42 protein-coding genes (1 of these 42 cut by a window edge) are annotated in these 45733 nt (G+C 58.5%); 26 read left to right on the top strand and 16 right to left on the bottom strand.

Annotated features, from left to right (window positions below; translation table 11 throughout):
* Positions 1-308 precede the first annotated feature (308 nt).
* Positions 309-2468, top strand: a complete 2160-nt coding sequence (gene katG / locus SWE17_RS12945; protein ID WP_322993501.1) for a catalase/peroxidase HPI — start codon at positions 309-311, stop codon at positions 2466-2468.
* A 93-nt stretch (positions 2469-2561) separates the two neighbouring features.
* Here the strand turns inward: katG and SWE17_RS12940 are convergent, their stop codons facing one another.
* The gene (locus SWE17_RS12940) at positions 2562-3005 is read right to left on the bottom strand and encodes a lytic transglycosylase domain-containing protein (RefSeq protein ID WP_322993500.1); all 444 of its coding nucleotides are present in this window, start codon (positions 3003-3005) and stop codon (positions 2562-2564) included.
* A gap of 83 nt (positions 3006-3088) precedes the next feature.
* Complete coding sequence (locus SWE17_RS12935) at positions 3089-3736, bottom strand: ABC transporter ATP-binding protein (protein ID WP_322993499.1); 648 nt, start codon at positions 3734-3736, stop codon at positions 3089-3091.
* A gap of 102 nt (positions 3737-3838) precedes the next feature.
* Between SWE17_RS12935 and nudB the strand changes: the two genes are divergently transcribed.
* From nudB to SWE17_RS12880, 11 genes are all read left to right on the top strand, one after another.
* Positions 3839-4306 carry a dihydroneopterin triphosphate diphosphatase gene (gene nudB, locus SWE17_RS12930; protein ID WP_322993498.1) on the top strand — a complete coding sequence of 156 codons (468 nt, stop codon included), beginning with the start codon at positions 3839-3841 and terminating at the stop codon, positions 4304-4306.
* A gap of 2 nt (positions 4307-4308) precedes the next feature.
* On the top strand, positions 4309-5061 hold the full coding sequence (locus SWE17_RS12925) for an endonuclease/exonuclease/phosphatase family protein (RefSeq protein WP_322993497.1): 753 nt from the start codon (positions 4309-4311) through the stop codon (positions 5059-5061).
* A 14-nt stretch (positions 5062-5075) separates the two neighbouring features.
* Complete coding sequence (gene clsB, locus SWE17_RS12920) at positions 5076-6293, top strand: cardiolipin synthase ClsB (RefSeq protein WP_322993496.1); 1218 nt, start codon at positions 5076-5078, stop codon at positions 6291-6293.
* A gap of 102 nt (positions 6294-6395) precedes the next feature.
* Positions 6396-7106: a GTP cyclohydrolase I gene (folE, locus tag SWE17_RS12915; RefSeq protein WP_322993495.1), complete on the top strand. Its 711-nt coding sequence runs from the start codon at positions 6396-6398 to the stop codon at positions 7104-7106.
* 3 nt (positions 7107-7109) lie between these two features.
* Positions 7110-7532, top strand: coding sequence for a BLUF domain-containing protein (locus SWE17_RS12910; RefSeq protein WP_322993494.1), 423 nt, complete (start codon positions 7110-7112; stop codon positions 7530-7532).
* A gap of 37 nt (positions 7533-7569) precedes the next feature.
* Complete coding sequence (locus SWE17_RS12905) at positions 7570-8385, top strand: DUF429 domain-containing protein (RefSeq protein WP_322993493.1); 816 nt, start codon at positions 7570-7572, stop codon at positions 8383-8385.
* Positions 8386-8473: 88 nt separating this feature from the next.
* Positions 8474-9454, top strand: coding sequence for a hypothetical protein (locus tag SWE17_RS12900; protein WP_322993492.1), 981 nt, complete (start codon positions 8474-8476; stop codon positions 9452-9454).
* A complete protein-coding gene (locus SWE17_RS12895; protein WP_322993491.1) occupies positions 9451-9663 on the top strand; it encodes a DUF4287 domain-containing protein in 213 nt (70 codons plus the stop codon). The genes SWE17_RS12900 and SWE17_RS12895 overlap by 4 nt, the downstream gene beginning before the upstream one ends.
* Positions 9664-9716: 53 nt before the next feature.
* Positions 9717-10187, top strand: coding sequence for a pyridoxamine 5'-phosphate oxidase family protein (locus tag SWE17_RS12890; protein WP_322993490.1), 471 nt, complete (start codon positions 9717-9719; stop codon positions 10185-10187).
* 89 nt (positions 10188-10276) lie between these two features.
* Positions 10277-10675: a cupin domain-containing protein gene (locus tag SWE17_RS12885; RefSeq protein WP_322993489.1), complete on the top strand. Its 399-nt coding sequence runs from the start codon at positions 10277-10279 to the stop codon at positions 10673-10675.
* A 4-nt stretch (positions 10676-10679) separates the two neighbouring features.
* Positions 10680-11636, top strand: a complete 957-nt coding sequence (locus SWE17_RS12880; RefSeq protein ID WP_322993488.1) for a putative transporter — start codon at positions 10680-10682, stop codon at positions 11634-11636.
* 29 nt (positions 11637-11665) lie between these two features.
* Here SWE17_RS12880 and SWE17_RS12875 read toward each other — a convergent pair whose 3' ends face one another.
* From SWE17_RS12875 to SWE17_RS12865, 3 genes are read right to left on the bottom strand one after another with little or no spacing between them, the layout of a single operon-like run.
* Positions 11666-13351, bottom strand: a complete 1686-nt coding sequence (locus SWE17_RS12875) for a SulP family inorganic anion transporter (RefSeq protein ID WP_322993487.1) — start codon at positions 13349-13351, stop codon at positions 11666-11668.
* 23 nt (positions 13352-13374) lie between these two features.
* On the bottom strand, positions 13375-14709 hold the full coding sequence (locus tag SWE17_RS12870) for a sulfatase (protein ID WP_322993486.1): 1335 nt from the start codon (positions 14707-14709) through the stop codon (positions 13375-13377).
* Positions 14710-14719: 10 nt separating this feature from the next.
* A complete protein-coding gene (locus SWE17_RS12865; RefSeq protein ID WP_322993485.1) occupies positions 14720-15718 on the bottom strand; it encodes a Bug family tripartite tricarboxylate transporter substrate binding protein in 999 nt (332 codons plus the stop codon).
* 115 nt (positions 15719-15833) lie between these two features.
* Between SWE17_RS12865 and SWE17_RS12860 the strand changes: the two genes are divergently transcribed.
* Together SWE17_RS12860 and SWE17_RS12855 are read left to right on the top strand one after the other, a co-directional pair.
* Positions 15834-16358 (top strand): MarR family transcriptional regulator, encoded by a 525-nt coding sequence (locus tag SWE17_RS12860; RefSeq protein ID WP_322993484.1) that lies wholly within the window; start codon positions 15834-15836, stop codon positions 16356-16358.
* Positions 16355-16852: a thermonuclease family protein gene (locus SWE17_RS12855; protein WP_322993483.1), complete on the top strand. Its 498-nt coding sequence runs from the start codon at positions 16355-16357 to the stop codon at positions 16850-16852. The genes SWE17_RS12860 and SWE17_RS12855 overlap by 4 nt, the downstream gene beginning before the upstream one ends.
* Before the next feature lie 110 nt (positions 16853-16962).
* Here the strand turns inward: SWE17_RS12855 and SWE17_RS12850 are convergent, their stop codons facing one another.
* The 3 genes from SWE17_RS12850 to gpmA form a co-directional block, all read right to left on the bottom strand.
* A complete protein-coding gene (locus SWE17_RS12850; protein WP_322993482.1) occupies positions 16963-17721 on the bottom strand; it encodes a HesA/MoeB/ThiF family protein in 759 nt (252 codons plus the stop codon).
* An 18-nt stretch (positions 17722-17739) separates the two neighbouring features.
* Positions 17740-19191 carry a S41 family peptidase gene (locus tag SWE17_RS12845; protein ID WP_322993481.1) on the bottom strand — a complete coding sequence of 484 codons (1452 nt, stop codon included), beginning with the start codon at positions 19189-19191 and terminating at the stop codon, positions 17740-17742.
* A 73-nt stretch (positions 19192-19264) separates the two neighbouring features.
* Positions 19265-20002, bottom strand: coding sequence for a 2,3-diphosphoglycerate-dependent phosphoglycerate mutase (gene gpmA / locus SWE17_RS12840; RefSeq protein ID WP_322993480.1), 738 nt, complete (start codon positions 20000-20002; stop codon positions 19265-19267).
* A 114-nt stretch (positions 20003-20116) separates the two neighbouring features.
* Between gpmA and SWE17_RS12835 the strand changes: the two genes are divergently transcribed.
* From SWE17_RS12835 to SWE17_RS12820, 4 genes are all read left to right on the top strand, one after another.
* Positions 20117-20518, top strand: coding sequence for a rhodanese-like domain-containing protein (locus SWE17_RS12835; protein ID WP_322993479.1), 402 nt, complete (start codon positions 20117-20119; stop codon positions 20516-20518).
* 16 nt (positions 20519-20534) lie between these two features.
* The gene (grxC, locus tag SWE17_RS12830; protein WP_322993478.1) at positions 20535-20795 is read left to right on the top strand and encodes a glutaredoxin 3; all 261 of its coding nucleotides are present in this window, start codon (positions 20535-20537) and stop codon (positions 20793-20795) included.
* Positions 20796-20888: 93 nt separating this feature from the next.
* On the top strand, positions 20889-21353 hold the full coding sequence (secB, locus tag SWE17_RS12825; RefSeq protein WP_322993477.1) for a protein-export chaperone SecB: 465 nt from the start codon (positions 20889-20891) through the stop codon (positions 21351-21353).
* An 18-nt stretch (positions 21354-21371) separates the two neighbouring features.
* On the top strand, positions 21372-22373 hold the full coding sequence (locus SWE17_RS12820; RefSeq protein WP_322993476.1) for an NAD(P)H-dependent glycerol-3-phosphate dehydrogenase: 1002 nt from the start codon (positions 21372-21374) through the stop codon (positions 22371-22373).
* A gap of 36 nt (positions 22374-22409) precedes the next feature.
* Here the strand turns inward: SWE17_RS12820 and panC are convergent, their stop codons facing one another.
* The 6 genes from panC to metG all read right to left on the bottom strand — a co-directional run bounded on the left by panC (position 22410) and on the right by metG (position 29092).
* Positions 22410-23258, bottom strand: a complete 849-nt coding sequence (gene panC, locus SWE17_RS12815; protein ID WP_322993475.1) for a pantoate--beta-alanine ligase — start codon at positions 23256-23258, stop codon at positions 22410-22412.
* A 47-nt stretch (positions 23259-23305) separates the two neighbouring features.
* Positions 23306-24154 (bottom strand): ScpA family protein, encoded by an 849-nt coding sequence (locus tag SWE17_RS12810; protein WP_322993474.1) that lies wholly within the window; start codon positions 24152-24154, stop codon positions 23306-23308.
* A gap of 58 nt (positions 24155-24212) precedes the next feature.
* A complete protein-coding gene (locus SWE17_RS12805) occupies positions 24213-24419 on the bottom strand; it encodes a DUF3460 family protein (RefSeq protein WP_322993473.1) in 207 nt (68 codons plus the stop codon).
* A gap of 86 nt (positions 24420-24505) precedes the next feature.
* Positions 24506-26185 (bottom strand): SulP family inorganic anion transporter, encoded by a 1680-nt coding sequence (locus SWE17_RS12800; RefSeq protein WP_322993472.1) that lies wholly within the window; start codon positions 26183-26185, stop codon positions 24506-24508.
* A 40-nt stretch (positions 26186-26225) separates the two neighbouring features.
* Positions 26226-26963, bottom strand: coding sequence for a YoaK family protein (locus tag SWE17_RS12795; RefSeq protein ID WP_322993471.1), 738 nt, complete (start codon positions 26961-26963; stop codon positions 26226-26228).
* A gap of 23 nt (positions 26964-26986) precedes the next feature.
* The gene (gene metG, locus SWE17_RS12790; protein ID WP_322993470.1) at positions 26987-29092 is read right to left on the bottom strand and encodes a methionine--tRNA ligase; all 2106 of its coding nucleotides are present in this window, start codon (positions 29090-29092) and stop codon (positions 26987-26989) included.
* 86 nt (positions 29093-29178) lie between these two features.
* Between metG and apbC the strand changes: the two genes are divergently transcribed.
* Complete coding sequence (gene apbC / locus SWE17_RS12785; protein WP_322993469.1) at positions 29179-30267, top strand: iron-sulfur cluster carrier protein ApbC; 1089 nt, start codon at positions 29179-29181, stop codon at positions 30265-30267.
* 146 nt (positions 30268-30413) lie between these two features.
* On the top strand, positions 30414-32780 hold the full coding sequence (locus tag SWE17_RS12780; protein ID WP_322993468.1) for a response regulator: 2367 nt from the start codon (positions 30414-30416) through the stop codon (positions 32778-32780).
* A gap of 48 nt (positions 32781-32828) precedes the next feature.
* On the opposite strand, the gene SWE17_RS12775 is transcribed toward SWE17_RS12780, so the two are convergent.
* Positions 32829-34394 carry a benzoate-CoA ligase family protein gene (locus tag SWE17_RS12775; protein WP_322993467.1) on the bottom strand — a complete coding sequence of 522 codons (1566 nt, stop codon included), beginning with the start codon at positions 34392-34394 and terminating at the stop codon, positions 32829-32831.
* Positions 34395-34447: 53 nt separating this feature from the next.
* The gene (locus SWE17_RS12770) at positions 34448-36016 is read right to left on the bottom strand and encodes a 3,4-dehydroadipyl-CoA semialdehyde dehydrogenase (RefSeq protein ID WP_322993466.1); all 1569 of its coding nucleotides are present in this window, start codon (positions 36014-36016) and stop codon (positions 34448-34450) included.
* Between the two features lie 195 nt (positions 36017-36211).
* Between SWE17_RS12770 and SWE17_RS12765 the strand changes: the two genes are divergently transcribed.
* The 6 genes from SWE17_RS12765 to fdhF all read left to right on the top strand — a co-directional run.
* The gene (locus tag SWE17_RS12765; RefSeq protein WP_322993465.1) at positions 36212-37135 is read left to right on the top strand and encodes a helix-turn-helix transcriptional regulator; all 924 of its coding nucleotides are present in this window, start codon (positions 36212-36214) and stop codon (positions 37133-37135) included.
* A 156-nt stretch (positions 37136-37291) separates the two neighbouring features.
* The gene (gene boxC / locus SWE17_RS12760) at positions 37292-38950 is read left to right on the top strand and encodes a 2,3-epoxybenzoyl-CoA dihydrolase (RefSeq protein WP_322993464.1); all 1659 of its coding nucleotides are present in this window, start codon (positions 37292-37294) and stop codon (positions 38948-38950) included.
* Between the two features lie 100 nt (positions 38951-39050).
* The gene (boxB, locus tag SWE17_RS12755; protein WP_322993463.1) at positions 39051-40478 is read left to right on the top strand and encodes a benzoyl-CoA 2,3-epoxidase subunit BoxB; all 1428 of its coding nucleotides are present in this window, start codon (positions 39051-39053) and stop codon (positions 40476-40478) included.
* A gap of 300 nt (positions 40479-40778) precedes the next feature.
* On the top strand, positions 40779-42071 hold the full coding sequence (boxA, locus tag SWE17_RS12750; protein ID WP_322993462.1) for a benzoyl-CoA 2,3-epoxidase subunit BoxA: 1293 nt from the start codon (positions 40779-40781) through the stop codon (positions 42069-42071).
* Positions 42072-42077: 6 nt separating this feature from the next.
* Positions 42078-43799, top strand: coding sequence for an NADH-ubiquinone oxidoreductase-F iron-sulfur binding region domain-containing protein (locus tag SWE17_RS12745; protein ID WP_322993461.1), 1722 nt, complete (start codon positions 42078-42080; stop codon positions 43797-43799).
* Positions 43796-45733, top strand: partial view of a formate dehydrogenase subunit alpha gene (gene fdhF, locus SWE17_RS12740; RefSeq protein ID WP_322993460.1) — the 5' portion only. It continues 849 nt past the right edge of the window; 1938 of the gene's 2787 nt are visible here — the first part of the coding sequence; it begins with the start codon at positions 43796-43798; its stop codon lies off the right edge, out of view. The genes SWE17_RS12745 and fdhF overlap by 4 nt, the downstream gene beginning before the upstream one ends.

Raw genomic sequence — 45733 nt, 5'->3', positions numbered from 1 at the left:
TGCCGACGTAAAGTTTATTGCCCATGGAGGACTCCTCAGAAATACAAAAAAACAAAGCGATGGGGTCCCGAAAGCACAACAAACTGAAAACTGCCGCCGTAGCGCGCGAAACTGACCGATCACCTGACTTGTGCCGTTTTTAAAGACGTACACAAGCACATTATGGGGCATAGCGTGAAAAACCGGTGAAATTGACGCGGCTTATATTTTTGCCCTTGTTTCCGCAAGGCAACCAGAGACGTACAGATTCAAATATGCACCTGAGCGGCGACCATGGCCTTCAACCCATTCAGTGAAGGAAATTGTTCATGACCGACCATACCCCCGCCTCAAACCAATGCCCTGTGTTGCACGGCGCCAATACCGACAACGCGAGCGCCAATGCGGCCCAAGCTTGGTGGCCTAAAGCGCTCAATCTGGACATCCTCCATCAACAGGACACCAAGACGAATCCGATGGGGAGCAGTTTCGATTACCGAGAGGAAGTCAAAAAACTCGATGTGGCCGCGCTGAAAAAAGACCTGACCACCCTCATGACCGACAGCCAGGACTGGTGGCCTGCTGACTGGGGTCATTACGGCGGTCTGATGATTCGAATGGCATGGCATGCCGCAGGTACTTACAGGATTGCCGATGGCCGAGGCGGCGCAGGCACGGGCAATCAGCGCTTTGCGCCGCTCAACTCGTGGCCGGACAACACCAACCTTGACAAAGCTCGTCGCTTGCTTTGGCCCATCAAAAAGAAATACGGCAATCGCTTGAGTTGGGCTGACTTGATCGTGCTGGCGGGCAATGTCGCGTACGAATCCATGGGGCTCAAAACCTTTGGCTTTGCATTTGGCCGTGAAGACATTTGGCAACCCGAGAAAGACATCCATTGGGGAGCGGAAAAAGAATGGTTGGGTTCTGCACGCTACAACAGTGCTGACCGTCAATCGCTCGAAAACCCTTTGGCTGCCGTGCAAATGGGCTTGATTTATGTGAACCCTGAAGGTGTTCTTGGCCAACCGGATCCATTGCTCACCGCGCAAGACGTACGCCTGACCTTCAAGCGCATGGCCATGAACGACGAAGAAACGGTGGCCCTGACTGCAGGAGGCCACACCGTGGGCAAGGCGCATGGCAACGGCCAAGCGCAAAACTTAGGGCCAGCGCCTGAAGGCGCCGAGATCAACGAGCAAGGCTTGGGTTGGATGAATCACAGCACACGCAGCGTGGGCCGTGACACGGTGACCAGTGGTCTTGAGGGGGCGTGGACCACGCACCCCACGCAGTGGGACAACGGCTACTTCCATTTGCTGCTCAACTATGAGTGGGAGCTCACCAAGAGTCCTGCTGGTGCACACCAGTGGCGACCTTTACACATCAAGCCGGAAGACATGCCCGTGGACGTGGAGGAACCATCCATCCAATTGGAACCGATGATGACCGATGCCGACATGGCCATGAAAATGGACCCGGCTTACCGAGTTATTTCAGAGCGCTTTCACAAAGACCCAGACTATTTCACCAAGGTGTTTGCCCGTGCCTGGTTCAAGTTGACCCACCGTGACCTGGGCCCTAAAGCGCGTTACATCGGGCCCGAAGTGCCGCATGAAGACCTGATTTGGCAGGACCCTGTGCCTGCTGGCAAAGCCAACTACGATGTGGCCGCAGTGAAAACCCAAATTCTGCAAAGTGGTTTGGGCTTGAGCGATATGGTGGCCACTGCTTGGGACAGCGCCCGCACATTTCGCCATTCCGACAAGCGTGGCGGTGCCAATGGCGCACGCATTCGCTTGGCTCCGCAAAGAAATTGGGTGGGCAATGAGCCTGCTCGCTTGGCCAAGGTCTTGCCTATTTACGAAGCCATTGCTCAATCCACGGGTGCCAGCGTGGCCGATGTCATCGTGTTGGCCGGCAATGTGGGGGTCGAGCAAGCTGTGAAAGCAGCGGGCTTCCATATCCCCGTACCGTTCATGCCGGGCCGGGGTGATGCCTTGCAAGACATGACCGACGTGGAGTCTTTTGCCGTGCTCGAACCTTTGCACGATGGGTTTCGCAATTGGTTGAAAACGCACGACGCTGTGACCCCGGAGGAATTGCTGCTCGACAGAGCCCAACTCATGGGTTTGACCGCACACCAGATGACAGTCCTGATCGGAGGCATGCGAGTGTTGGGTACCAACCACGGCGGCAGCCAGCTTGGGGTGTTCACAGACCGTGTGGGTGTGCTCAGCAATGACTTCTTTGTGGCACTGACCGATATGGCCTATGCCTGGATGCCGACAGGTCGAAACACTTACGACATTTGTGAGCGCAAAACTGGCAAAGCCAAATGGACGGCATCACGCGTGGATTTGGTGTTCGGCTCCAACTCTGTGTTGCGCGCTTACGCCGAGGTCTATGCGCAAGACGACAACCGCGAGAAATTGGCGAGAGACTTTGTGGCCGCCTGGACCCAGGTCATGAATGCAGATCGTTTCTGAGCGCCGAACCTCAGACTCAGACTTGGCCACCTTCGGGTGGCCTCTTTTCGAAGGGGCAAAGGCTGTTTGTCTGAAACCTGTGGGTGCGGTTCATCAGCGCAAAGAACCGGTGCGCGCCATTTCGCGCCGTATCAATTCTTGGTAGAGCAAATTGTGTTCGGGTGTCGTGGAGTGGTAAGCCGCGACGCCAAACCAAGTGTTGCCGTGGCGCACCAAACTGCGCTTGAGGTGCCAAGCCGCCACATGCGTGGCCACGCAGGGGTCCAGAAGTCGTTCCGGCGTGATGCCCCATTGCGCCAACTCTGGGAAGTGGATGGAGTTGATTTGGGCCATCCCGACGTCCATGGTGCCGTTGGCGTTGTGGTTCACCACATGGGCACGCATGCCCGACTCCACTTGCAAAATGGCTCTGAGTATCTTGGGGTTCACACCATGACGTTGCGCCGCAGGTGCTAAGCAGCGCTCTGCCGCAGACGGTTGATGCGTTTGGGCGGTGGCGATCGTCTGGCTCCACGCGATGCCATGAGCCCAGGTCATTGCCACAATGCAAAACGCAGACAGAACACCCAGGCGATATTCAAATGAAGTGGACGACATTCAAAAACAACCCGGCTGGCCGATCACAACTGAAATACCGCCGCCAATGGCATGTGCGGTGGTTTTTCATAGTCAGCAATCAAGCAGGCCCGCTCTGAGTCTCGGTAGGTGTCTACCAGCAGTTCTTGTAGAACGCGGATGGATGCTTGGTCGAGCGATACAAAGGGTTGGTCAAGCAATGTGACCACGGCCCCCGAAGCCAGCGCGGCCACCAAGCCCACTTTGCGACGCGTGCCTGTAGACAACATGTTCAAGCGCTTGTCCAGATGGGGCGTGAGTTGCAACGCCTTGCACCAGAATTGTTGGGCATCTTCAGACCAAGCAGGCCACAAGGGCGCTAAAGAATCCCAGCACTGGCCTGGAGTGTTCTCGTCGCCATGCGGCAGTCGCAGGTCGGTCCAAAAAACAGAACCCTGTGGTGGCGGGAACAAAGGAGCCACAACGCCGCGCACGCAAAGTTCCCCGGATTGGGGAATCAAATCACCAGAGAGCAAGCGCAACAGACTGGTTTTTCCGGCGCCTTCGTCCCCCAGCAGAGCAGACACGCCTGGCGGAAGGCGCAGGTCCAAGCCCTTGAAAAGAAGCAGGTCGCCCGGGCCGCCGTTCAATCCTTTGACTTCCAGTGCAGGTTGGCGTTTGTCTACCTGAGTAAATGGGGTCGAAATCAACATGGCACCGATGCTATCAGCTGGGTGAGATGGCAGATGCAATGCCCGTGAGGTGCTGACTACAATGAACCGAAGTGGTATCCGTCCCACGTAGGATCAAAGCCCATGTCTGTCTCAGTGGTTTACAAAATTCCCGAATCGGTGTTGGTGGTCATCCACACACCTGCGCAAGAAGTGTTGTTGATTCGCCGAGCCGATGCGGGCACTTGGCAGTCGGTCACGGGCAGCAAAGACCATCCAGCTGAAACATGGCTGGAGACCGCCATCCGCGAGGTGAAAGAAGAGACCGGGATTGATGCGCAGCAGCCTGGGTGTTTTTTGCACGACTGGGGACTTGAAAACCAATACGATATTTATCCCGCTTGGCGCTGGCGTTACGCGCCCGAAGTGAGCCGCAACACCGAACGTGTTTTCGGCTTGCGAGTGCCAGAAAAACTGCCCATAACGCTGAGTCCAACTGAGCACACCGAGTGGCAATGGCACTCTTGGCAGGCGGCCGCAGATCAGTGTTTTTCACCGTCCAATGCCGAAGCTATTTTGATGCTACCGCGTTTTCTGAAACCCGTTGGCTAACCATGCCCCAACGACATGAACACCCCGTCTTGCGGGTGGCTACTTACAACATCCACAAGGGTGTTCAAGGGCTGGGACCTGCCAGGCGCTTGGAAATTCACAATTTGGGCCATGCGGTGGAGCAACTCGATGCGGACATCGTTTGCCTGCAAGAAGTTCGCCGTATGCACCGCAGGGAAGAACGGTATTTCCCGCTTTGGCCCAGCCAACCGCAAGCCGATTACCTTGCCCCAGAAGGCTACGAGGCGGTTTACCGCACCAATGCTGTCACCCGTCACGGCGAGCATGGCAACGCCATGTTGTCGCGCTGGCCTGTGCTGTCGTCCCAACAAAAAGACATCTCTGACCACCGTTTTGAACAACGCGGTTTGCTGCACAGCACGGTGCAAGTGGTGGACAGGGTGGTGCATGTGATTGTGGTGCACTTGGGTCTTGTGCCCGCCAGTCGTGTCCGCCAAGTGGTTCAGTTGCTGGCATTCATCGAACAAACCATTCCTGCCCATGCGCCTGTTCTGGTTGCGGGGGACTTCAATGACTGGGGCACGGGTTTGGGCCGCCGCATGGCGCAGGCAGGCTTTGGCGAATGGCGGGAACAATCCACACCGACTTTTCCCTCGCGCTTGCCCTTGAACCAGTTGGACCACATCTATGCACGCGGCCTCAAGCCTTTATACGCCATGGTGCCTTCGGGTCGAATTTGGCAGCGCATGTCGGACCATCTGCCCTTGGTTGCCGAATTCGCTTGGACGGATTGAGCATGGGACACGGCATGCCATTGCACGACGGGCATCAAATTCGTTTGATCGAAGGCGGCCAAGCCTACTTCGATGCCTTGGTCTCTGCGATCGACCAAGCCAGCAGTCAAGTGCACCTGGAGACCTATATTTTTGACTTTCATGCTGCGACTACACGGGTGGCGGAGGCTTTGGAGCGTGCGGCTTGGAGGGGCTTGCGCGTCTGGGTGGTGGTGGATGGGGTTGGTACACCACGGCTGCCGTCTGAATGGCAAGAACGGTTTTCGCGTGCGGGTGTTGCTTGGTGCGTGTATTCACCGTTGGGCACCCTGGGTCTGTTGATTCCCAGTCGTTGGCGACGTTTGCACCGCAAATTGTGTGTGATCGATGGGGACTTGGCCTTTTGTGGCGGCATCAATATTTTGGATGACTGGTACGACCCGCATCACGGCACCTTGGCGCAACCTCGCTTGGACTTTGCCGTTGCGGCCAGGGGAGTCTTGGTCCAGCAAATGCAAGAGACGATGGCCCAGTTGTGGTGGCGTATTCAGGGGGTGACGCATGCCAAGCATCAGCAATTTCCCGAGGCTTTAACCTCGTTTCGCACGGGTGGCGTTCATTTGCCTTGGACACAAGAGCCAGGCGTGGACATGCCCACACTCTCAGTGGCCAAGGCGGGACTGCTGCTGCGCGACAACGTGTTGAATCGTGGCCAGATCGAACGCGCCTACCTCAAGGCGATTGGTGCAGCCAGGCATGACATCGTGATCGCCAATGCCTATTTCTTACCAGGCCGTCGCGTGCGCCAGGCCTTGATTCATGCGGCCAAACGGGGGGTGCGTGTGCGCTTGCTGCTGCAAGGTCGTTACGAATATTTCATGCAATACCATGCCGCCCGGCCTGTTTACGGTGCATTGCTGAGTGCTGGGATTGAGATTCACGAATACTCGGCCAGTTTTTTGCATGCCAAAGTGGCCGTGATGGACCCGAACCATGACCGACCCTGGGCCACTGTCGGCTCGTCCAATTTAGACCCGCTGAGCTTGTTGTTGGCACGCGAGGCGAATGTGGTGGTGGCCGATAAAGCCTTTGCCCAGCAATTACACCAGCGTTTGATCTTGGCGATCGAGCAACAAAGTACACCTGTAAGGGTTCAAACTTTCACACAAAGTCCGTGGCATTTGAAATTGCGTGACCTGGTGGCGTTCGCGCTGATGCGTTTGGCTTTGTTTTTGACGGGCAACCGTTATTGACAAGAGGTTTCCCCTGTGCAGGCATGGGCGTTAGTCTGCTGCCCCAATTGAGCAGCCAATCGCTGGTAGGATGAAGCCCACTTTAAACAAATTTCAGACGCCATGACTGCTTCTGCTGCAACGCCCGAAGATGACGGCGTACCCGTTTCGGTAAAAATCCGCGAGCGCATCAACGCCTCTCGCAAGCGTTTTCACGCCAATGACAACATTGCCGAGTTCATCGAACCTGGCGAGCTCGACAAATTGCTCGACGAAGTGACCGAAAAAATGGCGGGCGTGCTCGACAGCCTGGTCATCGATACCGTCAATGACCACAACACAGGCGATACCGCCCGCAGAGTGGCCAAGATGTACCTCAAGGAAGTGTTCAAAGGGCGTTACATTGAAGGCCCTGAGATCACCGAGTTCCCCAACGCAGAGCACCTCAATGAGCTGATGATCGTCGGCCCCATCACCGTGCGCAGCGCCTGCAGCCACCACTTTTGCCCGGTGATTGGCAAGATTTGGATTGGGGTTTTGCCCAATGAGCACACCAACGTGATTGGCTTGTCCAAATACGCCCGTTTGGCCGAATGGATCATGGGACGGCCTCAGATTCAAGAAGAAGCTGTGGTGCAGCTGGCAGATCTGATTCAACGCAAAACCCAACCCGATGGGTTGGCCATCGTGATGGAAGCAAGCCACTATTGCATGGGTTGGCGTGGGGTGAAGGACATGGACAGCAAAATGATCAATTCGGTCATGCGCGGCGCTTTTCTCAAAGACCCGAACTTGCGTCGTGAATTTTTGGCCCTGATTCCCGGAAGGAAATAAACCATGTTGGTACGCCTGCTTTACGCCAGCCGAGTAGTGGACTCGAGCCCCGAGACCATCAATTCGATCTTGGCCCAATCTCGTCAATTCAATCCGAGCAGTGGCATCACCGGCATTCTTTGCTACGGCGGTGGTATCTTTTTGCAAGCCATTGAGGGTGGTCGCAACGCTGTCAGCGATTTGTACGGCCATATCCAGAAAGACGCTCGCCACAAGGATGTGGTGCTCTTGCACTACGAAGAAATTTCCGAACGCCGCTTCGGTGGCTGGACCATGGGCCAAGTCGATGCCTCGCGCGTCAACACCAACATCCTGCTCAAATACTCCGAGCGTGCCGAGTTGGACCCCTACAACGTGTCGGGCAAAGTCTCACTGGCCTTGCTCGAAGAGCTGATGGCCACTGCGTCCATCATCGGCCGCGCCTGAATCTTGTAGGAGCGACGCCCTCGTCGCGAAGTGAACCATGAACCTGATTGGCTGCGACTTCTCCAGCAGCCCCTCCAAACGCAAGCCCATCGTTCTGGCGCTGGGCCAGGCCCGGCAGGGCAGGGTGCAGCTGCAAGCCCTGCAGACCTTTGACACCCTGAGCGCATTTGGCGACTGGCTGGCGCAGCCCGCCGACTGGGTGGGTGGTTTTGACTTGCCCTTTGGTTTGCCGCGTGAATTGGTCGAGACGCTGGGCTGGCCCACCGACTGGGTTGCCTGCATGGACCATTACTGCTCCTTGGAGCGCCCCCAAATTCGCGAGCAGTTTGCTGCGTTTTGCAACGCACGACCGGTTGGCGGTAAGTTTGCCCACCGCGCCGCAGACCGACCCGCAGGCTCCAGCCCTTCCATGAAATGGGTCAACCCGCCCGTGGCCTACATGTTGCACGCGGGAGTGTCCCTGTTGCGGCAAGCGGGTGTGCACCTGCCCGGCTTGCAAGCAGGCGACGTGCGCCGTGTGGCGCTGGAAGCCTACCCCGGCCTGATGGCGCGAGAGTTGCTGGGCAGCCAGAGCTACAAAAGCGACGAGAAAGCCAAACAAACGCCTGAACGCCTGCTGGCCCGGCGCGAACTCTTAAGTGCGCTGGAGCGCGGCCAGACCCGCTTGGGCCTACGCCTGGTGGCCAGCAACGTGCTGCTGGGACGTCTTGCCGATGACGCAAGCGGTGACGCCCTCGATGCCACCCTATGCCTGATGCAGGCGGCCTGGGCGCAGCAACAGCACGAGGCGGGGCATCCGCAATACGGCCTGCCACCGTTTGATCCGCTCGAAGGGTGGATTCTCACAGCTTGAAGGCTCGTTCTTCAAGGATCAATGAGCAGCCTCTCGTGTGTAAGAATATTTGAGTACGGGTGGACACCTATTTAAGTTGGGGAGCGGCATGCAGAAATTATCAGTTTGGATGTTTGCTTTTGTTATGGCTTGTGTTGCAAATGGTGTATCAGCCAAAGATTGCAATCCAGCACCCAAAGATGTCGCCATACTCAAAGCGATTCGCCCTCAATTTCACACGGTTGAAGGGGATCTCGCGGAGTTTGATCCTTGTCACTATTCGGTGAAATTGCAAAAACCATTTTTCAGTGACAAGCCACCTTTGATGATTGTGGTTCATGGTGGCGGTGGTGTGGACATTGCTACCAAAAATGCGGCTGATGCTTTTCGCGGCAAGGGTTTTGCGACCTTGTTATTTGATGCCTATGAGCACAATGGGTTCTACCAAGGCATGAGGTTTTGGGCTACCCAAGCGACCAATGAAGCCAGGCAAAAGATGATCTACAAAGTTACCCTTGGTGCTTATGAGTGGGCCATTAAAAACAAGGACATCAACACATCTCAAATTTACTTTCATGGACTGTCAAACGGCGGTATTGTGGTGGCCAATATGGCTGGGGCTGTGTCGCCTGACCATGTCAAAGGTGTTTTTGCCGAGGGCGCCCCAGGCATGGGATTGGGTCTCCCAGATAAATTGACGGTTCCATTGCGTCTTGTTTACGGAAAGATGGACAACTACGGCGGGAAAACAGAAGAAGACTGGATTTGGATTCGGCAAGACCCCTGCTTGACCAATACAGCGGCCTTTATCCATCCCAAAGGCAATTCACAAACTTGTAACGGCTTGATCAATCGTCTGGAGCCCACACCCAAACCGATCGATTGGTTTGAGGCCCAAAAGGGTCAAGGTGCTGACATTGATATTTGGTTTTATGAAAATGCAGCCCATGGCATTTTTTTAGGACCTATACAAAAGAACATGAACACCTACGGTGTGGATGTTCGAAGGTTTGCATGGGTAGGCGCTGACCACTCTGCAAGAAGCAAGTTGCTGGACGATGTTCTGAAATACCTCAAATCGAAACAATGAACCCTTCCGAAAAACCCAAAGGTCCCGCGTCGTACTTTCCGTCCATTGAAAAGAAATACGGACAGCCCATCGCGCATTGGCTGGCGCTGCTCAAGTCGTGCGATGGGATGAAGCACATGGAGATGGTCGCTTGGCTCAAGACTGAGCACGGCATGGGACACGGACATGCCAATGCCATCGTGGCGCATTGGATGGCCTCACACAAATGACTGGACTTGGATACTCATCAAATCGGTGATTCAGGTTTGTATGTGGGATTTTTATGCCATTGCTCAATGAGTCCGTTCGAGAAGCTGCCCGCCGCAGCGTTCTGTGTTGGCTGGCCACAGTGGATGGGGATGGCCAGCCGAATGTCTCGCCCAAAGAAATCTGGGCCATTGCAGACGATGCGCATGTGGTGGTGGCGCACATTGCTTCGCCCGTTAGTGCACTCAACATCGGGCAACAACCGCTGGTGTGTTTGAGCTTTGTCGATGTGTTTGTGCAAAAGGGCTTCAAGCTCAAGGGCGCTGCACATGAGGTGTGTGCCGATGAGCCTGATTTTGCCCGCTGGGCTACGCCACTTCTGGCCATGGTGGGGCAGCGTTTTGTCATTCGGAGTGTGTTGGTCATTCGCGTGAACTCAGTGACACCCATCCTGGCACCCAGTTACCGTTTCTACCCGGAAGAAACCATCGAGGCGTTGCAAGCCGATGCAGCCATGCGCGCCTATGGTGTGCAGCCCCGGACCTGATCCGTCTGCAGACAATTCACCTCGGCACAAGCCGTTACCATCACCCATCATCGTTCCATGTTGAATGGTGAGTCATTCAGGAGATGAAGATGACGACACAAGGTTTCGTGGTCACCCACGCCAAGGACGCGCAGTTTGAAAAAGGGCTGCGCTCGTTTTTTGAATACCGTGACTTGGGGCTCAAAAAGGCCACGGGCGGGCGGGTTACGGCCAGCGTGATCCGTGCTGCCGGAGGGCAAGATTTTTCGAGCCAGCCGCATTTTCACAAGACGCAGTTCCAGCTGGTTTATGTGCTCAAGGGTTGGATTGAGTTTGAGTATGAGGGCCAGGGCGCGGTAAGGCTGGAAGCCGGTTCGTGCGTGCACCAGCCGCCCGAAATTCGCCACCGCGAACTGGGGCATAGCCACGATATGGAGTTGCTGGAGGTGGTTCTACCTGCGGACTTTGACACCGTGACGGTGGATGACGTCAATCCGAAAGAGGCTTGATTAGATGTTCCGAAGTTTCTTTCTTTCTCGCCGCTGGGCTTTGTGGGCTTGGGGTGGCTTGCTGCTCTTGGTGGCGATGGTGTTCATCACGGTGCAACAGACCGTGAAGCTCAATACTTGGTATGGCGAGTTTTATGACCTGCTGCAAAAGCCAGAGCAGGCAGGTGGGGTGGAGAAGTTTTGGGGCTTCATGGTTCAGTTTGCCTGGATTGCTTTTCCCTACATGTTGCTGCGCAGCCTAGAAACCTACCTGGCCTCGCATTACGCCTTTCGCTGGCGTCAGGCCCTGACCGAGGTTTATCTGCCGCGCTGGCAGCGCACCGATGCGACGGTGGAGGGGGCTTCGCAGCGCATTCAGGAGGACTGCATGCGTTTTGCCCGCCAAACCGAAAACCTGGGCCTGGGTTTGGTGCGTGCGGTGCTCACGCTCGTGTCTTTCATCCCGATTTTGTGGTTGCTCTCCAAAGGCATGGCCATCGCCTGGCTGCAGTTTGAGGGCTCGCTCTTCTGGGTGGCGCTTGTCACGGCGGTGGGTGGCACGGTGCTGTCTTGGTTTGTGGGCATTCGCTTGCCGGGGCTGGAGTACAACAATCAAAAAACCGAAGCCGCGCTGCGCAAGGATTTGGTCTATGCCGAAGACGATCGTGGGCGAATGGATTTGCCCACTGTGATGGGCTTGTTCACGGGCGTTCGGTTGAACAATTTCCGTTTGTTCAACCACTACGCTTACTTCCATTTGTGGAGCAATTTTTACAGCCAAACGATGGTGATTTTTCCCTATTTGCTCATGGGGCCATCGCTGTTCACGGGTTTGATCACCTTGGGCGTGATCCAGCAGGTGAGCAACGCCTTCGGCAAGGTCAATGACGCGTTTTCTTACTTGATCGAGCGCTGGACCGACATCACTGAGCTGCGTTCCATTTACAAGCGTTTGTCGGAATTTGAAAAGGCCCTGGCCTGACGCCTTCACCCGGGGTCTGGGGTCTGGGGTCAGATGGCGGTCGCGGCCATCTCTGCGGGGAGCGGGTTGATCCCTTTCAAAGCCTGCAAGGCTTCGGCATCGGTGCGGTAGAGCCGGAGGTAGGGGCCTTCTGCCAGTTCGCCTGCTCGTCGCAATGTAGTTTCTACAGGCAGTTTGATGCCACTGATGTGCAGTGTGATGCCACGGCTGACCAGTTGTCGGTGCAGCTGACCAAAAGTTTCCACACCCGTCACGTCGATGCGGTTGATGGGCTGTGCAAACAGGCACACATGTTTCACATCGGGGTGGCGGGCCAGGTGGTCGGTGATGGCCCGGTCAAACTCGCTGGCGGCAGCAAAATCGAGTTCGGCGTCCATGCGCAGGGCGTACAGCTGATGGGCTAAGGGTGGCAGTTTCCAAAGATGCCGGTCGCGCAGGCTGCCATCGGGGTGCAGGCCCACTTCGATGATGCGTGGGTGCAGGCGGGTGTGCAAAAAATGGCTCAGGCCGACCAGGACACCGGTCAAAACACCCCAGTAAATGCGCGGCGCGGTCAACAAGGTCATGGCAAAGGTGATGCCTGCCGTCATGGTCTCGATGCGGCCCACGCGCCAGAGACTCAAAAACTGGCGCGGCTGGAACAAATTGAGCACGGCCACGATCACCGCTGCCGACATGACCGAGCGGGGTACAAATTGCAGTGCGGGCATGAGCAACAGCAAAGCCAGCAGCACAAAGCCGACCGATGCGACTACGGCCCAGCCCGATCGCGCCCCAGCGTAGAGCATGAGGGCCGAGCGTGAAAACGAGGTGCTGGTGGCAAAGCTGCCCGAAAAAGCCGAGGCGATTTTGGCCAGGCCCTGGCTGAAGAGTTCTGTGCTGTCGTCCCAGCGTTTGCCTTCGCGGCGGCATTCGATGCGGGCGCTTGATGCCGTCTCTAAAAAGCTGACCAGCGCGATCACCATGGCAGGCACCCAGAGCTGGTTGACCCTGTCCAGGCCCGGCCACTCAGGCCAATAAAAATCGGGCAGACCCGAAGGCAGCAGGCCGACCACCGCGCCGTGGTCTTGGTAATCGGTGGCATAGGCGATGGCCGAGGCGAGGGCCATGACGATCATGATGCCGGGCCAGCGCGGCTTGAAACGACGCAGCAGCAAAAGAACAGCCAAGCTGCCCAGGCCAAACAACGCGGGCCAACTGCTCAGCCAAGCAGGCCAGGTTTGCACGTTCCAGCTCCAGGCCTTGACTCCCAACAAACCGGGCACTTGTGAGGCCATGATGAGCAAAGATGCGGCTTGGGTGAAACCGGTCATGACCGGGGCGCTGACCAAGTTGATGAGCCAGCCGTAATGCCCCAGGCCCAGCAGCAGCTGAATGGCCCCCGACAGCAGCGACAACCACACCGCCAGCGCCACCCATTCGGGCGAGCCCGGTTCGGCCATGCCCGTGAGCGAGGCACCAATCAGCACGCAAGTGAGCGCAGCCGGGCCGACCGACAAGCGGTTGGCGCTGCCAAACAGCACGGCCAGCAAAGCAGGGATCAGGCAGGTGTAAAGCCCGGTGACCAAGGGCATGCCTGCCAGACCCGCATAAGCCACCGCTTGCGGAATCATGACCAGTGCCACCGTGAGACCCGCCAGCACCTCGGTCCGGGCCAGGGGTGTTGTCAGGCGGGGCCACTGACGGAAAGTTAAGAATCGTCGAATATCAGCCATGGCCGATCTTAGCCGTCATGACGTCAGCGCTGTGGCATGTCTTTGACAGAGTAGCCCAAGCTGATGGTTGCGTCTTCTGGGATGGCGGGCACCGTGGCGTCCCAAGCTTCCCAGGCAGCACGCAGGTTTTGCAACGTCTCGGGCTGGTGCTGAGCCAAGTTGGCACGCTCGCGCTCGTCGGCGGGAATGTTGAACAAATAGTCGTGGCCGTCCACCCGCAGGTATTTGTAGTCGCCCATGCGCAGGGCGCGTTGACCCCGGTGGTTCATGCGCCAGTAAAGCGGGCGCTCAAACCGATGCTGTGCGTCGTGCAGCACTGGGGCGAGCGACACGCCGTCAAACGGGTGGTCGGCATCGGCCTGTGCGCCTGCCAGCTCGACCATGGTGGCCGACCAGTCCATGGTCATGCAGTGCTGGGCCGATGTGCCGCCCGGCGCAATCACAGCAGGCCAGTGCGCGATCCACGGCACCCGGATGCCGCCTTCGGTCAGGTCCATCTTGCCGCCCACCAAAGGCCAGTTGTCAGAGAATCGCTCGCCGCCGTTGTCGCTGGTGAAGACGATCAGGGTGTTGTCGAGCTGGCCTGTCTTTTTGAGCGCGTCCACCAACCAACCAATGCCCTCGTCCATGTGGTGGATCATGCGGTGGTAGGTGTGGATGTTGCCGCCATGCAGGTGGAACAGGTTGTCTTTGACCTCTTGGGCCAGCGCATGGTCTTCGCGGGTTTCCCAAGGCCAGTGCGGCGCGGTGTAGTGCAGGCTCAAAAAGAAGGGCGTGCCCTGCGCAGCGCCCGGGGCCATGCGGTTCACAAAGTCCACCGCTTTGTTGGAAATCAGATCGGTCAGGTAGCCGTCTTCGTGTTTTTCTTCTTCGTTGGTGTAGAGGTCGTGTGTGCCGTTGTTGCTGGCGTGGGTGAAGTAATCCACACCGCCCGACATGGGGCCAAAGAATTCTTCGTAACCGGACTTGATGGGGCTGAAGTGGGGCGGGTAGCCCAGGTGCCATTTGCCGATCAGCGCTGTGCGGTAGCCGCTGGCCTTGAGCAGCGAGGGCAGCGTGGGGTGCTCGGGCGGCAGGCCCAGCACCTTGCTGCCTTTGCTCTTGCTGTTGATGGGCTCATCGGCCCCGCCGCGCAGGCGGTACTGGTAGCGGGCGGTCATGAGCGCAAAGCGGGTGGGTGAGCACACGGGCGAGTTGGAATAGCCTTGCGTGAACTTGAGGCCGTTGGCAGCCAGTTGGTCGAGCACGGGCGAGACCTTGCCAAACTTCGCGTCGCGGCCGCCGTAGCAGCCGAGGTCGGCAAAGCCGAGGTCATCGGCCACGATGAAAATGATGTTGGGGCGTTGTGGTGCGGTCATATGAAAACGGTCAGTCGAGCTGCACACCAGTTGCCTTGATGGGTTTCTCCCAGCGAGCCAGATCCGCTTTTTGTGCCGCAGCCAAATCGGCCGAGTTGGAGCCAATGGGTTCGTAGCCGAGTTTGAGCATTTTGTCCTTCATGGCTGGATCGCGTGCGATTTTCATCATCGCTTTTTCTAAGCGGGTGAGGGCATCGCCTTTGAGGCCCGCAGGGCCATACATGGCAAACCAGGCGGTGGCGTCCATGTTGATGCCCGACTCCTTGAGCGTTGGCACTTCGGGCACTTGGGGGTCGCGCTGGTTGCCAGTCACCGCGATGATGCGGACTTTGCCGGCCCGGTGCATTTCAGCGGTTTCGGACACCACGTCAAACTTGTAGCCGATGTGACCGCCCAGCAGGGCGTTGTTGGCCGGTGCACCGCCTTGGAACGGCACATGGTTCAGGCTGATGCCGGCCGACTGCTCCATCAGCACGCCCATGAAGTGAGGCAGGGTGCCAGCGCCCGGCGTGCCATAGCTGGCATTGCCCGGGTCACTCTTGGCCTTGGCCACCATCTCGGCCACGGATTTGGCATTACTGGCAGGGCCGGAGACCACGCCAAACTGGAAGCGGGCAATTTGCGAGACGGGGGTGAAATCCCTCACGGCATCGTAGTCGAGCTTTTTGTAGACATGCGGGAACAGCACCATCGGGCCGCTGGGCAAAATGATCACGGTCTGGCCATCGGGTTTGGCGACCTTGACTGCATTCAAGGCAATGCGTCCGCCTGCGCCGGGCTTGTTGTCCACAACGATGGTGCCAAAGTCCTCGCGCAGGGCGTCGGCCACCATGCGCGCCAGAATGTCTGCCGAACCACCAGGGGGAAAGCCCACCACGATCTTGAGGGGCGGTTTGTCTTGCGCGTGAAGATTGGGCGAGAGTGCGGCCAGTGACAGCGCCAGAAGGCCCAAACTGCGGCGGCTGAATTTGCTGAGGCTGGGGCGGGTCTTGCTTGGGATCGTGTTCATGGATGTCTCCTTGGGTTCGGGGCTCAGATGTCCCTTGTTGAAAGCGCAAGTCAAGTCAGAATGTAGTGGCTTGACCGACAATTGATCTAAACAATCATCCCCCCGGAAAACCCTGATGCCTTTGTCCCCATCCCAACGTCTGGCCTCGATTGATGACCTGCTTCTGTATAGGCTGGCTCGCTTATCGAGTGTGGCTGGGGCCATGGTGGTGCGCTTGTGTGAGGGCGGCTACGGCATCACCCGGCGCGAGTGGGGTGTGGTGGCCCAACTTTATGAAAATGGCAGCTTGCCGCCTTCGGCATTGGCCGAGCGCATGCACCGCGATCGTGCCCGTACCTCGCGCACTTTGACGGCGTTGGTCAAAAAACAGTGGGTGTTGCGTACCATACCCGCCCACGATCGGCGCAGTGCCTTGGTCAGCTTGACGCCTCCCGGGCGACAGCTTTATGAGGCTTTGATGCCTCAAATTCAGGCCATCAACAGCCAAATCTTGAAAGCGCTGCAGCCCGAAGAAGCCGCCCAATTTGACGAGGCGCTGGAGCGTTTGCTCGCCCAATCCCAGATTTTGGTGACCGAACTGAGTCCGGATTTCCCCAAAGCCAATCGCCGCCAGGGACAGCGCGGCAAAGAAGCACCATGACAGTTTGCCTTCGCTTGATGTGTGCATTGGTTTTGTCGCTGCATGGCGTGGTTCAGGCTTCAGAGGTTTGGACTGGTTGGGTCAGCTGGGTCATGGACGGCGACACGGTGTTGTTGGTGCGCGAGGGCCAACACGAGCCCATCAAGTTGCGCATCGATGGCATCGACGCGCCTGAAACCTGTCAGCCTGGCGGCGCAGAGTCCCGCGACGAATTGATTCGCTTGGTGTTGCGCAAATCCGTTCAGGTGGTGGATCTGGGGCAGGACGTGTACGGTCGACAGATTGGGCGTTTGAACCTGAATGGTGTCGATCTGGGCGCCGAAATGGTGCGCTCTGGCATGGCGTGGGCATACCGTTTTCGCACAGGCAAAGGACCCTATGCCGTTTTGCAACGGCAGGCGCAAAAACAAAAAATGGGGGTGTTTGCGGTGCCCGAAGCGGCCATGTCTCCGCCTGTGTTCAGAAAATTCCATGGCACTTGCCATGGCAGTTGACGAAGCTGGCGTTCACGCGAAGAGGTTCTGCCGCACAAGGTTGTTGTGCAGCAGCTGTTTACCTTGTGGGAGGCTGCCATTGCGGCCGAATGATCGATGGATCTGATCGGTCAAGTTGGACGGTGAGCTGCGCAGACTGGGCAATCCAAGTTGCGTTGCATGCGGATGTCGGTCCACGACAGGTCGCGTCCGTCAAGCATGAGCAAACGCCCGGCCATGTGGCTGCCCATGCCGCTCAAGATTTTGAGGGCTTCGGCCGCTTGGACCGTGCCGATGATGCCCACCAGCGGCGCAAACACGCCCATGGTGGCGCAGCGGGTCTCTTCGGGCATCTGCGCGGGTGGGAAGATGCAGGCATAGCAAGGCGATTCTGCTTGCGTGCTGTCAAACACCGAAACCTGACCATCCATGCGAATGGCCGCGCCCGAAACCAGCGGTTTTCGCAGTTCAACGCACGCCGAGTTCACGGCTTGGCGGGTTTCAAAGTTGTCGCAGCAGTCGATGACCACATCGGCCTGGGCTACCAAGCGGTTTAACAGGGCGGCATCCGCACGTTGGGTGATGGGGGTGACGCGCACATCGGGGTTGATCTGGGCAATGGCGGTGCGCACCGAATCGGCTTTGTATTGGCCTACGCGATCCAAGGTGTGGGCAATTTGCCGCTGCAAGTTGGTGGCGTCGACCTCGTCGTGGTCGACCACGGTGATGTGGCCCACACCTGCACTGCCCAAGTACAAACTGACCGGAGAGCCCAGGCCGCCCGCGCCGATGATCAGGGCGTGCGAGTCCAAGAGCTTTTCTTGGCCGTCAATGCCCAATTCGTTGAGCAGGATGTGCCGCGAGTAGCGCAGCAGTTGCGTGTCATCCATGCGCGTTACCCATGGCGCTCAGTCGTCTTTTTTCTCGACCTTGCGCTCAGCGAGGGTGGTGCTGGCCTTGACGGGCAGGCCTTTGAGTTGGTTCAAGGCCTGGATCAACTGGAAGTCTTTGTCTGAGCCAAACTCGGGCAAACGACGTTCCGCCACAGGCTTTTTGGATTCTTCTTCCAGTTTCTTCATCGCTTCTTCACGGGCTTTTTCGCGAGCGGGGTCTTTTTTCTCTTCAGCTTCTTTGCCGTTGGAGAGGTGTTTTTCCAGATCGGCCTCTCGCGTGCGCAAAGCCGAGAACAGATTGCCGTTTTCGGTTTCGTCCAGCATCACTTCCGGTACGATGCCCTTGGCTTGGATGGCACGCCCACTGGGCGTGTAGTAGCGGGCTGTGGTGATCTTGAGCGCCGTGTCAGGACCCAACTGGCGCACGGTTTGCACCGATCCTTTGCCAAAAGTCTGGCTGCCCATCAAGGTGCCGCGTTTGTAGTCTTGCAATGCACCCGCCACGATTTCGCTGGCCGAGGCCGAGCCTTCGTTCACCAGCACCACCAAAGGTACTTTTTTCAGCGCACCACCCGTGGCGGCTGTCATGCGGGTGATGGGGTCGTTGCTGCTGTTGCGACGCCAGAACTGGGGCGTGGCTTTGTAGGTGAATTTGCTTTCCTCGAGCTGGCCGTTGGTGGTCACCACCGTCACGTTTTCAGGCAAAAAGGCGGCGGACAAGGCCACGGCTGCGTCGAGCAGACCCCCGGGGTCGTTGCGCAGGTCAAGCACCAAGCCTTTGAGCTTGGGCTCTTGTTTGTACATTTCCTCAATCTTGCGAGCGAAGTCGTCCACGGTCCGTTCTTGAAACTGGGACACGCGAATCCAGCCGTAACCAGGCTCGATCACCTTGGACTTGACCGATTGGGTCTTGATCTCTTCGCGGATGATGGTGACCGGAAAGGTGCGGTTCTCAGATTTGCGGAAGATGGTGAGCAGGACCTTGGTTTTGGGTTCACCACGCATGCGTTTGACCGCTTCGTTCAGGCTCAGGCCTTTGACTGCGGTGTCATCGATCTTGGTGATCAGGTCATTGGGCTTGAGGCCAGCACGGTCAGCCGGCGAGCCCTCGATGGGCGAAACCACTTTGACCAAGCCGTCCTCTTGGCTGATTTCGATCCCCACACCCACAAATTTGCCTGAAGTGCCCTCGGAAAACTCTTTAAAACTCTTTTTGTCGAAATATTGAGAGTGAGGGTCCAAGCTGGCCACCATGCCAGAGATGGCTTCGGAGATGAGTTTTCTCTCGTCCACAGGCTCCACATAATCGCTTTTGACCATGCCAAAAACGGCGGCCAACTGCTGCAACTCTTCCAGAGGCAGCGGGGCCAAGTTGCCGCGTGCCACGGTCTGCAGTGACACCGTGGTCAGTGCGCCGGCCAATGCGCCAACGCTGAGCCAGCCAGCGATCTTGAGTTTGTGTCCCATTTGCTTGAATCTATCCAGTCAGAATTCGATCAATATACACCCGAGGGGCAGGCAGATGCACAGCCAGGGTGTATCAGGCTTTGCCTTGGCTGGCCACTGCTGCTGCCGCTTTTGCAGCGGCTTGTGCATCGCCCAAGTAGTAGTGCCGGATAGGTTGGAGGTTTTCGTCCAGTTCATAGACCAAGGGAATCCCGTTGGGAATGTTCAGGTTCACGATGTCTTCGTCTGAGATGTTGTCCAAATACTTGATCAACGCCCTGATTGAATTTCCGTGCGCAGCAAGCATCACGCGTTGACCCGCCTTGATGCTGGGGGCGATGCTGTCGTTCCAGGCTGGCAGGACGCGAGCGACCGTGTCTTTCAAACATTCAGTCAGTGGCACGGCTTGGGGGTCAGGGTAACGGCGGTCGCTGCGTTCGCAACGGGGGTCGTTGGTCTCCAAGGCAGGAGGTGGGGTGTCGTAACTGCGGCGCCAGATCAGCACTTGCTCTTCACCGAATTCTTTGGCCATATCGGCTTTGTTCAAGCCCTGCAGCGCACCGTAATGGCGCTCATTCAGCCGGTAATCCTTGACCACCGGCAGCCAAGTGCGGTCCATCTCGTCCAAAGTGAGCCAAAGGGTGCGAATAGCCCGCTTGAGCACCGAGGTATAGCAAATATCGAAGTCCCAGCCTTCAGCTTTGAGCAATTGGCCCGCTGACATGGCTTGGCTCACGCCCACAGGGGTCAGGTCGACATCGGTCCAGCCCGTGAAACGGTTTTCAAGGTTCCAGGTGGATTCGCCGTGGCGGATAAGGACAAGTTTGTACATGGGCAGAAGTGACGCTGAGGGTCATGAAAACAAGGGATAAGCCCGTCATTTTAGAATCCACAGTTCCCGGCCTTTCATCAGGCCCTTGTTTTTTTGCCTTTAAAGGTCTGATTCGTGAAATTTCTCCTCGACAACTGGATGCTCATCACCGTGGCTTTGGCCTCTGGGGCAGCTTTGCTTTTCCCTGTTTTGAGCACAGGCAAGGGCTTGAATCCGCAAGACATGGTGCAGTTGATGAACCGTGAAAAAGCCATCGTCATCGATGTCTGTGAACCTGATGAGTTCGCTCGCGGCCATGTGATCGGCGCCAAAAATTTGCCTTTAGGTCAACTCGAGGACAAGCTGGCGCAGTTGGTCAAAAACAAATCGTCTCAAGTGGTCATGGTTTGCCAAGTGGGCGCCCGTTCGGCCCGAGCTGCCGCCACCGCCCGCAAACTGGGCTTCGAAAATGTGCAGTCCCTGGCCGGAGGTCTGAAGGCCTGGCAAGCGGCTAGCATGCCTGTCGAAAAAGCCTGAACCCGAAGGAAATGCCATGAAAACCGTCAAGATGTACACCACCGCTGTCTGCCCTTATTGCGTTCGAGCCAAGCAGTTGCTCAAATCCAAAGGCGTGGAGCAGATTGAAGAAATCCGCATTGACCTGGACCCTGTTCAACGCGACCACATGATGCAAACCACAGGGCGACGCACGGTCCCGCAAATTTATGTGGGCGACACCCATGTGGGCGGTTGTGACGATCTGATGGCCTTGGACGCCAAAGGCGGTTTGTTGCCTTTGTTGCAAGCGGCCTGACTTGAAGACGAATTTGATCGCTGATAATCCAACAGTTCTAACCTTGGACGTTGCCGTTTAGGGCTTGTCCGCCTTATTTTTGAAGAGAAATCCATGACCGATACCGCAGTCAACACCGAAGCTTTGGCCCCTGTTTTCCAAATTCAGCGCGTTTACCTGAAAGAAGCGTCGCTCGAGCAACCCAATTCTCCAGCCATCCTGATTGAGCAGCAGCAACCCAGCGTGGACATCCAGTTGGGTGTTGAGGCGACCCCAGCCGCTGAAGGTGTTTTTGAGGTCTGCGTCACGGCCACAGTGCACACCAAAATTGGCGACAAAACAGTCTTTTTGGCTGAATGCAAGCAAGGCGGTATTTTTGAAATCCGCAATTTGCCCGAAGACCAAATGGGTCCGGTCATGGGCATCGCTTGCCCTCAAATCGTTTACCCCTACCTGCGTGCCAGCGTGGCCGACTTGATCACCCGTGCCGGTTTCCCACCCGTTCACTTGGCCGAGATCAACTTCCAAGCCATGTACGAGCAGCAGCAAGCCCAGCAGGCCGCAGCGCCTCAGCAGTAAAAGCGACGCACACCCGGCATGCAGATCACCATCATAGGTGCTGGCGCTTGGGGCACGGCCTTGGCAATCGCCGCCAGTCGCCGGTCTTCGGCCCACCGGGTGAGTTTGCATGCCCGCGACCTTGCACAGGCCCAAGCCATGCAGCAGCAGCGTCGCAACGAACGCTATTTGTCCGGCATTGAGCTGCCTGCATCGCTGGCCATCACGTCAGGCCCTTTGGCCACACTTTTACTGTCTGCACGGGCCGAAGACCTGTTCATCATCGCCACTCCCATGGCTGGCTTGCGCAGCGCTTTGCAGTCGCTGCAGGGTGTGCCCGCATCGGTGGCTTGGCTGTGCAAGGGCTTTGAAGCCGATACCGGTCTCATGCCTCACGAAGTGCAGGCCCAAGTGGCCCCTCAGTTGAAAGCGGGCGCGCTGAACGGCCCCAGTTTTGCGCAAGAAGTGGCCCGCAGCCAACCCACCGCCTTGGTGGCGGCCAGCCCACATGCTTCGGTGCGTGAGGCGCTGGTCCAGGCCTTTCATGGCGGGGCCCTGCGTGTGTACGCCAACGACGACATCGTGGGTGTCGAGGTGGGTGGCGCCGTCAAGAACGTTTTGGCCATCGCCACAGGCCTGTGCGATGGGCTGGACTTGGGTCTGAATGCCCGTGCGGCCCTGATCACCCGCGGCTTGGCCGAAATGACCCGTTTGGGCGTAGCGCTGGGCGCCAAGCCCGAGACCTTCATGGGTTTGTCGGGCTTGGGCGATTTGGTGCTGACGGCCACTGGCGACCTGAGCCGCAACCGCAAAGTGGGCCTGCTGCTGGCCCAAGGTCTGAGCCTCGAGCAGGCCGTGACCTCGCTCGGTCATGTGGCCGAAGGCGTTTACAGCGCCCGAACGGTGCTCCAGCGTGCCCGCCAACTCGGCGTGGACATGCCCATCACCGAAGCGGTGGTTGCACTGCTGGACGGCCACCTGAAAGCAACCGAAGCCGTACAGGTGCTGATGGGGCGCGGGCCTCGGGGCGAGGCTGTTTAAGGCCAGAAGTCCTCCGCCTTGGCGCGGGTGTTGAATTCAGATTTCGAAGTTATCGATCAGACGCGTGCTGCCCAACTTTGCAGCACCCAGCACCACCAACGCATCGCCTGCTTGTGGCACTTGCAGGTCGTGGCGGCGGCGCACCGTCAGGTAATCGGGTTGCCAGCCGCGCTGGCTTAAAGCATTCATGGCTTTGACCTCGAGGGCGGGCAGGTGACGTGCCAGAGCGTCGGCAGCGGCCAAGGCGTCGCGGCCCAGTTCCCGAAGGGCCAGTGACAGTTGCAGCGCTTCAGTGCGTTCGCTTTCACTCAGGTAGCCGTTGCGCGAACTCAAAGCCAGGCCGTCTTCGGCCCGGCAGGTGTCCACGCCTACGACGGTGATGGGCAGCGCGAACTGTCGAACCATCTGCCGGATCACCATGAGTTGCTGGTAGTCCTTCTTGCCGAACACGGCCACGCCCTGGCCCTTGCCCGCGAACACGCTCATGAACAGTTTCATGACCACTGTGGACACGCCCGTGAAAAAACCGGGGCGGAATTCGCCCTCTAGGATGTCTGCCAGCGCCGGGTCGGCGTGCACCTTGACGGTTTGGGCTTCGGGGTAAAGGTCGGTTTCGCGAGGGGCAAACACCACATCGCAGCCCGCGGCTTGCAGCTTAGCGCAGTCGGCTTCCCAGGTGCGAGGGTAGCTGTCAAAGTCTTCGTGCGGCAAGAATTGCAGGCGGTTCACAAAAATACTGACCACGGTGCAGTCGCCCTGGGGCTTGGCCAATTCGACCAGTTTGATGTGGCCTGCGTGCAGGTTGCCCATGGTAGGCACAAAGGCGGGGCATTGAGAGGCGCTCAGGGCTTGACGCAGTTCGTCGATGGAACGGGCAATGATCATGGCAAGGTGGGAGTGACTCGGGTGAGTCGAAGTTTTCTAAGACAGATTCAATTGGGCGTGTACGCCAACCGAACATAAATGGGGGCAAAAGCCTCGGCTTGGGTGATTTCGATCAAGGTTTCCTTGGCCAGCTCAAGCAGGGCGATGAAGGTCACCACCAACACAGGCGTGCCCAAAGTCGGATCGAACAGGTTTTCAAATTCCACAAATTTGCGGCCTTGCAAGTGCTTCAGCACGATGGTCATGTGCTCGCGCACGCTGAGTTCTTCGCGGCTGATCTTGTGGTGCTGCACCAGGTTGGCGCGTTTCAAAATGTCACGCCAAGCCATTTGCAGCTCGTCCATGCTCACGTCCGGAAAGCGCGGTTGCAGGCTTTGCTCAATGTAGACCTGTGCCTGCAAAAAATCACGCCCGTATTGCGGAACCACGTTCAGTTGCATGGAGGCGAGCTTCATTTGCTCGTACTCCAGCAGACGGCGCACCAGCTCTGCCCTAGGGTCTTCGGCTTCTTCGCCCTCGGCCACCTTTTTTGGGGGCAGCAACATGCGCGACTTGATCTCGATCAGCATGGCGGCCATCAGCAGGTATTCGGCCGCCAGTTCCAGGTTGCGCTGGCGAATTTCATCCACATAGACCAAATACTGGCGTGTCACGCCCGCCATGGGGATGTCGAGGATGTTGAAATTCTGCTTTCGGATCAAATACAGCAGCAAATCCAGTGGGCCCTCGAAAGCCTCCAGAAACACCTCCAGAGCATCCGGTGGGATGTACAAGTCGGTGGGCATGGAGAACAAGGGTTCGCCGTACAGGCGAGCCACCGCCACATGGTCCACCACCTGAGGCATGGACGCGGGGGCATCCTGCAGTAGGTCGATCAGTTCTGTGGGGGTCGTCATGGGTGTGCCTCAGAGGCCAAGCAGTTCTAGGACTTACGGCGGCGAGTCAGTGCAAGCCTCACGAGGCCTGAGTTTGGTACACGTAGGGTTTCTGAGCCACTCGGCCTTCTTTGAAGGCTTGTTGTTCCACTCGGCTCACCGGTTTGTCCCACAGCAAAGCGCGGCCCTGGCGTTGCTCGGCTTCTAATTCAGGACGTTGTGCTTTGAGTTGTTCAATGAATTGGGTGGTGTCAGAGGTGTAGTCGGGGCGGCGGAAAATGGACATTCAGGACTTTCGGTCGGGCAATCGGAGAGCGCCAAGGGCGCATAAAAGGTCTTGAGTCTTGGCTCAAGCCACATTGTTGGTTGATTTTACTGGCCTTGAGGGGCCAACTGACTGACAGCCTTTTGCAAGCCAGAAGGCAGATCGGCCTCCAGCTGCCCTTCCAGGTGTTCCAGCAGGCCGCTTCGGCGGGCGATGTCCAGCGGTTGGTGCAACAAACCACAGACGATCAGGCGCACTTCTTTTTTCCGGCAAGTGTCGATCAGGTTCATCAAAGCGTCTGCCCCCGAAGAATCGATGTAAATCACGTTTTTGAGGTCCACCACCACCACAGGGGTACGGATCTGGTCTTCGATCTCTTCTATCAATTTGACGGCACCGAAAAACAAGGCACCATAAATCCGCCAAGCCTGAATCTGTGCTTCATGGCCCGCCAAGGTGGGTTGATCCCGTGGACCCACGTTTTCGCAGCGGCTGAGGCTGGAGATGCGGTAAATGAATGTCAGGCAGGCGGCAATCAGTCCCACCTCAACGGCCACTGTCAGGTCAAACACCACAGTGAGGAAAAAAACCGCCAGCAAGGTGACCCGATAAGGCATGCGGTACTGGCGCAACAGCAAAAACTCGCGCCACTCCCCCATGTTCCAGGCAACAAACATCAAGATCGCCGCCAGCGCTGCCAATGGAATATGGGCAGCCAATGGCGCTGCCACCAGCACCACGGCCAGCAAGGTCAGTGCGTGCACCATGCCTGAAATCGGGGTGGAGCCACCGCTTTGGATATTTGTCACCGTGCGGGCGATGGTGCCCGTGGCGGGCATACCGCCAAAAAAAGGTGTGACGAAGTTGGCGACGCCTTGGGCCATCAATTCCTGGTTGGGGTTGTGGCGGTCGCCTGTCATGCCGTCTGCGATGCGGGCGCACAACAAAGACTCAATGGCGCCCAACAGCGTCAGCGTCAAAGTGGGCATGAGCAGAAATCGAGCGCTGTCCCAGCTGAAGGCCGGCCACTCAAATGCGGGCATGGCCGAAGGAATACCCCCAAATTTGGAACCAATGGTCTCCACTGGTAAGGACAGAAGCCAAGTGACCAAAGTGGCAAACACCAGTGCGATGATGGAGCCGGGCACCATGCTGATGGCTTGAAAGCGCGTGCCTAACAAGCGGCGGCTCATGCGCAGCCAACCGACCAGAAGCGATAAAGAGGCCAGGGCCAGCAGCAAAGACGCCAAATTGGCGCTGTGCAGGTTGTGCCACAGTGAATGCAAGATGCCGAAAAAGTCGGCAGGCATGCTGACAATTTTCAGACCCAAAAAGTCCTTGATTTGCGACAGCATGATCAGCACCGCGATGCCGTTGGTGAACCCAATCACGACCGACACAGGAATGAAACGGATCAAATTGCCCAGTCGGAACAGGCCCATCAGGAAGAGCAGCACACCTGACATGGCGGTCGCCAAAATCAGGTTGGCCAGCCCATATCGCTCCACGATGCCGTAAACAATGACAATGAAAGCGCCAGCTGGACCGCCGATTTGCACCCGGCTGCCCCCCAGTGCTGAGATCAAAAAGCCCGCAATGATGGCCGTGAAGAGACCCGCTTCGGGCTTCAGTCCTGAAGCAATTGCAAATGCCATGGCCAAGGGCAGTGCCACGACACCCACCGTCATGCCCGCACCGACATCTTGCGCAAAGCGTTTCCGGTTGTACCCCTGCAAGCTCTCGAGCAACCGAGGGCGAAAGAAGTGGGTGGCCTGCATCCAGTTCATACGGTTCTCGTCATCAATGGTCGTCGGCGTGCTGGTCGCATTATTTAGCGCGGGCCCGCAAATCGGTCAACAAGGGGCGCAGACACAAAATCCAAAGCAAAGCGGCCAAAGGTAGGGTGGTGATGTAGCCCCCGTGTTTGAAGCCCAAAGCCCCCACAAGGCCTCCCAGCAAGAACCCCATCACCAAAGACCCGTGGACCCGAAGCCTTTGGCGGTTGGCCAATACTGGCAAAGTCGAATGGGCACGGTTGATGTAAAGCAATTTACCCAGTTCAATGCCCAAATCGGTCACCAAGCCCGTGATGTGGGTCGTGCGAATCTCGGCTCTCGAAATTTTGGTGATGACTGCATTTTGTAGACCCATGATGAAGCAGAGCAACACCACCGTGACCGGCACAAAAACCTGCGACCAAGCCGCAATGGCCGCGCCAAACAAACCGAAAACGAGCAGGGCCACAGATTCAAGCAGCAAGGGCAGGCTGTAGCTGCTGTGCAACTGCTGGCGCAGACCCCAATTGACCATGATGGCGGTGCACATGGCGCCAGAAACGAATGCCATGAGGCAAACCAGCCCCGCCAAGGCCAAGGTGATGTTGCCCAAAATGAGGTCGTCGGCCACCGAAGACAGAATGCCTGTCATGTGCGAGGTATAGCTGCCCACCGCTAAAAAGCCGCCTGCATTGGTGGCACCCGCCACAAAGCTCAAAACCAACCCCAAACCCAGATTGGCCTCGGGGCTGCGCTGTACATCGGTCCATCCACGAATGAGAGGAAACATGTTCAGCGCTTGAGCCAGGGGGGTCAGTGGATCCGCATGCCGGGCTTGGCACCAGGCCAAGGGTGCAGCACATGGATGCCGGGTTCGGCTTTTTCGTCGGCGTGGCTGGCGGCCAGGACCATGCCCTCAGAGACGCCAAACTTCATCTTGCGTGGGGCCAGGTTGGCGACCATCACAGTCAGTTTGCCGATCAGGTCTTCGGGCTTGTACATGCTGGCGATGCCACTGAAGACATTGCGCATGCGGCCTTCGCCCACATCCAGCGTCAGGCGCAGCAGCTTGACCGAGCCATCGACGGGTTCGCAATTCACGATCTGGGCAATGCGCAGATCGACCTTGGCGAAGTCGTCGATGCTGATCGTCGGGGCGATTTCCTCGCCGCCGGGGATGAGCTTTTCCTCGACCACGGCAGGCGGCTCGAACAAAGCGTCGAGTTGCTCGGGGGTGACGCGTTGCATGAGGTGTTGGTAAGCGTTGATGGTGTGACCCGCACCCAGCAGATTTTGCGCTTGAGCAAAGTGGAAGGGGGCCACGTTCAGGAAGGCCTCGACCTGCGCTGCCAATGCTGGCAGCACGGGTTTGAGTTGCAGGCTGAGCAAGCGGAAGGCTTCTATGCAGGTGGTGCACACGTCGTGCAGTCGGGTGTCTTGGCCCTCTTGCTTGGCCAAATCCCAAGGTTTGTTTTGGTCCACATAGCTGTTGACCTTGTCGGTCAACAGCATGATTTCGCGCAGCGCTTTGGCGTATTCGCGTTCGTCGTAGAGCGCGGCGATGGTGGGCGCAGCGGCTTGCAAGGTCGTCAGCAAGGCTTGGCCGTCGGCGCTCACGGGGCCGAGTTGCCCGCCAAACCGCTTGGCAATGAAACCGGCCGAGCGCGAGGCGATGTTCACAAACTTACCGATCAGGTCGGAGTTGACACGCGCCATGAAATCTTCGGCATTGAAGTCAATGTCTTCGTTGCGTGCCGAGAGTTTGGCCGCCAAGTAGTAGCGCAGCCACTCGGGGTTCATGCCCAGGCTCAGGTACTTGAGCGGGTCCAGGCCCGTGCCGCGGCTTTTGCTCATCTTCTCGCCGTTGTTCACGGTGAGGAAGCCGTGCACGAACACGCTGTTGGGTGTTTTGCGACCCGAAAAATGCAGCATGGCAGGCCAAAACAGCGTGTGGAAGGTCACGATGTCTTTGCCGATAAAGTGGATCTGCTCTAGATTCGGGTTGGACATGTAGACGTTGTAGTCTTCCCCGCGTTTGTCCAGCAGGTTTTTCAGGGACGCCAGGTAGCCCACGGGCGCGTCCAGCCACACATAAAAGTACTTCCCTGGTGCGTCGGGGATTTCAATGCCGAAGTAGGGCGCATCGCGCGAGATGTCCCAGTCACCCAAGCCTTCGCTGGTCGTGCCGTCGGGGTTGGTGCGCACGCTGAACCACTCTTTGACCTTGTTGGCCACCTCGGGTTGCAACTTCCCGTCCTGGGTCCACTGGTTCAAAAAGTCCACGCAGCGCGGGTCAGAGAGCTTGAAGAAAAAGTGCTCTGAGGTCTTGAGTTCAGGCTTGGCACCTGAGAGGGCCGAGAAGGGGTTGATCAGGTCGGTGGGAGCGTAGACCGCGCCGCAGACCTCGCAGTTGTCGCCGTACTGGTCTTTGGCGTGGCACTTGGGGCACTCGCCTTTGATGAAGCGGTCCGGCAAAAACATGTTCTTTTGCGGGTCAAAGAACTGCTCGACCGAGCGCACCTCGATCAGCGAGCCGCCATCCGCTGCCGATATGTCGCGCAGGTCACGGTAAATCTGGCGGGCCAGTTCGTGGTTCTCGGGGGCGTCGGTGCTGTGCCAGTTGTCAAACTGGATATGAAAGCCGTCCAAATAAGGCTTGCGCCCGGCGGCAATGTCGGCCACGAACTGCTGTGGCGTCTTGCCCGCTTTTTCGGCGGCGATCATGATGGGGGCGCCGTGGGTGTCGTCCGCACCCACAAAGTTGACGTGGTTGCCCTGCATGCGCTGGTACCTTACCCAGATGTCGGCCTGGATGTATTCCATGATGTGGCCGATGTGGAAGTTGCCGTTGGCATACGGCAGGGCGGTGGTGACAAAGAGTTGGCGGGGCGCCTCTAGAAGACCGTTATGGGCAGACATGGTGGGGCAGTTTGTAGGGGAATCGCTGATTTTAGGGTGTACGCGTTGGCTTGTCGGTAAACTTCGGCCCATTCTAGAAAGTGACCATGGCGACCACCGAACAACTCCTCCAGGCCCTGCAAGCCGTGATTGACCCGAACACGGGCAAAGATTTCATTTCCACCAAAACCCTCAAGAACCTTCAAGTCGAAGGCAGCGATGTCTCTTTTGACGTGGAACTGGGTTACCCGGCCAAGAGCCAGATCCCCATGCTGCGCCAGGCGCTGATTGCCGCTGCCAAGGGTGTGGCGGGTGTGTCGAATGTGTCTGCCAACGTGACGAGCAAGATCACGGCTCACGCCGCCCAGCGCGGCGTGGCATTGCTCCCCCAAGTCAAAAACATCGTCGCTGTGGCCTCGGGCAAGGGTGGTGTGGGCAAGAGCACCACGGCGGTCAACTTGGCCTTGGCTTTGGCTGCGGAAGGCGCCACGGTGGGCCTGTTGGACGCCGATATTTACGGCCCCAGCCAGCCGATGATGATGGGCATCGAAGGGCGCCCTGAGAGCGAAGACGGCAAGACCATGGAGCCGCTGGAGAACTACGGCGTGCAGGTCATGTCGATTGGTTTTTTGGTCAATGCGGACGAAGCCATGATTTGGCGCGGCCCCATGGCCACCCAGGCGCTGGAGCAATTGCTGCGCCAGACCAACTGGAAAGAACTGGATTATTTGATTGTGGACATGCCGCCCGGCACGGGCGACATCCAGCTCACTTTGAGCCAGCGCGTACCGATGACCGGCGCAGTGATCGTGACCACGCCGCAAGACATTGCCCTCTTGGACGCCAAAAAAGGCGTGAAGATGTTCGAAAAAGTCGGCGTGCCGATTTTGGGACTGGTCGAGAACATGGCGGTGCACGTGTGCACCAACTGCGGCCATGTCGAGCACATTTTTGGCGCGGATGGCGGCAAGAAAATGGCCGCCGAATACGGCATGGACTACCTGGGCGCACTGCCCCTGGACATGCAGATTCGCCTGCAAGCCGACAGCGGTAAGCCCACCGTGGTCTACGACCCCGATGGCGAAGTGGCGCAAATCTACAAAGCCGTAGCCCGCCAGGTCGCGGTCAAGATCGCGGCCAAGGCCAAGGATTTTTCCAGCAAGTTCCCCAGCATCAAGATCAGCAAGGACACTTGAGTAGTCCGCTTGGCCCACCGTTGGATCGGGTAAGAAAAGTCTTGTCGATGGCCATTTCCCCTTGAGTTGAACTTAAGTATTCGTTGCTATGATTCACTTTCTAACCGAGGTACAAAGTGAAAGCTTCGCAAAGTCTGATGGATGGGATGCGCCAATTGCTTCTGCGTTGGCCCATGGAGTTGCTCGGTGGGGTACTGCTGGCCACGGGTCTTTGGATGGTGTTCTACACCTACCAGTCCAGCGAAGTCATGGTTCGGCAATACGCCACGGAAAGTGCGCAGGCGCATGCGGCTTCGGTCACGCAATTTCGTAACTTTTACACGCAGGAGCTGGTGCCCCGAGCCATGAAGGGGGGTATGGAGGTCACGCACGACTACCAATCGCGTGACAACGCCTTGCCCTTACCCGCGACGTTGACGATCGATTTAGGCCATTACCTGTCCAAAGTCGATGGTGGCACACAGGTTCGCTTGTACAGCGACAGGCCATTCCCCTGGCGCGTGGCCGAGCGTTCTCTGGATGACTTCCAAAAACAGGCGCTTGCGCATCTGAAAAACCAGCCCAACCAGCCGTTTGTGCGTGAAGAGGTGCTCAACGGTACCCGTGTGTTGCGTTTTGCTCAGGCCGATCGCATGTTGCCCAGTTGTGTGTCTTGCCACAACAGTTACCCCGGCTCCCCCAAAACCGACTGGCAAGTCGAGGATGTACGAGGGGCTTTGGAGGTGGTCTTGCCCGTGTCGCAATGGCAGCTGGCCAGCACCGGCGTGCTCAACCGCACCTTTGTGGTTTTGTTGGTGTTGTTGTTTTTGGGTTTGTTGCTGATTTGGTTCTCCATCAAACGCATCCGAACTGCTTTGATAACGTCGCGTGAACTCTCGGCTGAGAGAAAAATAGCGATCAAGCAGCTTAGCCAGGAGATCGCCGAACGAGAACAGGTGGAAAGGCATCTGCGTTTGAGTGAGAGCAAGTTGAGCAGTATTTTTAAATCGGTGCCCGAAGCCATTGTGGTGGCGGATTCGAAGGGCCGCATCGTGCAATGCAACGACGCCACGGCTGCCATTTTTGATTACCCCATGGATGCCCTGATGGGCCAGCGCGTGAACATGCTGATGGCCGAAGCCGAACAAGACCGACACGACCAATACATGGACCGTTACCTCAGCACGGGCGAGAAACGGTTGATGAACCAGCCGCGTGTCCTTCAGGGGCGCAGGCGCGATGGCAGTTTGTTTCCAGTGCGCTTGACAATCAGCGAGACCCGGCTGGACAACGAACACTTCTTCATCGGCGTGATGCAAGACTTCACGGCCATACAAAGTGCCCAGGACTTGCTGGTGGACGCCAAAAACAAAGCCGAGCAAGCCAACCGCATGCGAGGTGAATTTTTGGCCAATATGAGCCATGAAATTCGCACGCCCATGAACGGCATTGTGGGCATGACCGAGTTGGCATTGGACACCACCCATCCCGCACAGCAAAAAGAGTATTTGGTACTGGCCCGCGACTCGGCGAATCATTTGTTGCAAATCATCAATGAGATTTTGGACTTCTCCAAGATCGAGGCCAAGGCCTTGGAGTTGGAGCTTCTGGAGGTGAGCCCCGCTCAATTGGTGCGTCACACGGTGCGATCTTTGGAGCAGTTGGCACGCGCCAAGCAAATTAATTTGCAACTCTTCACAGAGCCCGATGTGCCTGACTTGCTTTGGTTGGATCCTGTGCGCATGCGTCAGGTTTTGACCAACTTGATTGGCAATGCCATCAAGTTCACCGAACAAGGTGCGGTCACCGTTAAAACAGAGTTGTTGCCCTCAGACGACGCAAAAACCGTTCTCTTGCGCATCAGCGTGGCCGACACCGGTATTGGGTTTGATCCCGAGAGAACCGAGGCCTTGTTCAGTCCCTTCACGCAAGCCGATGGCTCCGTCACCCGCTCTTTCGGGGGGACGGGCTTGGGCCTCGCCATCACGCGCAGCTTGGTGCAGTTGATGGGCGGCTTTATCACCGCTGAAGGGCGGCCCGGAAAGGGCGCTACCTTTGTCGCCACTTTGCCGGTCAGGCGGGTCTTGCAGCCTGAACTGCCTGTCTTAACAAAACCCACGGAGCAAGCCGCGTTGCCGTCATCAGGCACTGCCGAAGCGCAGGCGTGTTCCGTCTTGCTGGTGGAGGACCATGAGATCAACCGCAAGTTGGCTGAAATCATGCTTCAACGCATGGGTTGCCGTTATGCGACGGCAGCAGACGGCCAACAGGCGCTGGACCGTTTGGACCAAGAGCGCTTTGACGTGGTGCTGATGGACGTGATGATGCCCGTGATGGACGGCTTGACCGCATTGCGCCAATTGCGTGTCCGAGAAGCCCAAGGCCAGCACAGAACGCTTGTCCTGATGGTCACGGCCCACGCCATGACCGGTGACAAAGAGCGTTTCATCGCAGCAGGTGCCGATGGCTATGTGTCCAAACCCATGTCGCAGGCGGCGTTGCAAAAAGAGATTCTTCGCGTGCTCAAGCGCTAGGCGATACCCCCGATTGTCTGAAACCGGGGTTTTCGGGTGGGCATAGGCTCAAGTGCCTGGTTTTTCCAATTCACGCAAGCGAAAGCGCTGGATCTTGCCCGTGGCGGTTTTGGGCAGCTCGGCCACAAAGTCGATGAAGCGCGGGTACTTGTAAGGGGCCAGACGCTCTTTGACGAAGGCTTTGACTTCATCTTGCGTCAGGCTTTGGCCCGCCTTCAGCACGATGAAGGCCTTGGTCTTGGTCAGGCCATCGGTGTCTTCCTTGCCGATCACGGCCGCTTCCAAGATGGCGGGGTGTTGCACCAGGGTGGACTCGACCTCGAAGGGCGAGACATAGATGCCGCTGACCTTGAGCATGTCGTCGTTGCGGCCCGCGTAGGTGTAGTAGCCATCGGGGTCGCGCGTGTACTTGTCGCCGCTTTTGGTCCACACCCCTTGGAAGGTGTCGCGTGTCTTTTCACGGTTGTTCCAGTACATCAACGCGCTGCTGGGTCCTTGGATGTAGAGGTCGCCGATCTCGTTGTGGCCAGTGACCACGCTGCCGTCTTCGTTGCGCAGCTGCACTTCATAGCCGGGTACGGCTTTGCCGGTGGTGCCGTAACGCACATCGCCTGGGCGGTTGGACAAGAAGACGTGCAGCATTTCTGTGGACCCGATGCCGTCGATGATTTCGCAGCCAAAGTGCGCCGTCCAACGCTCGGCGATGTCGCGGGGCAGTGCCTCGCCCGCGGACGAACACAAGCGCAAGGCCACTTGGCTTTTGGCGGGTAACTCTGGATTGGCCAGCATGCCGCCGTAGCCGGTGGGCGCACCATAAAACACGGTGGGTTGGTGGTCAACCAGCCGTTTGAAGGTGGCTTGCGGGGTGGGGCGCTCGGCCATCAGCACCACCGTGGCACCCACGCTCAGGGGGAACGTGAGCGCGTTGCCCAAACCATAGGCAAAGAACAGTTTGGCGGCCGAGAACACGGTGTCGTTCTCCTGTAAATTGAGCACGCCTTGGCCATACAACTCGGCGGTCCAGTACAGGTTACCCTGGCTGTGGACAGTACCCTTGGGCTTGCCGGTCGAGCCTGATGAATACAGCCAGAAAGCCGGTTCATCGGCCAGCGTTTGGGCGGGAAGAACGGGCTTGTTTTGGGCCACAAAGTCGGCCATGTTGAATTGGCCCTGCGTCAATTCGCCTGATGGGCGCGAGACCACGACTTGGCGCACTTCGTTTTTGACCAGGTCCAGCGCACTTTGCAGGGCAGGGAGCAGAGCACCCGAGACCAAGGCGGCTTGGGCTCGGCTGTTGCTCAACATGAAGGCATAGTCCTCGGCGGTGAGCAGCGTATTGACAGCCACAGGCACCACGCCCGCATAAAGTGAACCCAGAAAGGCCACCACCCAGTCGCTGCTGTCGTGCATGAGCAAGAGCACGCGCTCTTCGCGTTTGAGGCCCATGGCTTGCAGGCCTCCCGCAAACCGACGGATTTGTTCGACCAACTCGCCATAAGTCAGGGTGCCCAAGTCGTCGATGAGGGCGGTTTTCGCAAGACGTGGGGAGTTGGTGGCGATCAGGTGCTGGGCAAAGTTGAAGTCTGCTGGTGGTGGTGTCACTGGGCGTTTCATAGTGGTCTCCTGGGTCTCTGAGTGTTCTTCAAAATATGGCTTTTGCAAAGGCCTCAAAGGACCAGCTTGCCGCCCTGTGCCGCCAGGGCGTCCAAGGCCACCGAGCTGCCCTGCACCGCTGTGCGGCGGTGGTAGAAGTTGAGTGCCCGCAGGCCCCCTAGCTCTTCGCCGCCGCCAGCGCGACCAGGGCCGCCGTGCAGGCTCATGGGCATCACGTTGCCGTGGCCGCTGTGCAGGGCCGCCACATCGGGCGAAATCGCATGCACGCGGCCGTGGCTGCTGGCCAGTTCGACCGAGGCTTGCGCGGTGAACGCAGGGTCATCGCTGTAGACCGAGCAGACCAGCGAGCCTTCGCCCCTGCGGATCATGGCGTAGGCCTCTTCAATGCTGTCGTAAGGCATCAGGGTAGACACGGGGCCAAACACCTCGACCGCATGCAGCACTTGCGCCGCCATGGGCGACTCGGTGCCCAGCAGCACGGGGGCCACGCAGGCGCTGGCTGCATCGGCATCGACCAAGCCCGCAGCACTACCATCGAACAAAACGGTGGCTTCGGTCTTCAATTGCGCCAGACCCGCCAGCACGCTGGCTTTTTGTTCCTGGCTGACCAGCGCGCCCATGCGCACAGTCTCATTGCGCGGATTGCCCACGGTGGTTTTGGCCAGGCGTGCGCCAATGGCTTCGGCGGCAGCTGGGTACAAGGCTTGGGGCACAAAGATGCGGCGGATCGCGGTGCATTTCTGACCCGATTTGACGGTCATCTCGCGGGCGACTTCGGCCACCAGCAGCTTGAAGGCTTCGCTGTCGGCCTTGGCCGCTGGCGAGAGCAGGGCAGAGTTCAGGCTGTCGGCTTCGATGTTGCAGCGCACCGACAGCTCGGTCACGGCGCGGTGGCTGCGGATGATCTTGCCCGTCTCGGCCGAGCCGGTGAAGCTGACCACGTCAAAGGCCTGCAGCTGGTCCATCAGGCCTGCGGACGAGCCGCAGATGACTGACAAAGCGCCCACGGGCAGCACACCCGCATCCACCACGTCTTTGACCATGCGCTGGGTCAGCCAGGCGGTTGCCGTGGCGGGCTTGATGATGACGGGCACGCCCGAGAGCAGGGCGGGTGCGGCTTTTTCCCACAAGCCCCAGCTGGGGAAGTTGAAGGCATTGATGAACAGCGCCACGCCGCGCGTGGGCACCTGAATGTGCTGGGTCTGGAAGGCCGGGTCTTTGGCCATGCGGATGCGCTCGCCGTCGAGCAGCAGCGTGGCGTCACCCAAGGCCGCGCCCTGCTTGGCGTAGTAGCCCAAGGTGAAGATGGCGCCGTCGATGTCCACACCCGAGTCTTTGGCCACGGTGCCGCTGTTGGCGGTGGCGATCTCGTAGTAGGCATCGCGGTTGGCTTGCAGCACTTCGGTGATTTTTGTCAGGAGGGCTGCTCGCTGGCCGTAGCTCAAGGCGCGCAGGGCCGCGCCGCCTTGTTCACGTGCAAAAGCAAAGCCTTCGGCCAGGTCGATGCCGCTGCTGGACACGCGGGTCAGCTCGGTGCCCAGCACCGGGTCGAACAGGGGCGTGCCTGCACCGGTGCCGGTTTGCCAGCGGCCTGCGAAGAAGTTGGGGAGCAATGCGGTCATGGACAAGGCTTTCGGTGTGTATTCGGGGCAAAAGGGAATCAACATGCACGGTGATGCCATAAAGGACTGTTCCTAATGGCCAGATGGCGGTATAAACAGGGCTTTATGCACTATCGTGCTTGCCAGTGAGTATGCATTAAAGTGCATGTTTTGTGCCCTTTGAAATATTAGGGTTTTCCCTTTGTCTCGAACACCATGTTGAATTTGTCATCCAAAGAGACTTCGGCCGCAGAAGTGGCCGAATCAGAAGCCCAGCGCAACCCTTTTTTGGTCACATTGGGTGAGCGGGTGCGGAACCTGCGTGCGCGTCAAGGCATGACACGCCGCGCCGTCGCTTTGGCGGCAGATGTGTCTGAGCGCCATTTGGCGAATCTGGAGTACGGCACAGGCAATGTGTCTGTTTTGGTTCTACTGCAGGTGGCCAGCGCCTTGCAATGCACTTTGGCTGAGTTGCTGGGCGATGTGACCACCTCCTCACCTGAGTGGCTGCTGATACGCGAGTTGCTGGGCAAGCGCAGCGAGACCGATTTGCGTCGGGCTCGCGAGCAATTGGGTGAAATGTTTGGCGAAGGTGGTAACGCGCAAGAGCGTAAAAACCGCATTGCCTTGATTGGTTTGCGTGGGGCTGGCAAAACTGCCTTGGGCCAGCGCTTGGCCGATGACATGGGCTTTCCCTTCATCGAGCTCAGCCGAGAAATTGAAAAGTTCGCGGGTTGCCAGATCAGCGAGATCCACAACCTGTATGGTGCCAACGCCTATCGCCGCTATGAGCGGCGCGCACTGGAAGAGGCCATACAAATTTACCCCGAAGTGGTGATCGCCACACCCGGCGGTTTGGTGTCGGATTCGGCCAATTTCAACTTGTTGCTGTCCCATTGCACCACGGTGTGGTTGCAAGCCGATGCCACAGACCACATGGGCCGCGTGGCCGCACAAGGTGATATGCGTCCCATGGCTGCTAGCCGTGAGGCCATGGAGGACCTCAAGCGCATTTTGGAAGGGCGAGCGGCTTTTTACTCCAAAGCCGACATGGCCATCAACACCAGTGGTCGCACAGAGGCCCAAGCTTTTGAGGTGTTGCGTACTTCAGTTCGCCAGCACCTGCAGCGGCCCGCATGAGGCGTGTGAAGTGGGGTCAAATCCAAGGGTAATCCCTTATTAAATGCAGTAAAGTGCATGTTGCCTGGGGGTGCAAGTTGCAATAAAATTCAAATCAACATGCACTGAACTGCATTTTTTGACTGAAATCAAACCCTTTCACCGCCGGAGACCCACATGACAACAGCCTTTCAGGTCAATTACCAGACCAGCCCCGCTGAGTACAAGCACATCAACCTGGCCTTTGATGGCGAGATCGCCACACTGTCGATCAACATCAACGAAGACGCAGGCATTCGCCCTGGCTACAAACTCAAGCTCAACAGCTACGACCTGGGTGTGGACATCGAGTTGCACGACGCGTTGCAGCGCATCCGTTTCGAGCACCCCGAGGTACGCTCGGTGGTGGTGACCAGCTTGAAGGACCGCGTGTTCTGCTCCGGTGCCAACATCTTCATGCTGGGTGTGTCCACCCACGGCTGGAAAGTGAACTTTTGCAAGTTCACCAACGAAACCCGCAACGGTATCGAAGACTCCAGTAAGCACGACGGCCTGAAGTTTGTGGCTGCCTTGAACGGCGCTTGCGCTGGCGGGGGCTATGAGTTGGCCTTGGCCTGCGACGACATCGTCTTGGTCGATGACCGTTCATCTTCGGTGTCTTTGCCTGAAGTGCCTTTGCTGGGCGTGTTGCCTGGCACCGGCGGCCTGACCCGCGTGACCGACAAGCGCCATGTGCGCCACGATCTGGCCGACATTTTCTGCACCAGTGTTGAAGGCGTGCGTGGTCAGAAAGCCGTGGACTGGCGCCTGGTCGATGCGATCGCCAAGCCTGCTGTGTTCAAGGATGTGGTTAAGGCGCGTGCCACCCAATTGGCGGCTGGCAGCATCCGCCCCGCAGGCGTGAAGGGCGTGTCCTTGACGCCTCTCAACCGCACAATCGCAGCCGACGCGCTCACATACACCAACGTCACCGTGGACATCGACCGTGCTAAGCGCATCGCCACCTTTACTGTCAAGGCTCCTGCCACAGCCCAACCCACCGACATCGCTGGCATCGAAGCCGCTGGCATGAACTGGTGGCCGCTGCAAATGGTGCGCGAACTCGATGACGCCATCTTGCACATGCGCACCAACGAACTCGACATCGGCACCTGGGTCATCAAGACATCGGGTGACGCTGCCGCGGTGTTGGCCTCGGATGCCACCATGCTGGCGAACAAAGACCACTGGTTTGTGCGTGAGACCATCGGCCACCTGCGCCGCACCCTGGCCCGCATGGACGTGACCTCGCGCAGCCTGTTTGCCTTGGTTGAAGAAGGGACTTGTTTTGTGGGCACACTCGCTGAATTGGCTTTCTGTGCCGACCGTGCCTACATGCTGGCGCTGCCGGACGACGAAGCCAAAGCCCCCAAGATCCAATTGAACGAGATGAACTTCGGTTTCTTCCCTATGGTCAACGACCAGACCCGCTTGCAGCGCCGCTTTTACGAAGAAGTGCCTGCCATGGAAGCCGCTCGCGGCGCCATCGGCAAAGCCCTCGACGCTGACGCCGCTTTGGCTTTGGGCTTGGTCACTGCTGCCCCTGACGACATCGACTGGGCTGACGAGATCCGTCTGGCCCTGGAAGAGCGTTCTTCCATGTCGCCCGATGCCCTGACCGGTCTGGAAGCCAACCTGCGTTTTGCCAGCCAAGAGAACATGTTGACCCGTATTTTTGGCCGCCTGACCGCCTGGCAGAACTGGATATTCCAGCGCCCCAACGCTGTGGGCGAAAAAGGTGCCTTGAAGGTTTACGGCAAGGGCGAAAAAGTTCAGTTCGACATGAACCGCGTTTAAGTCCTTTTCATTTCAGATCGTTGTGCAGCGTGGTTCCCGGTGGTCTACGCTGCAACCGAAATTTGCCCCCACCGTTGCTTTTTCATTTCTGGAGACTCTCATGTCCGGTATCAACTACAGCGAAAAGATCCCCAACAACGTCAACCTGAGCGAAGACCGCACGCTGCAACGCGCCTTGGAGCAGTGGCAGCCCAACTTCATCAACTGGTGGGACGACATGGGCCCCGAAGGCTCGACCGACATGGACGTGTACTTGCGCACCGCCGTGAGCGTGGACCCACAAGGCTGGGCCCAGTTCGGCCACGTCAAGATGCGTGACTACCGTTGGGGCGTGTTCCTGAATCCCGGCGAGCAAGACCGCAAGATCCATTTCGGCGACAACATCGGTGAAAAAGCCTGGCAAGACGTGCCTGGCGAACACCGCGCCAACCTGCGCCGCATCATCGTGACGCAGGGCGACACCGAGCCAGCATCCGTTGAGCAGCAGCGCCATTTGGGCCTGACCGCACCCAGCATGTACGACTTGCGCAACCTGTTCCAGATCAACGTGGAAGAAGGCCGCCACCTGTGGGCCATGGTGTACTTGCTGCACAAATACTTCGGCAAAGACGGCCGTGAAGAAGCCGACGCGCTGCTGCAACGCAACAGCGGCAACGAAGACAACCCCCGCATCTTGCAAGCCTTCAACGAGAAGACACCTGACTGGTTGTCGTTCTTCATGTTCACTTACTTCACGGACCGTGACGGCAAGTTCCAGTTGTGCGCTCTGGCTGAGTCGGCTTTCGACCCGCTGGCCCGCACCACCAAGTTCATGCTGACCGAAGAAGCGCACCACATGTTTGTGGGCGAGTCCGGCGTGAGCCGCACCATCCAGCGCACTGTCGATGTGATGAACCAACTCAAAACCGACGATGTGGGCAAGCTGCGTGCAGCGGGCGTGATCGATTTGCCGACCATCCAGCGCTACATCAACTTCCACTTCTCGGTGACCATCGACTTGTTTGGTGCCGACCAGTCGTCCAACGCCGCCACCTTCTACAGTTCGGGCCTGAAAGGCCGTTACGAAGAAGGCAAGCGCACCGATGACCACGTCTTGAAGGGCAACAGCTACAAGATTTTGTCGGTCGAGGACGGCAAGTTGGTCGAAAAAGAAGTGCCGATGCTCAACGCTTTGAACGAAGTGCTGCGCGACGACTACATCACCGACTCCAAAGGCGGCATCGACCGTTGGAACCGCGTGATCTCCAAGGCGGGCATTCCTTTCACATTGACTGCACCACATAAGGCTTTTCACCGCAACATCGGCTCTTTGTCCGGTGCCAAGATCACGCCCGATGGCCGTGTGGTGAGCGACGAGCAGTGGATGGCGCAAGTGGGCGAGTGGTTGCCCACCAACGAAGACCGCGCTTATGTGGCCAGCCTGATGGGTCGTGTCGTGGAGCCAGGCAAGTTTGCCAACTGGATCGCGCCTCCCGTCATGGGCATCAACCGTCAGCCTGTGGACTTTGATTACGTTCGCTTCAACTGATACGTTGAATCTTTGATTGACTGTCGCTTCCATTTCTGGGGGCGGCAGTTGACAGAGGAAGGGGCGGGTTCCTCATGCTGGGGTAACAGTAATCGTCACCCGCCCCTTCCTCTGTCAACTGCATGGGTGCGTTATGCGCACAAACACCGGTAGACTGCCGAGGTTAAAACTGGCACGGAGCGACGGTATGGCTTGGGGCCGGTCGCCGATTTCTGGTACCCCAGTATGAGGCGTACGGCCCCAAGCCATACCGTTGCGGACCCAGCAGACCAAAAAGACAAAACACCCGAAAGCCAAGACATGAGCACCGAAGCGACGCTGATCAAGCAACACCTGATTGACCCAGAAATTTGCATCCGCTGCAACACCTGCGAAGCGATCTGCCCGGTGGGCGCGATCACGCACGACTCGCTCAACTACGTCGTCAAGGCCGACATCTGCAACGGTTGTATGGACTGCATCTCGCCATGCCCCACCGGCTCGATTGACAACTGGCGCATGATGCCCAAGGTCAAGGCCTACAGCATCGAAGAACAACTCAAGTGGGACGAACTGCCTGCAGAGCTGAGTGCCGAGGAACTGGCTGCTGCCGGGGGTGATGCTGGAGAAGCTGTGGCAATGCCAGACAGCGCCGCCGATACCTCATCGGTCGCCTCTGCGGCCAGCACCGCCGTCGCTTCCGGATTCAGCTCAGCCCAATTCGGCGCTACCATCCCACCTTGGTCGGCTGCCCACGCCTACACCAACCTGTATGGCCCCAAGGCCGCTGAGAAAACCATCACTGCCACCGTGACAGGCAACCTGCGTGTGACCGAAGTCGGCAAAGACTACGACACCCACCACATCGTGCTCGACTTCGGCAACCTGCCTTTCCCGGTGCTCGAAGGCCAGTCGATTGGCATCCTGCCCCCCGGCGAAGACGCCAAAGGCAAGCCGCACCATGCGCGCCAATACTCGATTGCCAGCCCCCGCAACGGCGAGCGCCCAGGGCACAACAACCTGTCGCTGACCATCAAGCGCGTGCTCGAAGACCACGACGGCCAACCCGTGCGCGGCGTCGGCTCCAACTACATGTGCGACTTGAATGTGGGTGACAAGGTTCAAGTGATTGGGCCGTTTGGCGCGAGCTTTCTCATGCCCAACCACCCCAAGAGCAACATTGTCATGATCTGCACCGGCACGGGCAGCGCCCCCATGCGCGCCATGACCGAGTGGCGTCGTCGCCTGCGCGCCAGCGGCAAGTTCGAGGGCGGCAAACTCATGTTGTTCTTTGGTGCCCGCACCCCTGCTGAGTTGCCGTACTTTGGCCCGCTCAACAATTTGCCCAAAGACTTCATCGACACCGAGTTTGCATTTTCCCGTGAAGTGGGTAAACCCAAACGCTACGTGCAGGACGCCCTGCGTGACCGCGCTGCCGATGTGGCCGCGCTGCTCAAAGACGGAAACACCTGTTTTTATGTGTGCGGTTTGAAGAGCATGGAAGAGGGGGTGGTCATGGCCTTGCGCGACATTGCGCAAAACGCGGGTCTGGACTGGGAAGCCATTGGTGGCACGCTCAAGAAAGAAGGCCGTCTGCACCTCGAAACCTACTGAGCCAGTATGGCGAACGCCACCCACATCGGCCTGGACCAGGTTCGCCAGCAACTGCGCCAACCGCGTTCGCAGCTCAAAGGCCGACAGGCCACGGGCGAAGCCCGTGCCGAGGTGCGGGCCTTGATCGGTGAACCACCCACAAACGGCCACCGCCGTGATTTACTGATCGAGCATTTGCATGTGTTGAACGACCATTTCCAGGGTCTGTTCGAGCGCCACATCGTGGCGCTGGCGACCGAGATGCGCTTGTCGGTGGTGGAGGTGTTCGAGGTCGCTTCGTTCTACCACCACTTCGAGATTCTGAAAGACGATCAAGCCGCGCCGCGCATCACTGTGCGGGTGTGCGACAGCCTGAGCTGCAGCTTGGCTGGCAGCGACAGCTTGCTGCGCCAATTGCAAAAAGATTTGCAAAACAACGGGTCGGGTGTGAAGGTCGTGCCCGTGCCTTGTTTGGGCCGCTGCGAGCAGGCCCCGGCCGCGCAGGTCGGCCAGCAGGCTGTGGCGCATGCGACGGTTGAAGGGGTGACACAGCGTGTGGCTCAGAATCAGACGGCACCCAACGCCTTGCCCGACGCCATCGGCATGGACGCTTACCTCCAAGTTGGAGGCTACCAATTGGCCAAGCAAGTGGCCTCGGGTGAGCGCGAAGCCGAATCGGTGATCCAAGTCCTGGAGTCTTCCGGTTTGCGGGGTTTGGGCGGCGCCGGTTTCCCGGCCGGTCGCAAATGGCGCATTGTGCGCAGCCAACCCGGGCCGCGCCTGATGGCCGTGAACATCGACGAGGGCGAGCCCGGCACTTTCAAGGACCGCACCTGTTTGGAAGCCGACCCGCACCGCTTTTTGGAGGGCGTGTTGATCGCCGCCAGCGTGGTGGGCTGCGAAGCGGTCTACATCTACCTGCGTGACGAATACCACGAAGCGCGTGTGCTGCTCACGCAAGCGCTGGCCCAATTGCAGGCCAATGCGCCTTGTGCTTTGCCGCGCATCGAATTGCGTCGCGGCGCAGGGGCTTACATTTGCGGCGAAGAGTCCGCCATGATCGAAAGCATCGAGGGCAAACGCGGTGAGCCTCGCCTGCGCCCGCCTTACATCGCCGAGGTCGGTCTGTTTGGCCGCCCCACGCTGGAGCACAACTTCGAGACGCTGTATTGGATTCGAGAACTGCTGGAGCAGGGCGCAGACAGCTACTCATCGCATGGCCGCCATGGTCGCCAAGGCCTGCGCCGTTTCAGCGTGAGCGGGCGCGTGAAGCTCCCGGGCGTCAAACTCGCACCTGCGGGCATCACGCTGCGTGAACTGCTGGACGAATACTGCGGCGGCATGGCCGAAGGCCATACGCTCTACGCCTATTTGCCAGGCGGTGCCAGCGGCGGCATCTTGCCCGAGCGCCTGGCCGACGTGCCGCTGGACTTTGACACCTTGCAGCCGCACGGCTGCTTCATCGGCTCTGCCGCCGTGATGGTGCTGAGCCAACACGACAGTGCCCGCGAAGCGGCCTTGAATGTGATGCGCTTTTTTGCGCACGAGAGCTGCGGCCAATGCACACCTTGCCGTGTGGGCACCGACAAAGCGGCGCAGCTCATGAGCGATACGGTCTGGGATGCCGACACCTTGCAAGACTTGGCACAGGTCATGGGCGATGCGTCCATTTGTGGTCTGGGCCAGGCTGCGCCCAACCCGATCCGCTGCGTCTTGCAGTATTTCCCGCACGAAGTGGGGGCGGCATGAGCACCGTTCAATTCACACTCAACGGCCAGTCTGTTGAAGCGCCTGCTGGCAAGAGCATTTTCAACATCGCCAAAGAGCTGGGCATCGCCATCCCGCACCTGTGCCACAAGGAAGGCCTTGCGCCCGATGGCAACTGCCGCGCCTGCGTGGTCGAGGTGGCCGGTGAACGCACCTTGGCCCCCAGCTGCTGCCGCAGCGCCACGCCCGGTATGCAGGTGCAGACGAACAGCGAACGCGCCGTCAAAAGCCAGAAGATGGTGCTGGAGATGCTGCTGGCCGACTTGCCCGAGCAGGGCCACAAATGGCTCGATGACCGCGCCGAGGCACCACACGGTGAGCTGAGCCAATGGGCTGAACACCACGGTGTCACGGTGCGCCCGGCGCTGGCTGCGATCAAGCGGGAGGCTGTGCCCGCCGACCTGTCGCACCCCGCCATGGCGGTGAACTTGGACGCTTGTATCCAGTGCAACCGCTGCCAACGTGCTTGCCGCGACCTGCAGGTCAACGACGTGATCGGTCTGGCCTTCAGGGGAGCACACACCCAAGTGGTGTTTGACCTGGCCGACCCGATGGGCGGCAGCAGTTGTGTGGGGTGCGGCGAATGTGTGCAGGCCTGCCCCACAGGGGCGCTCATGCCCAAGAGCCACATGGGCCCACAAAAGGTGGACCGCGAAGTCGATTCGGTGTGTCCGTTTTGTGGCGTCGGTTGCCTGGTCACCTACCAAGTGCGCGATGAAAAAATCATCAGCGTGAAGGGTCGCGAAGGCCCCGCCAACGAAGGCCGCTTGTGCGTCAAGGGCCGTTTTGGCATGGACTACATCCACAGCCCGGACCGCATCACCAAGCCCCTCATCCGCAAGGCGGGCGTGGCCAAAGACCTGGGTCTGATCGACGGCCACACCGACTGGCAAGCAGTCTTCCGCGAAGCAACCTGGGAGGAAGCTCTTGATTTGGCGGCCCAGCCCCTCAACACCTTGCGCCAAGAACACGGCCCCAAATCGCTTGCCGGGTTTGGCTCGGCCAAGGGCAGCAACGAAGAAGCTTATTTGTTTCAGAAGCTGGTGCGCACCGGCTTTGGCAGCAACAACGTGGACCACTGCACGCGCCTGTGCCACGCCTCCAGTGTGGCAGCCTTGCTCGAAGGTGTTGGCTCGGGCGCAGTGAGCAACCCGGTGCGCGATGTCGAGCATTCTGACCTCATCATCGTCATTGGCTCCAACCCCACAGCCAACCACCCCGTGGCCGCCACCTGGATGAAGAATGCCGCCCAACGCGGCACCCGCATCGTGCTGGCCGACCCGCGCATCACCGACATCGGGCGTCACGCTTGGCGCACTTTGCAGTTCAAGGCCGATACCGATGTGGCGCTGCTTAACGCCATGCTGCACGTCATCGTGACCGAGAACCTGTGCGACGAAAGCTTCTTACGCGAGCGTGCCGACAACGTGGCCGAACTCAAGGCCCATGTGCAGGACTACACGCCCGAGGCCATGAGCGCGGTCTGTGGCATCCCCGCAGACAACATCCGCGAAGTGGCGCGGGCCTATGCCAGCGCCAAGGCCGCCATGATTTTGTGGGGCATGGGCGTGAGCCAGCATGTGCACGGCACCGACAATGTGCGCTGCCTGATTGCGCTGGCCAGCATCACCGGCCAGATCGGCCGACCCGGCACCGGCTTGCACCCCCTGCGTGGCCAAAACAACGTGCAGGGCGCGAGCGATGCGGGCCTCATTCCGATGATGTACCCCAACTACCAGCGCGTGAGTGACAAGACGGCGCACGACTGGTTTGAGAAATTTTGGGACACAAAACTCGACGACCAGCCCGGCTACACCGTGGTCGAAATCATGCACAAGGCGCTTGCGCCTGACAGCGACCCGCACAAGGTCAGGGGCATGTACATCCTGGGCGAGAACCCGGCCATGAGCGACCCG

It is taken from the genome of Limnohabitans sp. (genome assembly GCF_034680285.1).
Lineage (GTDB): Bacteria > Pseudomonadota > Gammaproteobacteria > Burkholderiales > Burkholderiaceae_C > Limnohabitans_A.
The sequence above is the reverse complement of the archived record's forward strand: the minus strand, read 5'-3'. Positions and strand labels throughout refer to the sequence as shown.

Coding starts and splice junctions, on each gene's coding strand:
- gpmA (WP_322993480.1), bottom strand. CDS start 20,002: ATGTACAAACTTGTCCTTATCCGCCACGGCGAATCCACCTGGAACCTT.
- SWE17_RS12800 (WP_322993472.1), bottom strand. CDS start 26,185: ATGAACTGGATGCAGGCCACCCACTTCTTTCGCCCTCGGTTGCTCGAG.
- SWE17_RS12940 (WP_322993500.1), bottom strand. CDS start 3,005: ATGACCTGGGCTCATGGCATCGCGTGGAGCCAGACGATCGCCACCGCC.
- metG (WP_322993470.1), bottom strand. CDS start 29,092: ATGTCTGCCCATAACGGTCTTCTAGAGGCGCCCCGCCAACTCTTTGTC.
- SWE17_RS12865 (WP_322993485.1), bottom strand. CDS start 15,718: ATGAACACGATCCCAAGCAAGACCCGCCCCAGCCTCAGCAAATTCAGC.
- boxA (WP_322993462.1), top strand. CDS start 40,779: ATGAGCACCGAAGCGACGCTGATCAAGCAACACCTGATTGACCCAGAA.
- SWE17_RS12890 (WP_322993490.1), top strand. CDS start 9,717: ATGCCATTGCTCAATGAGTCCGTTCGAGAAGCTGCCCGCCGCAGCGTT.
- SWE17_RS12745 (WP_322993461.1), top strand. CDS start 42,078: ATGGCGAACGCCACCCACATCGGCCTGGACCAGGTTCGCCAGCAACTG.
- SWE17_RS12770 (WP_322993466.1), bottom strand. CDS start 36,016: ATGACCGCATTGCTCCCCAACTTCTTCGCAGGCCGCTGGCAAACCGGC.
- SWE17_RS12870 (WP_322993486.1), bottom strand. CDS start 14,709: ATGACCGCACCACAACGCCCCAACATCATTTTCATCGTGGCCGATGAC.
- SWE17_RS12855 (WP_322993483.1), top strand. CDS start 16,355: ATGACAGTTTGCCTTCGCTTGATGTGTGCATTGGTTTTGTCGCTGCAT.
- SWE17_RS12775 (WP_322993467.1), bottom strand. CDS start 34,394: ATGAAACGCCCAGTGACACCACCACCAGCAGACTTCAACTTTGCCCAG.
- SWE17_RS12795 (WP_322993471.1), bottom strand. CDS start 26,963: ATGTTTCCTCTCATTCGTGGATGGACCGATGTACAGCGCAGCCCCGAG.
- SWE17_RS12810 (WP_322993474.1), bottom strand. CDS start 24,154: ATGACGACCCCCACAGAACTGATCGACCTACTGCAGGATGCCCCCGCG.
- SWE17_RS12935 (WP_322993499.1), bottom strand. CDS start 3,736: ATGTTGATTTCGACCCCATTTACTCAGGTAGACAAACGCCAACCTGCA.
- SWE17_RS12900 (WP_322993492.1), top strand. CDS start 8,474: ATGCAGAAATTATCAGTTTGGATGTTTGCTTTTGTTATGGCTTGTGTT.
- SWE17_RS12765 (WP_322993465.1), top strand. CDS start 36,212: ATGTTGAATTTGTCATCCAAAGAGACTTCGGCCGCAGAAGTGGCCGAA.
- SWE17_RS12905 (WP_322993493.1), top strand. CDS start 7,570: ATGAACCTGATTGGCTGCGACTTCTCCAGCAGCCCCTCCAAACGCAAG.
- clsB (WP_322993496.1), top strand. CDS start 5,076: ATGCCATTGCACGACGGGCATCAAATTCGTTTGATCGAAGGCGGCCAA.
- SWE17_RS12875 (WP_322993487.1), bottom strand. CDS start 13,351: ATGGCTGATATTCGACGATTCTTAACTTTCCGTCAGTGGCCCCGCCTG.
- SWE17_RS12895 (WP_322993491.1), top strand. CDS start 9,451: ATGAACCCTTCCGAAAAACCCAAAGGTCCCGCGTCGTACTTTCCGTCC.
- SWE17_RS12845 (WP_322993481.1), bottom strand. CDS start 19,191: ATGGGACACAAACTCAAGATCGCTGGCTGGCTCAGCGTTGGCGCATTG.
- panC (WP_322993475.1), bottom strand. CDS start 23,258: ATGATCATTGCCCGTTCCATCGACGAACTGCGTCAAGCCCTGAGCGCC.
- SWE17_RS12910 (WP_322993494.1), top strand. CDS start 7,110: ATGTTGGTACGCCTGCTTTACGCCAGCCGAGTAGTGGACTCGAGCCCC.
- SWE17_RS12885 (WP_322993489.1), top strand. CDS start 10,277: ATGACGACACAAGGTTTCGTGGTCACCCACGCCAAGGACGCGCAGTTT.
- SWE17_RS12925 (WP_322993497.1), top strand. CDS start 4,309: ATGCCCCAACGACATGAACACCCCGTCTTGCGGGTGGCTACTTACAAC.
- apbC (WP_322993469.1), top strand. CDS start 29,179: ATGGCGACCACCGAACAACTCCTCCAGGCCCTGCAAGCCGTGATTGAC.
- SWE17_RS12780 (WP_322993468.1), top strand. CDS start 30,414: ATGCGCCAATTGCTTCTGCGTTGGCCCATGGAGTTGCTCGGTGGGGTA.
- boxB (WP_322993463.1), top strand. CDS start 39,051: ATGTCCGGTATCAACTACAGCGAAAAGATCCCCAACAACGTCAACCTG.
- grxC (WP_322993478.1), top strand. CDS start 20,535: ATGAAAACCGTCAAGATGTACACCACCGCTGTCTGCCCTTATTGCGTT.
- boxC (WP_322993464.1), top strand. CDS start 37,292: ATGACAACAGCCTTTCAGGTCAATTACCAGACCAGCCCCGCTGAGTAC.
- nudB (WP_322993498.1), top strand. CDS start 3,839: ATGTCTGTCTCAGTGGTTTACAAAATTCCCGAATCGGTGTTGGTGGTC.
- SWE17_RS12850 (WP_322993482.1), bottom strand. CDS start 17,721: ATGGATGACACGCAACTGCTGCGCTACTCGCGGCACATCCTGCTCAAC.
- secB (WP_322993477.1), top strand. CDS start 20,889: ATGACCGATACCGCAGTCAACACCGAAGCTTTGGCCCCTGTTTTCCAA.
- katG (WP_322993501.1), top strand. CDS start 309: ATGACCGACCATACCCCCGCCTCAAACCAATGCCCTGTGTTGCACGGC.
- SWE17_RS12860 (WP_322993484.1), top strand. CDS start 15,834: ATGCCTTTGTCCCCATCCCAACGTCTGGCCTCGATTGATGACCTGCTT.
- SWE17_RS12820 (WP_322993476.1), top strand. CDS start 21,372: ATGCAGATCACCATCATAGGTGCTGGCGCTTGGGGCACGGCCTTGGCA.
- SWE17_RS12805 (WP_322993473.1), bottom strand. CDS start 24,419: ATGTCCATTTTCCGCCGCCCCGACTACACCTCTGACACCACCCAATTC.
- folE (WP_322993495.1), top strand. CDS start 6,396: ATGACTGCTTCTGCTGCAACGCCCGAAGATGACGGCGTACCCGTTTCG.
- SWE17_RS12880 (WP_322993488.1), top strand. CDS start 10,680: ATGTTCCGAAGTTTCTTTCTTTCTCGCCGCTGGGCTTTGTGGGCTTGG.